The sequence below is a fragment of the Janthinobacterium psychrotolerans genome, from assembly GCF_001677885.1.
GTDB classification, from domain to species: domain Bacteria; phylum Pseudomonadota; class Gammaproteobacteria; order Burkholderiales; family Burkholderiaceae_D; genus Janthinobacterium; species Janthinobacterium psychrotolerans.
In genome coordinates this window covers 56989-112798 of record NZ_LOCQ01000053.1, presented here as the reverse complement: position 1 = coordinate 112798, position 55810 = coordinate 56989, and the positions used below count along the sequence as shown (strand labels likewise).

53 protein-coding genes and 1 tRNA gene (2 of these 54 running past the window's edge) are annotated in these 55810 nt (G+C 63.6%); 29 read left to right on the top strand and 25 right to left on the bottom strand.

The window, feature by feature from the left end; translation table 11 throughout:
- Positions 1–67, top strand: partial view of a F0F1 ATP synthase subunit beta gene (gene atpD / locus ASR47_RS11220; RefSeq protein WP_065307861.1) — the final stretch only. 1334 nt of this gene lie to the left of the window's left edge; only the last 67 of its 1401 coding nucleotides appear in the window; the start codon falls outside the window, past its left edge; the stop codon is at positions 65–67.
- A gap of 62 nt (positions 68–129) precedes the next feature.
- The gene (locus ASR47_RS11215) at positions 130–549 is read left to right on the top strand and encodes a F0F1 ATP synthase subunit epsilon (RefSeq protein WP_065307860.1); all 420 of its coding nucleotides are present in this window, start codon (positions 130–132) and stop codon (positions 547–549) included.
- Positions 550–758: 209 nt separating this feature from the next.
- Here the strand turns inward: ASR47_RS11215 and ASR47_RS11210 are convergent, their stop codons facing one another.
- From ASR47_RS11210 to ASR47_RS11190, 6 genes are read right to left on the bottom strand one after another with little or no spacing between them, the layout of a single operon-like run.
- Positions 759–1313 (bottom strand): hypothetical protein, encoded by a 555-nt coding sequence (locus ASR47_RS11210; RefSeq protein ID WP_065307859.1) that lies wholly within the window; start codon positions 1311–1313, stop codon positions 759–761.
- Between the two features lie 50 nt (positions 1314–1363).
- On the bottom strand, positions 1364–1744 hold the full coding sequence (gene speD, locus ASR47_RS11205) for an adenosylmethionine decarboxylase (protein WP_065307858.1): 381 nt from the start codon (positions 1742–1744) through the stop codon (positions 1364–1366).
- A 1-nt stretch (position 1745) separates the two neighbouring features.
- Positions 1746–1916 carry a hypothetical protein gene (locus ASR47_RS27415; RefSeq protein ID WP_171898927.1) on the bottom strand — a complete coding sequence of 57 codons (171 nt, stop codon included), beginning with the start codon at positions 1914–1916 and terminating at the stop codon, positions 1746–1748.
- Positions 1916–3373, bottom strand: a complete 1458-nt coding sequence (locus ASR47_RS11200; RefSeq protein WP_065307857.1) for a DUF4178 domain-containing protein — start codon at positions 3371–3373, stop codon at positions 1916–1918. The genes ASR47_RS27415 and ASR47_RS11200 overlap by 1 nt, the downstream gene beginning before the upstream one ends.
- Positions 3374–3394: 21 nt before the next feature.
- A complete protein-coding gene (locus ASR47_RS11195; protein ID WP_065307856.1) occupies positions 3395–4429 on the bottom strand; it encodes an SPFH domain-containing protein in 1035 nt (344 codons plus the stop codon).
- A gap of 30 nt (positions 4430–4459) precedes the next feature.
- Positions 4460–4846 (bottom strand): DUF350 domain-containing protein, encoded by a 387-nt coding sequence (locus tag ASR47_RS11190; RefSeq protein ID WP_065307855.1) that lies wholly within the window; start codon positions 4844–4846, stop codon positions 4460–4462.
- Between the two features lie 97 nt (positions 4847–4943).
- Between ASR47_RS11190 and ASR47_RS11185 the strand changes: the two genes are divergently transcribed.
- The 3 genes from ASR47_RS11185 to ASR47_RS11175 are packed head-to-tail and all read left to right on the top strand — an operon-like array spanning position 4944 to position 8669.
- A complete protein-coding gene (locus tag ASR47_RS11185; protein WP_065307854.1) occupies positions 4944–6455 on the top strand; it encodes a polyamine aminopropyltransferase in 1512 nt (503 codons plus the stop codon).
- Positions 6455–8098 carry an NAD(P)-binding protein gene (locus ASR47_RS11180; protein ID WP_065307853.1) on the top strand — a complete coding sequence of 548 codons (1644 nt, stop codon included), beginning with the start codon at positions 6455–6457 and terminating at the stop codon, positions 8096–8098. Before ASR47_RS11185 ends, ASR47_RS11180 begins: the two co-directional genes overlap by 1 nt.
- Positions 8099–8138: 40 nt before the next feature.
- Complete coding sequence (locus ASR47_RS11175) at positions 8139–8669, top strand: isochorismatase family protein (protein ID WP_065307852.1); 531 nt, start codon at positions 8139–8141, stop codon at positions 8667–8669.
- Positions 8670–8751: 82 nt separating this feature from the next.
- Here ASR47_RS11175 and mmsB read toward each other — a convergent pair whose 3' ends face one another.
- The 3 genes from mmsB to chvE form a co-directional block, all read right to left on the bottom strand.
- Positions 8752–9957, bottom strand: coding sequence for a multiple monosaccharide ABC transporter permease (gene mmsB, locus ASR47_RS11170; RefSeq protein WP_065307851.1), 1206 nt, complete (start codon positions 9955–9957; stop codon positions 8752–8754).
- On the bottom strand, positions 9947–11488 hold the full coding sequence (gene mmsA / locus ASR47_RS11165; protein WP_065307850.1) for a multiple monosaccharide ABC transporter ATP-binding protein: 1542 nt from the start codon (positions 11486–11488) through the stop codon (positions 9947–9949). The genes mmsB and mmsA overlap by 11 nt, the downstream gene beginning before the upstream one ends.
- A gap of 114 nt (positions 11489–11602) precedes the next feature.
- A complete protein-coding gene (gene chvE, locus ASR47_RS11160) occupies positions 11603–12634 on the bottom strand; it encodes a multiple monosaccharide ABC transporter substrate-binding protein (protein WP_425402730.1) in 1032 nt (343 codons plus the stop codon).
- 405 nt (positions 12635–13039) lie between these two features.
- Between chvE and ASR47_RS11155 the strand changes: the two genes are divergently transcribed.
- The 14 genes from ASR47_RS11155 (at position 13040) to ASR47_RS11090 (ending at position 28832) form a co-directional block, all read left to right on the top strand.
- Positions 13040–14200, top strand: a complete 1161-nt coding sequence (locus ASR47_RS11155) for a fumarylacetoacetate hydrolase family protein (protein WP_065307848.1) — start codon at positions 13040–13042, stop codon at positions 14198–14200.
- Positions 14201–14243: 43 nt separating this feature from the next.
- The gene (xylB, locus tag ASR47_RS11150) at positions 14244–15011 is read left to right on the top strand and encodes a D-xylose 1-dehydrogenase (protein ID WP_065307847.1); all 768 of its coding nucleotides are present in this window, start codon (positions 14244–14246) and stop codon (positions 15009–15011) included.
- 5 nt (positions 15012–15016) lie between these two features.
- Positions 15017–16804 (top strand): IlvD/Edd family dehydratase, encoded by a 1788-nt coding sequence (locus ASR47_RS11145; RefSeq protein ID WP_065307846.1) that lies wholly within the window; start codon positions 15017–15019, stop codon positions 16802–16804.
- Between the two features lie 151 nt (positions 16805–16955).
- Positions 16956–17930 carry a D-xylose ABC transporter substrate-binding protein gene (gene xylF / locus ASR47_RS11140; RefSeq protein WP_150127767.1) on the top strand — a complete coding sequence of 325 codons (975 nt, stop codon included), beginning with the start codon at positions 16956–16958 and terminating at the stop codon, positions 17928–17930.
- Between the two features lie 259 nt (positions 17931–18189).
- Entirely contained in the window at positions 18190–19761 is a 1572-nt protein-coding gene (gene xylG, locus ASR47_RS11135) for a D-xylose ABC transporter ATP-binding protein (RefSeq protein WP_065307844.1), read from the top strand.
- A complete protein-coding gene (locus ASR47_RS11130; RefSeq protein ID WP_065307843.1) occupies positions 19758–20900 on the top strand; it encodes a sugar ABC transporter permease in 1143 nt (380 codons plus the stop codon). The genes xylG and ASR47_RS11130 overlap by 4 nt, the downstream gene beginning before the upstream one ends.
- Positions 20901–20970: 70 nt before the next feature.
- Positions 20971–22164: a XylR family transcriptional regulator gene (locus ASR47_RS11125; protein WP_065307842.1), complete on the top strand. Its 1194-nt coding sequence runs from the start codon at positions 20971–20973 to the stop codon at positions 22162–22164.
- The gene (locus ASR47_RS11120; protein WP_082988870.1) at positions 22161–22952 is read left to right on the top strand and encodes an aldose epimerase family protein; all 792 of its coding nucleotides are present in this window, start codon (positions 22161–22163) and stop codon (positions 22950–22952) included. The genes ASR47_RS11125 and ASR47_RS11120 overlap by 4 nt, the downstream gene beginning before the upstream one ends.
- Before the next feature lie 77 nt (positions 22953–23029).
- Complete coding sequence (locus ASR47_RS11115) at positions 23030–24043, top strand: 2-dehydro-3-deoxygalactonokinase (RefSeq protein WP_065307840.1); 1014 nt, start codon at positions 23030–23032, stop codon at positions 24041–24043.
- Positions 24040–25770: an L-arabinonate dehydratase gene (araD, locus tag ASR47_RS11110; RefSeq protein WP_065307839.1), complete on the top strand. Its 1731-nt coding sequence runs from the start codon at positions 24040–24042 to the stop codon at positions 25768–25770. Before ASR47_RS11115 ends, araD begins: the two co-directional genes overlap by 4 nt.
- Before the next feature lie 124 nt (positions 25771–25894).
- On the top strand, positions 25895–26800 hold the full coding sequence (locus ASR47_RS11105) for an SMP-30/gluconolactonase/LRE family protein (protein ID WP_065307838.1): 906 nt from the start codon (positions 25895–25897) through the stop codon (positions 26798–26800).
- A gap of 22 nt (positions 26801–26822) precedes the next feature.
- Positions 26823–27461: a bifunctional 2-keto-4-hydroxyglutarate aldolase/2-keto-3-deoxy-6-phosphogluconate aldolase gene (locus tag ASR47_RS11100; protein WP_065307837.1), complete on the top strand. Its 639-nt coding sequence runs from the start codon at positions 26823–26825 to the stop codon at positions 27459–27461.
- Between the two features lie 100 nt (positions 27462–27561).
- Positions 27562–27993: a CoA-binding protein gene (locus tag ASR47_RS11095; RefSeq protein WP_065307836.1), complete on the top strand. Its 432-nt coding sequence runs from the start codon at positions 27562–27564 to the stop codon at positions 27991–27993.
- Positions 27990–28832 (top strand): PPK2 family polyphosphate kinase, encoded by an 843-nt coding sequence (locus ASR47_RS11090; RefSeq protein WP_065307835.1) that lies wholly within the window; start codon positions 27990–27992, stop codon positions 28830–28832. The genes ASR47_RS11095 and ASR47_RS11090 overlap by 4 nt, the downstream gene beginning before the upstream one ends.
- Before the next feature lie 3 nt (positions 28833–28835).
- On the opposite strand, the gene ASR47_RS11085 is transcribed toward ASR47_RS11090, so the two are convergent.
- Complete coding sequence (locus ASR47_RS11085; protein ID WP_065307834.1) at positions 28836–29939, bottom strand: extracellular catalytic domain type 2 short-chain-length polyhydroxyalkanoate depolymerase; 1104 nt, start codon at positions 29937–29939, stop codon at positions 28836–28838.
- A 168-nt stretch (positions 29940–30107) separates the two neighbouring features.
- Between ASR47_RS11085 and ASR47_RS11080 the strand changes: the two genes are divergently transcribed.
- Complete coding sequence (locus ASR47_RS11080; RefSeq protein WP_065307833.1) at positions 30108–30710, top strand: glutathione peroxidase; 603 nt, start codon at positions 30108–30110, stop codon at positions 30708–30710.
- Between the two features lie 85 nt (positions 30711–30795).
- Positions 30796–31155: a DUF1428 domain-containing protein gene (locus tag ASR47_RS11075; protein ID WP_065307832.1), complete on the top strand. Its 360-nt coding sequence runs from the start codon at positions 30796–30798 to the stop codon at positions 31153–31155.
- Here ASR47_RS11075 and pabB read toward each other — a convergent pair.
- The 3 genes from pabB to ASR47_RS11060 form a co-directional block, all read right to left on the bottom strand.
- Positions 31152–32990 (bottom strand): aminodeoxychorismate synthase component I, encoded by a 1839-nt coding sequence (gene pabB, locus ASR47_RS11070; RefSeq protein WP_065307831.1) that lies wholly within the window; start codon positions 32988–32990, stop codon positions 31152–31154. The genes ASR47_RS11075 and pabB overlap by 4 nt on opposite strands.
- 21 nt (positions 32991–33011) lie before the next feature.
- Positions 33012–33587, bottom strand: a complete 576-nt coding sequence (slmA, locus tag ASR47_RS11065) for a nucleoid occlusion factor SlmA (RefSeq protein WP_065307830.1) — start codon at positions 33585–33587, stop codon at positions 33012–33014.
- Positions 33588–33687: 100 nt separating this feature from the next.
- Entirely contained in the window at positions 33688–34422 is a 735-nt protein-coding gene (locus ASR47_RS11060; RefSeq protein WP_065307829.1) for an HAD-IA family hydrolase, read from the bottom strand.
- A gap of 42 nt (positions 34423–34464) precedes the next feature.
- Between ASR47_RS11060 and ASR47_RS11055 the strand changes: the two genes are divergently transcribed.
- On the top strand, positions 34465–35385 hold the full coding sequence (locus ASR47_RS11055) for a TraB/GumN family protein (RefSeq protein WP_065307828.1): 921 nt from the start codon (positions 34465–34467) through the stop codon (positions 35383–35385).
- A gap of 156 nt (positions 35386–35541) precedes the next feature.
- Here ASR47_RS11055 and ASR47_RS11050 read toward each other — a convergent pair.
- Both ASR47_RS11050 and argB read right to left on the bottom strand, forming a co-directional pair.
- A tRNA-Thr gene (locus ASR47_RS11050) sits at positions 35542–35616 on the bottom strand.
- 61 nt (positions 35617–35677) lie between these two features.
- Positions 35678–36571 carry an acetylglutamate kinase gene (gene argB, locus ASR47_RS11045; RefSeq protein ID WP_065307827.1) on the bottom strand — a complete coding sequence of 298 codons (894 nt, stop codon included), beginning with the start codon at positions 36569–36571 and terminating at the stop codon, positions 35678–35680.
- A gap of 231 nt (positions 36572–36802) precedes the next feature.
- Here argB and ASR47_RS26465 point away from each other — a divergent pair, with 231 nt between their 5' ends.
- The 3 genes from ASR47_RS26465 (at position 36803) to ASR47_RS11030 (ending at position 41305) form a co-directional block, all read left to right on the top strand.
- Complete coding sequence (locus ASR47_RS26465) at positions 36803–36994, top strand: cysteine-rich CWC family protein (RefSeq protein WP_082988869.1); 192 nt, start codon at positions 36803–36805, stop codon at positions 36992–36994.
- Positions 36995–37091: 97 nt separating this feature from the next.
- Positions 37092–40160 carry a response regulator gene (locus ASR47_RS11035; protein ID WP_065307825.1) on the top strand — a complete coding sequence of 1023 codons (3069 nt, stop codon included), beginning with the start codon at positions 37092–37094 and terminating at the stop codon, positions 40158–40160.
- Positions 40157–41305 (top strand): response regulator, encoded by a 1149-nt coding sequence (locus tag ASR47_RS11030; RefSeq protein WP_065307824.1) that lies wholly within the window; start codon positions 40157–40159, stop codon positions 41303–41305. Before ASR47_RS11035 ends, ASR47_RS11030 begins: the two co-directional genes overlap by 4 nt.
- Here ASR47_RS11030 and ASR47_RS11025 read toward each other — a convergent pair.
- Together ASR47_RS11025 and ASR47_RS11020 are read right to left on the bottom strand one after the other, a co-directional pair.
- The gene (locus ASR47_RS11025) at positions 41289–42581 is read right to left on the bottom strand and encodes an extracellular catalytic domain type 1 short-chain-length polyhydroxyalkanoate depolymerase (RefSeq protein ID WP_245714327.1); all 1293 of its coding nucleotides are present in this window, start codon (positions 42579–42581) and stop codon (positions 41289–41291) included. The genes ASR47_RS11030 and ASR47_RS11025 overlap by 17 nt on opposite strands.
- Before the next feature lie 57 nt (positions 42582–42638).
- On the bottom strand, positions 42639–43052 hold the full coding sequence (locus ASR47_RS11020; RefSeq protein WP_065307823.1) for a CopG family transcriptional regulator: 414 nt from the start codon (positions 43050–43052) through the stop codon (positions 42639–42641).
- Positions 43053–43286: 234 nt separating this feature from the next.
- Here ASR47_RS11020 and ASR47_RS11015 point away from each other — a divergent pair, with 234 nt between their 5' ends.
- The 3 genes from ASR47_RS11015 (at position 43287) to ASR47_RS11005 (ending at position 45503) form a co-directional block, all read left to right on the top strand.
- Complete coding sequence (locus ASR47_RS11015; RefSeq protein ID WP_425402729.1) at positions 43287–43526, top strand: DUF1289 domain-containing protein; 240 nt, start codon at positions 43287–43289, stop codon at positions 43524–43526.
- A 7-nt stretch (positions 43527–43533) separates the two neighbouring features.
- Positions 43534–44445: an MBL fold metallo-hydrolase gene (locus ASR47_RS11010; RefSeq protein ID WP_065307822.1), complete on the top strand. Its 912-nt coding sequence runs from the start codon at positions 43534–43536 to the stop codon at positions 44443–44445.
- A gap of 104 nt (positions 44446–44549) precedes the next feature.
- Entirely contained in the window at positions 44550–45503 is a 954-nt protein-coding gene (locus tag ASR47_RS11005) for an NAD(P)H-dependent flavin oxidoreductase (RefSeq protein ID WP_065307821.1), read from the top strand.
- Between the two features lie 266 nt (positions 45504–45769).
- On the opposite strand, the gene ASR47_RS11000 is transcribed toward ASR47_RS11005, so the two are convergent.
- The 8 genes from ASR47_RS11000 to ASR47_RS10965 form a co-directional block, all read right to left on the bottom strand.
- Positions 45770–46351 (bottom strand): hypoxanthine-guanine phosphoribosyltransferase, encoded by a 582-nt coding sequence (locus ASR47_RS11000; RefSeq protein WP_065307820.1) that lies wholly within the window; start codon positions 46349–46351, stop codon positions 45770–45772.
- 71 nt (positions 46352–46422) lie between these two features.
- A complete protein-coding gene (locus ASR47_RS10995; RefSeq protein WP_065307819.1) occupies positions 46423–47679 on the bottom strand; it encodes a phenylacetate--CoA ligase family protein in 1257 nt (418 codons plus the stop codon).
- Positions 47680–47781: 102 nt separating this feature from the next.
- Complete coding sequence (locus tag ASR47_RS10990) at positions 47782–48618, bottom strand: ABC transporter ATP-binding protein (protein WP_065307818.1); 837 nt, start codon at positions 48616–48618, stop codon at positions 47782–47784.
- 163 nt (positions 48619–48781) lie between these two features.
- Positions 48782–50101 carry an ABC transporter substrate-binding protein gene (locus tag ASR47_RS10985; protein ID WP_065307817.1) on the bottom strand — a complete coding sequence of 440 codons (1320 nt, stop codon included), beginning with the start codon at positions 50099–50101 and terminating at the stop codon, positions 48782–48784.
- A gap of 53 nt (positions 50102–50154) precedes the next feature.
- The gene (locus tag ASR47_RS10980) at positions 50155–51213 is read right to left on the bottom strand and encodes a branched-chain amino acid ABC transporter permease (protein ID WP_065307816.1); all 1059 of its coding nucleotides are present in this window, start codon (positions 51211–51213) and stop codon (positions 50155–50157) included.
- A gap of 80 nt (positions 51214–51293) precedes the next feature.
- Positions 51294–52190 carry a branched-chain amino acid ABC transporter permease gene (locus ASR47_RS10975; RefSeq protein WP_171898930.1) on the bottom strand — a complete coding sequence of 299 codons (897 nt, stop codon included), beginning with the start codon at positions 52188–52190 and terminating at the stop codon, positions 51294–51296.
- 25 nt (positions 52191–52215) lie between these two features.
- The gene (locus tag ASR47_RS10970; RefSeq protein ID WP_082988867.1) at positions 52216–53049 is read right to left on the bottom strand and encodes an ABC transporter ATP-binding protein; all 834 of its coding nucleotides are present in this window, start codon (positions 53047–53049) and stop codon (positions 52216–52218) included.
- On the bottom strand, positions 53046–54977 hold the full coding sequence (locus ASR47_RS10965) for an AMP-binding protein (protein WP_065307814.1): 1932 nt from the start codon (positions 54975–54977) through the stop codon (positions 53046–53048). Before ASR47_RS10965 ends, ASR47_RS10970 begins: the two co-directional genes overlap by 4 nt.
- 173 nt (positions 54978–55150) lie before the next feature.
- Here ASR47_RS10965 and ASR47_RS10960 point away from each other — a divergent pair, with 173 nt between their 5' ends.
- On the top strand, positions 55151–55810 hold the 5' portion of the coding sequence (locus tag ASR47_RS10960; protein WP_065307813.1) for a Crp/Fnr family transcriptional regulator. The gene runs 39 nt beyond the window's last position; 660 of the gene's 699 nt are visible here — the first part of the coding sequence; its start codon is at positions 55151–55153; its stop codon lies off the right edge, out of view.

Sequence of the window (55810 nt, the reverse complement as noted above, 5' to 3'; positions counted from 1 at the left end):
GGAACAAGCGTTCTACATGGTCGGCACGATCGACGAAGCAATCGAAAAAGCCAAGAAACTTAACTAAGTTAAGTCTGGGCCTAACCCCGCCCCTCACCGGGCGGGGTTCTTCAACCCGATAGGACACACATGGCACACACAATTCACGTTGACGTGGTTTCCGCTGAAGAATTGATTTTTTCAGGTGAAGCAGAATTCGTCGCGTTGCCGGGTGAACAAGGCGAGCTGGGCATCTACCCACGCCACACGCCCTTGATTACCCGCATCCGTCCGGGCGCGGTCCGCATCAAGGTAGTCGGCCAGGCTGAAGAAGAGTTCGTCTTCGTCGCCGGCGGCTTGCTGGAAGTGCAGCCTGACACCGTGACCGTCCTGGCCGATACCGCGATCCGCGGTCACGACCTCGACGAAGCGAAAGCGCTGGAAGCGAAGAAGCTGGCGGAAGAAAACATCCACAACAAGGATTCGGGCATCGACTACGCGCAAGCGCAAGCCGAACTGGCCAGCGCAATTGCGCAACTGGCCGCGATCCAGAAGCTGCGCAAGCATTAATTTACGCGCATGCAAAAAAAAGCAGCCTTCGGGCTGCTTTTTTTTTGCTGGTGGTGGTGGTGGTGGTGTCGGGTTACGCCGTGCCGGCTAACCCGACCTACGATGCTGTTTGATGTTGGTGGTATTGGATACGTGCCATGCGCAGGTCGGATTAGCGGGGCCGCCCAGGCGTAGCGTAATCCGACAACATCGTTGGCGCCACTGCTGGATCAGCTGCACATGCCGTACGCCTTGCGCTCGTCAAAATACCGGTACGTAAACGTGCGCACCGGATAGCGCTTGCCGGCCACCAGCATGTCCGGCATGTTCAGGTCAAAGCGCTGCGGCAGCTGGCGCGGCAGCTGCAGGCGCAAGCGCCATTGCGTGGCCTTGCTGTTGCCGACCGCCGAAAACATGATGGGCAGCTGCTCGATCACGTCGACGATTTCCGCCTTCTGGTCCAGGCCGCGCTGGTAGATGGTGGTCACCCTGGCATTCGCAAAAGGCGGTTTTTTCGGCTCTTCCAGCAGGAAGGACAACCTTGTAAAACTGGCCTGGGTGCCGACCGGTAAAGTGAAGATCAGCGCCAGTTCCGTGCCGCCGTCTTTCAGCGTGGTCGGCGGCGTGGCGTAGACGGAAATGCCGCGCGGCAGTTCGAAGCGCGAGCCTTCGGTCCATGTCTTGCAGTCAGGCGTGGTGGCCTGGTACAGGCTGGGCGCCGTATAGTCGTCGCAGGCGGACACCAGCAGCAGGAGTGGGAAAGCAAGCAGGGCGGAACGGCGCATGGGCGTGATCGATAAGAAGTGAGCCGACAGTGTAAGCGATCCACCGGCGATCAGCCAGCAATGGCCTGGCCCGGTGGCGCGCGCCGCGCCGTATGCAATGTGCAGTGCTGCGCTTGCAGCTGTGTACTGATGATATCGAGCGCCAGCTGCGGCCTGGCTGCGCCGCACATGAAGATATCGACGGCGGCAAAGCCGGCTTCCGGCCAGGTATGGATCGAGATATGCGATTCGGCCAGCAGCAGCACGCCGGTCACGCCGGCTTCCTGGCCAAAGCTGTGGAAGTGGCCATGCAATACCTGCGCGCCGGCTGCAACGGCCGCCTGGCGCAGCAGCGACTCCAGTGCCGCGCAGTCGCGCAAAGCGGCCGCATCGACGCCGGACAAATCGGCCAGCAGATGGGTGCCCAATGGCAGGTGCACGCTTGCCGTCATGTCACTTGTGGCTGCCGCCGCTCGAGCCGCCGCCATAGCTGCCGCCGCCGCTGCCGGTGCGCGAACTCCAGCTGCTGCCGCCGCCACTGCCGGCCACCTTGAACATGCGCACCCAGTTGGCGGCCGTGACGGAGAAGGTCACCATCAGCGCGTAGATCACGTATTTGCTCATTATGGGGTCTTGTTCTTGTCGAGAAAAAGGGCGGGCACGAACAGCGCCAGGCAACCGAGCATGCTCCACATCAGGGTGCTGGAAAACGAGACGAACATCGGAATCGCGTTCAACACCAGGGTGATGATGATGAAGACCTTGGCCACGCCGCGGTGGCTCATCTTGCTGTCCGAGGACGGCGTGACGCCGTGAAAGGCGGCGCCGAACCAGGCGCTCATCTGGTCGTAGGCGACCGGCGTGGAGCGCGACCAGGTCATCTCTTCGGCGGTCAGCTCGGCCGCCAGTTTTGTTTGCCCCTGTTCGAATTCATACACGTGGGTGGTGTCGCCGACGGCCACCTTCCAGTTGAAGGCGCCGGCCGCATACGTCACTTGCGAGCCGTAGTCATACAGCTTGGTATAGGTGGCGCCGTCGAGCGTGCATTTTTCGGCTTCCAGTGAGGCCCAGGTGGGCCAGTTCGGCAGCACGTTGGCGCGCGACCAGCCGTCGTCGGTTTCCACCAGCCAGAAAAAGCCGGCGTGCGCGTTGTACAGCAGGTATTCGTTCCACTCGGTGCCTTCGTCGTCGGCGCGGCGCATCATGCCGATCACGGTGAACTCGGTGTTGTTGATCCTGGCGCTGGCGCCCAGTTCCAGCGTGATGTCGGCTTCGTCTTCTACCTGTTTGCCCTTGGCCAGAACCTGCGCCTCGGGGCCGCTGGCGTCGAGCTGCGCATGGCAGGCCGGGCAGACCAGCTGCGCGGCGGCGCCCGGCACATACTTGATGCCGCTGCCGCAGGAAGGGCAGTCGAGCGCATCGAGCTTGCCGCGGTATTTGCCGGCGGTGCGCGCGATCGCGTCGGTGTCGCGCAGCAGCTGGCACTGCATGCCTTCCAATGTAACGGCCACGCCCTGGTACAGCACCGGCTGCGGGCCATCGGTATAGTCGAGCGTGGCGAAGCTGGCGTAGTTGCGCAAGTCCGCCACCTGGATGCGCCAGCCGCTGCCGACCTTGAACGGCAGTTCGCCCTGGCCGGCGATGCACTCGCCGCTGCGCACTTCGGCCGCCGTGTACGGCTCGCCATTGATGTTGTATTGCTGGCCCGGTCGCAGTTCGGCAAAGGCGGGCAGGGCGCCGTTGGCCTTGCGCTCGCGCGTGAGCGTGTACAGGCCGGACGAGTCGCCCAGCCACGCCGTGCTGGCGTCGTCGAACAGCACATACCATTCGTTCCAGGTACCGGCCGCATAGCGCTGCTGGATGCGCCCGATCACCGTGAAGTTGACGCCGTCATGCACGCCGGCCGTGCCGACCTGGATCGGCGTATAGTCTTCCAGCACGGCCGACATCTTGCCGATGTCGCGCACCGCGTCGGCGTCTTTCAGGATGGTGCCGTGGCAGTACTCGCACACGGCCAGCACGGAAGCGTGCGAGCGGAAGTGGACTTCCGCGCCGCAGCTGGGACAGGAAACAGTTTGCATGCAGTCGTATTTCGCCGATATTTAGCCGATCAGTTTTTTCAGCAGTTCCACTTTCGCGCCGTCGTAGTCGGCCGGCGAAATCAGTCCCTTGTCGAGCAGGCCCTTGAGCTTTTCCAGGCGCGCTTCGACCGGTTCTTCGACAGGCGCGGGAGGCACGGCTGGCGCCGGCGCGGGCTGCTGCAGCGCATTGCCCATGCCCTGCGCCATTACCTGGCCGATCGACAGTCCGGCGCCCAGGCCCGCGCCGACGCCGGCCAGGCCACCTTCGTTCTGCGCCGCCAGCGGAATCGCGTTCGCCACCTGGAACTTGGTAAAGCCGCTCATCTTGTCGGCGCCCAGGCCGCCCTTCATGCCGGCCGAAATGCGCTCGTCCAGCGCCACCTGCAGTTCTTCGGGCAGGCTGATGCTGGCCACATTGAATTCATCGAGGCCCACGCCATAGCGGGCAAACGCCTGGCGCAAGCCGTCCTTGACCTCTTGCGCCATCAGCGCCTGGTTGGCGGCCATGTCGAGGAAGGGCACGTTGGCGCCACCGAGCGAGCTGGCCATGCTGGCCATCAGGATGCCGCGCAATTGATCTTCCACTTCGTCACGCGTGTAGACGTCGCGCGTGCCGGAAATTTCCGTAAAAAAGGTGCGGGCGTCGGCGATGCGGTACGAGTACATGCCAAAGGCGCGCACGCGTATCATGTCGAAGTCCTTGTCGCGGATCGTGATCGGCTGCGGCGTGCCCCATTTGCGGCCGGTCTGTACGCGGGTGCTGAAGTAATACACGTCCGACTTGAAGGGCGAATCGAACAGCTTGTCCCAGTTTTTCAGGTTGGTCAGCAGGGGCAGGGTTTGCGTGGTCAGCTTGTGCGTGCCGGGGCCGAACACGTCGGCGATCTTGCCTTCGTTGACGAACACGGCCACCTGCGACTCGCGCACGTTCAGAATGGCGCCGTTCTGGATCTCGAAATCCTGCATCGGAAAGCGCCAGGCCAGCACGCCTTCCTTCTCTTCATTCCACTGCAGTACATCGATAAACTGCTTCTTGATAAAGCTGCCGAGGCTCATGATGGTGTCCTTGCGAAGGTGAATACGGGGTCAGGAAATGCAGGCGGCGTTGATGGCGCCGATGGCCAGCGCGATGGCGCCCAGCAGGCCGCCAAAGGCGGTGTTGTTCGATTCGATCTGGTCCTTCGACATGCGCAGCAGCCGCGTGGTGACCAGGTAGGCCAGCAGCTGCACCACCATCGCGCCAAAGGCCCAGGCGAAGAACTGCTGGTAATTCGCCGTGTGCATCAGCGAGGAGGCGATGGTGGCCGAAAAACCGAGGATGGCGCCGCCCAGCGACAGCGCCGCCGCCTGATTACCCTGGCGTATCAGCAGCACCTCGTTATACGGCGTCACGCGCGTGTAGATGATAAAAAAAGCAATCAGCAGCACGGCGGCCAGTAAAAGGTGGATCAGATAGTTTAGGATGTCGTGCACGGCATTCCTCGCAAGTGGCGCGCCCAGCCGGCGCGATGGCCACGCTTCCAGATGAGCATTTGATAACGTCCAAGCATATTAGAACAAAACCAGCCCAATGAACAAAAAGATTCTGATTTTATCGGTGTTCGTGGTCGCTTCCTGCGGCCTTGCGTATGAGCTGATCGCCGGCGCCATGTCCAGCTATCTGCTGGGTGACTCCATCCTGCAGTTTTCCACGATTATCGGCTGCTACCTGTTTGCCATGGGGGTAGGCGCTCACTTTTCAAAGTACGTAAAAGACGAAGACGTGCTGTCGCGCTTTGTCGATATCGAGCTGGCCGTCGGCCTGATCGGCGGGCTGTCGGCGGCGATCCTGTTCATGACCTTTTCGTGGATGGCCGCGCCATTTCGCACCTTATTGTATGTGATGGTGTTCCTGATCGGCGCACTGGTGGGCATGGAGGTGCCGCTGGTGATGCGCGCGCTGAACACGCGGCAGACCGAATTTTCCGAACTGGTCAGCCGCGTGCTGACCTTCGACTACCTGGGCGCGCTGGCCGTCTCGCTGCTGTTCCCGCTGGTGCTGTCGCCCTACCTGGGCCTGGTGCGCACCGGGTTTTTGTTCGGCATGCTCAATGTCGGCGTGGGCCTGTGGAGTATTTATGTGTTCCGCGCCGAGCTGAAAAACATGAGCGGACAATTCCTGCGCGCCTGCGCCGTGATGCTGCTGCTGGTGACCGGCTTTGCCATGTCCGACCGCATGGTGGAATGGGGCGAGCATGGCCTGTTCGGCGACCAGATCGTCTATTCCACCACCACGCCCTACCAGCGCCTGGTGATCACGCGCTGGAAGGACGACACGCGCCTCTACATCAACGGCAACCTGCAGTTCTCCTCGCGCGATGAATACCGCTACCACGAAGCGCTGGTGCATCCGGTCATGGAGGCCTTGCCGTGGGCGCGCCGCGTGCTGGTGCTCGGTGGTGGCGACGGCCTGGCGCTGCGCGAGATCCTGCGCTATCCGAACATCGAGCACGTCACCGTGGTCGACCTGGACCCGGCCATGACGGGCGCGTTTACCACCCGCCCCGAGCTGGCCGAACTGAATAAAAAATCGTTCTCCGACAAGCGCGTTACCGTCATCAATGCCGACGCCGCCGTCTGGCTGCGCAACAACCAGGATATGTTCGACGCGGCCATCGTCGACTTCCCCGACCCGTCCAGCTTCGCGCTGGGCAAACTGTATTCGGTGCCGTTCTACGACCTGGTGAAAAAACACCTGGCGGCCAAAGGCCTGATGGTGGTGCAATCGACCTCGCCGTTCTTTGCGCCGCACGCTTACTGGACCATTAACTCGACCCTGCGCGAAGTGGGCATGCGCACCTGGCCGTATCACGCCTATGTGCCGTCGTTCGGCGAGTGGGGGTTTATCCTTGCCTCGCCGCAGCTCGATTACACACCGCCCACCAGCTACCGCCTGCCGATGCGCTACCTGAATGCCGACACCACGCGCGAAATGTTCATCTTCCCGCCCGACATGCAGCCGATGGCCATGGCGCCGAACCGTCTCAACACGCAGTCGCTGGTGCATGAATTCGAGCAGGACTGGAATCGGGTGATACGCTGATGCGGCGCCGTTCCTTCATGCTGTGGGCGGCCGGCGGCACGGCGGCCGTGGCCGCGGGCACCGGCAGCATCGCGGCGTATCTGCGCTGGCAGGAGATCACGCCCAAGGTGCTGTATCCGGGCCGCGCAGAAGGACACTATTTGCGTAACCTTTTGCGCGACCGCAAGGCGCTGCCGCCACCGTCGCGCACCCTCGTCACCGACGTGGCCATCTTCGGCTCCGGCATCGCCGGTTTGACGGCCGCCTGGCGCCTGAAAAAACTGGGCCACACGGACTTTTTGATGGTCGACGGCCCGCAACCGTATGGCAATGCGGCCGGCGGCCATTTCGGCGACCTGGCTTATCCCACCGGCGGCCACTATCTGCCCTTGCCGTCGCCCGAATCGACCCACGTGCGCGAGATCCTGCATGACCTGGGCATTATCTTGCGCGATCCGATGGCGGAAAAGCCGACTTACGACGAGCGTTATATTTTGCACGCGCCGGAGGAACGGCTGCTGTTCAACGGCCACTGGCAGGACGGCTTTATTCCCGTCGAAGGCGTGCCGGCCGAAGAACTGGCGCAGCACCGGCGCTTCTTTGCCCAGGTCGAGCAGCTGCGCCAGGCGCGCGGTATTGACGGCAAGCGCGTGTTCGTATTCCCCACCATCGCCTCTTCGCAAGACCCGGCCTGGCAGGCGCTCGACACCATCACCCTCAAAACCTGGATGGAGCGGCACGGCTATACCTCGCCCACCTTGCACTGGTATCTGAACTACTGCTGCCGCGACGACTACGGCACGCGCTACGACCAGGTTTCGGCCTGGGCCGGCCTGCACTACTACTGCAGCCGCTGGGGCCAGGCGGCCAACGCCGGTAACGGCGCCTGGCTGACATGGCCAGGCGGCATGCAGCCGGTCGCCACCGCGCTGGCACAGGCTTCCAGGGTCCAGCGCCATGCCGGCACGGTGGTGTCGCTCGCCACCACGGCGACCGGCGTCGAAGCGCTGTGCATGGAACTGGTCGACGGCCAGCCGCGTACTTATCTTGTCAAGGCGCGCAAGGCCATCTGCGCCATGCCGCTGTATGTGGCGGCGCGCGTGGTAAAAGACATTGCCAGCTATGGCTTTGACATCAAGCGCGATACGCCCGCGTATGCGCCATGGATGGTGGCCAATTTTCTATTGAAACGCTTTCCCCATGAACTGCCGCATGCGCCGCTGTGCTGGGACAACGTGGTGTACCAGGAGCCGGGCCTGGGCTATGTCGTCTCCACCCACCAGGATATCCGCGTGCGCCCGCCCGAGCAAACCGTCTTCAGCGCCTATGTGGCGCTGTCCGACCGCACGCCGGAACAGGCCCGCAAATGGCTCGATACGGCCAGCCCCGGGGAACTGCTGGCGCTGGCCAGCGTCGACCTGAAAACCGCGTACGGCCGCGACTTCGCCAGCTGCGTCGAACGCGTCGACATCACCGTGCGCGGCCACGCCATGGCCGCACCCTTGCCCGGTTTTCGCAACAATGCGGGCTTGAAAGCGCTGCGCGAGCATGATGGCGCGATTCTGTTCGCGCATGCCGACTTGTCGGGCTTTTCCGTGTTCGAGGAAGCGGCGTGGTGGGGCGACAGGGCGGCGCGGCTGGCGGCAGGGTCGCGCCGTATGTAACATTAAAAAACTGGCTGCAAAGCCCAACCGAGGAAACACCATGAGCAGTGCCCTGATCGTCATCGATTTCCAGAACGCCGTACTGAGCGCGCCGCCCGCCTGTCAGGCCGACATCATGCTCGAACGCATCGCCGGCCTGATCGCCAGGGCGCGCGCCGCCGGCGTGCCGGTGATCTATGTGCAGCACAACACGGCCGATTCGGACTGGGCAGCCGGTACGCACGGCTGGCGGTTCCCTGAGCAGATCGCGCCGCAGCCGCAGGACCATGTCAGCGCCAAAAACTCCTGCGATGCGTTTCGCCAGACCGGGCTGCAGCAGCACCTGGCGCAGGCCGGCATCAAGACCATTTATATGTGCGGCTATGCGACCGAGTTTTGCATCGACACCAGCGTGCGCCGCGCCGCCAGCCTGGAACTGGCGACGGTGGTGATCAGTGACGCGCATACCACGCGCGACCGCCCGCACCTGGCCGCGCCGGCCATTGTCGAACACCATAATCGGGTATGGCGCCAGCTGATCAATCCGGGCAATCCCATCACCCTGGTCACGGCCGACGCCGTGCCATTCTGATGATCGTTCGCCCATAAAAAAAGCCGGCGCATGCGCCGGCTTGAACCCCCTAAAGGCTCGAACCTTCTCTAGTTTGTTCTTCTCATTTGTTTTTATTAACCACGTCGATAAACACGGCGGCCAGCAGCACCAGGCCCTTGATCACTTGCTGGTAGTCGATGCCGATGCCCATGATGGACATGCCGTTGTTCATCACGCCCATGATGAAGGCGCCGATGACCGCGCCCATCACCTTGCCGACGCCGCCCGATGCCGAGGCGCCGCCGATAAAGCAGGCCGCGATCACGTCCAGTTCGAAGCCGGTACCGGCTTTCGGCGTGGCGGTGTTCAAACGTGCCGCGAAGATCAGGCCGGCCAGTGCCGCCAGCATGCCCATGTTGACGAAGGTGTAGAAGCTGACGCGTTCGGTCTTGATGCCCGACAGGCGCGCCGCTTTTTCATTGCCGCCGACGGCGTAGACGCGGCGGCCCAGCACGGTGCGGTTGGTGATGAAGGTATAGGCGACGATCAGGACCGACATCACGGCCAGCACGTTCGGGAAACCGCGGTACGACGACAGCAGGTAGCTGAAGTAGACCATCACGGCGGCGAACACGCCGTTTTTCAGCAGGAAGAAGGCGCGCGGCTCGTTTTCCATGCCGTGTTTCAGCTGCTTGGCGCGGCTGCGCAGCGAGGTGAAGATCATGGCCGCGGCGGCGATCACGCCCAGCAGCAGCGAGAAGCCGCGCAGGTTTTCACCACCGAACGGGTCCGGCAGGAAGCCCGAGCTCAGCATCTGGAAGCCTTCCGGGAAAGGACCGACCGACTGGCCAGCGAGCAGCGCCAGGGTCAGGCCCTTGAACACCAGCATGCCGGCCAGGGTGACGATGAACGACGGAATCTTGAAGAAGGCGACGAAATAGCCTTGCGCACCGCCGATGATGGCGCCGGCGATCAGGCAGATGATGCTGGCTGCGACAAAGTTCATCTCGTAGTTGACGATCAATACCGCCGCCAGCGCGCCGACAAAGCCGACCACCGAGCCGACCGACAGGTCGATATGGCCGGCCACGATGACCATCAGCATTCCCAGCGCCATGATGACGATGTAGCTGTTTTGCAGGACCAGGTTGGTCAGGTTCAGCGGCTGCATCAGCGTGCCGTTCGTCATGTACTGGAAAAAGCCCATGATGACGATCAGCGACAGCAGCATGCCGTAGTCGCGCATATTGTTTTTCAAAAAGCCGGCGTAGCTTTTCGCTTCCGGCGCGGCTGCTGCTGGCGCGCCGGCTGTCATTTTATTGTCCATTGTTCTCTCCGTGTGTGACGATCGCGCGCATGATTCTCTCTTGCGACGCTTCTGCTGCGCTTAGTTCTGCCGCAAAGCGGCCTTCGTTCATGACATAGATCCGGTCGCACATGCCCAGCAATTCCGGCATTTCCGACGAAATCATGATGATGCATTTGCCTTCGGCGGCCAGGTCGCTGATGATGCTGTAGATCTCGTACTTGGCGCCGACGTCGATGCCGCGGCTCGGTTCATCGAGGATCAGCACGTCGGGGCGCGAAAACAGCCACTTCGCCAGCACCACTTTCTGCTGGTTGCCGCCGGACAGGTTGACCACTTTTTGCGCCACGCTCGAGCAGCGGGTTTTGAGCTTGCGGCGGAAATCTTCGGCCACGCTGAACTCGCGCTGCTCGTCGATCACCATGTGCGTCGAAATCGCGTCCAGGTTGGCCAGGCTGGTGTTCTTCTGGATGTCTTCTTCCAGGATCAGGCCCAGGCCCTTGCGGTCTTCCGTCACATACGCCAGGCCGTGGGCGATCGCCTTGCCGATGGTGCTGACGTCGATTTCCTGGCCGTTTTTGAGCACCGTGCCGCTGATGCGCTGGCCGTAGGCGCGGCCGAAAATGCTCATCGCCAGTTCCGTCCGTCCGGAGCCCATCAGGCCGGCGATACCGATGATTTCGCCCTTTTTGGCATGCATGTTGATGCCCTTGATGACGGCGCGGTCGGCGTGCTCGGGATGGTAAACCTTCCAGTCGCGCACTTCGAAAATGGTCTCGCCGATGGTCGGCGTGCGCGGCGGATAGCGGTCGGCCATCTCGCGGCCGACCATTTTTTCAATGATGCGGTCTTCGCTGACCGGCTCGGCGCGGCAGTCGAAACTGTCGACGGTATTGCCGTCGCGCAGGACCGTGATCGCATCGGCGACGCGCGAAATTTCGTTCAGCTTGTGCGAAATGAGGATTGACGCAATCCCCTGGGCTTTCAGGCCCAGCAGCAGGTCGAGCAGCGCGGCGCTGTCGCTTTCGTTCAGGCTGGCGGTCGGCTCGTCGAGGATCAGCAGCTTGACGTCCTTGCACAGCGCCTTGGCAATTTCGATCAATTGCTGCTTGCCCACGCCCAGATTCGTGATCAGGGTGTCCGGGGACTCTTTCAGGCCGACTTTCTGCAGCAGTTCGCGCGTCTTGCTTTGCGCGTGTTCCCAGTCGATGACGCCCATGGTGGCTCGCTCGTTGCCGAGGAAAATATTCTCGGCGATCGACAGCTGGGGCACCAGCGCCAGTTCCTGGTGAATGATGATGATGCCGATTTCTTCGCTGTCCTTGATGCCGCGAAATTGCCGGGTCTGGCCCTGATAATCGATGTCGCCCGAGTAGCTGCCGTAGCCGTACACGCCACTCAGCACTTTCATCAGGGTCGATTTGCCGGCGCCGTTTTCACCCACGATGGCGTGGATTTCGCCGCTGCGCACGCGCAGGTTGACATTGTCGAGCGCAACCACGCCCGGGAACGTCTTGCGTATCCCGCGCATTTCCAGGATAGTGTTCGTCATATAACCTCTCTGGCACGGCCGCGCCACATGTGGCGGCCGTGCTGCAGTCTTTGCTTGATATTCTGTGAAGCGAAAGGCCCGGCGTCGCCGGGCCTTCAGTACCCATCTACGAAATTACTTTACTTGCGCTTCGGTGTAGTAGCCGCTGCCGGTGACCAGCACTTGCTTCCAGTTCGCCTTGTCGACGGTGACTGGTTTCAACAGGAACGATGGCACGACTTTCACGCCATTGTTGTAGGTCTTGGTGTCGTTGACGGTCGGCGTTTTGCCGTTCATCATCGCGTCGACCATGTTGGCGGTCACTTTGGCCAGTTCGCGGGTGTCCTTGAACACGGTCGACGACTGCTCGCCACGGATGATCGATTTCACCGACGGGATTTCGGCATCCTGGCCCGTCACGATCGGGAATGGCTGCTTCGGCGAGCCGTAGCCAACGCCTTTCAGCGACGACAGGATGCCGATGCTCAGGCCGTCATATGGCGACAGCACCGCGTCGACGCGGGCATTGCCGTAGTAGGCGCTCAGCAGGTTGTCCATGCGGGCTTGCGCCACGGCGCCGTCCCAGCGCAAGGTGGCCACGCGTTCCATGCCCATCTGCTTCGAACGCACCACCAGCTTGCCGCTGTCGATGTAAGGCTTCAGCACCGACATGGCGCCGTTGTAGAAGAAGTGCGCGTTGTTGTCATCTGCCGAACCGCCGAACAGTTCGATATTGAACGGGCCCTTGCCTTCTTTCAGCTTCAGCGCCGATTCGATATAGCCAGCTTGCAGCACGCCAACCTGGAAGTTGTCGAACGTGGCGTAGTAATCGATGTTTTTCGTGCCGCGGATCAGGCGGTCATAGGAAATGACCTTGATGCCCTTGTCGGCGGCTTTTTGCAGCACGTTCGACAGGGTGGTGCCGTCGATGGCGGCGATCACCAGCACCTTGGCGCCCTTGGTGATCATGTTTTCCACTTGTGCCAGCTGGTTCGGGATATCGTCGTCGGCGAACTGCAAGTCGGTCTTGTAGCCGCGTTCCTTGAATACCTTGACCATGTTGTCGCCGTCGGCGATCCAGCGCATCGACGATTTGGTTGGCATCGAAATGCCGACCGCGCCCTTGTCTGCGGCGTTGGCCATTGGTACCACGGTCATGCCGGACATGGCCAGCACCAGGCTCGCGCTCAGCATTTTCATTGTTGTTTTCATATTAGGTCTCCACCGTCTTTGAATAGTTGAATGGTCCAGCGTCGCGGTCTGTCGGCCGGCGTGATGCTGGTGGCCAATCCAGGCCACGGCTGATACTAGTTTGTCCAGTGAGACCTCACCAATCAATTTTTTCACTTATGCGATATCCAAAAAGATATCACCCCCCTTATTGATGCGGTGCCGCATGGATTTTCGTGGGCAGGCAAAGGGGGGCGACCTGTCCCTCGGACAGGGGTTTTTTGGTGCGTCGAAATACCAATAATCATCATGCAATTTGGTGATTTTCGTAATTGCGGTGGTGTGGGACGGCGCGCAGAATCGGCCTCACCTGAACCTTGCTCCCTTTTGCCGAAAGCTGCCATGTCGCCGATTTCCCCTGTTTCCCTGCTGCCGCAAGACCTCGCCGACGCCACCCTGGTCGGCCGCATCTGGCGCGACGGTCCCTGCGTGGTGGCCGTGCGTGGCGGTGAAGTATTCGATATCACGTCGTCCGTGGCGACCGTGTCGGAGTTGCTGGAGCGCGACAATCCGCTCGATTTCGTGCGCCAGGCCCAGGGCGAGCCGCTGGGCCCGGTTGCCGGCCTGCTGGCCCAGGCCCTGGCCGCCCCGGCCGGCCAGCCAGTGCTGCTGGCGCCGTGCGACCTGCAGGCGGTCAAGGCCTGCGGCGTGACGTTTGCCGTCAGCCTGCTCGAGCGCGTGATCGAGGAACAGGCCGGCGGCAACGCCGACAAGGCCAACACCTTGCGCGCCGCCCTGCAGGCCACCCTGGGCAGCGATCTGTCGGCATTGAAACCGGGTTCGGACGCGGCGCAGCGCCTCAAGGAGCAATTGCAGCAGCGCGGCGCCTGGTCGCAATACATGGAAGTGGGCATCGGCCCCGACGCCGAAGTATTCACCAAGGCCCAGCCGATGTCGTCGGTCGGCTGCGGCGCGCAAGTGGGCCTGCTGCCGGCGTCGGCCTGGAATAACCCGGAGCCGGAAATCGTGCTGGCCGTCAACAGCCGCGGCGAGGTGCTGGGCGCGACCCTGGGCAACGACGTCAACCTGCGCGATATCGAAGGGCGCAGCGCGCTGCTGCTGGGCAAGGCCAAGGACAACAACGGCTCCTGCGCCATCGGCCCCTTCATCCGCCTGTTCGACGACCGTTTTACCATCGACACCGTGCGCGACGCCGAAGTGTCGCTGCTGATCGAAGGCCTTGAAGACGGTTTCGTGCTGGAAGGCGCCAGCTTCATGCGCGAAATCAGCCGCGATCCGCTCGACCTGGTGCGCCAGACGGCCGGCCAGTACCACCAGTATCCGGACGGCTTCATGCTGTTTTTGGGCACCATGTTCTCGCCGGTCAAAGACCGTGGCGCGCCGGGCGGCGGCTTTACCCACCACCTGGGCGACCGCGTGACCATCGCCAGCCCGGCCCTGGGCGCGCTGGTCAACGAAGTCCAGCATTGCGACGCGATCGCGCCGTGGCAGTTCGGCGTGCGCGCGCTGTACGCCAGCCTGGCGCAGCGCGGCCTGCTCTGACCATTCAACTTACCTTTTACCTCATATAAAACGAGAGACCACCATGCTGCATGCAACTTACCCTAGTCTGGCCGGCCAGCGCGTCATCATCACCGGCGGCGGCACCGGCATCGGCGTGGCCATCGTCGAAGCGTTTGCGCGCCAGGGCGCCCATGTCACTTTCCTCGATATCGCCGAAGAAGCCTCGCGCGCCCTGGAAGCCAGGCTGGCCGACCTGCCGCAGCGGCCCGTGTTCCGCTATTGCGACCTGACCGACCTGGCCGGCCTGGCCGCCACCTTTGCCGAGATCGAAGCGACGTTCGGCGCGGCCGATATCCTGATCAACAACGCCGCCAACGACGACCGCCACCAGATCGAAAACGTCACGCCGGCCTACTGGGACGAGCGCATCGCGGTCAACCTGCGCCACCAGTATTTCTGCGCCCAGGCCGTGGCGCCGGCCATGCGCGCCAAAAAGCGCGGCGTGATCCTCAACCTGGGCTCGATTTCCTGGCACCTGGCGCAGGCCAACCTGTCGATCTACATGACGGCCAAGGCCGGCATCGAAGGCCTGACGCGCGGCCTGGCGCGCGACCTGGGCGTCGACGGCATCCGCGTCAACTGCATCATCCCCGGCGCCGTGCGCACGCCGCGCCAGGAGCGCCTGTGGCATACGCCGCAAGCCGAAGCCGTGATCCTGCAAGGCCAGTGCCTGCAGCTGCGCGTGGAGCCGGAAGACGTGGCGGCGCTGGCGCTGTTCCTGGCGTCGGACAACGCGGCCAAGTGCGCCGGGCGTGAATACTATGTCGACGCGGGCTGGTACGGCGCATGAGCGAGATGAATATTCCACCGGCCACCGCGCCGCGCCGCTTCCGCTCGCAGGACTGGTTCGACAATCCCGACCATATCGACATGACGGCGCTGTATCTCGAGCGCTTCATGAACTATGGCATCACGGCAGAAGAACTGCGCTCGGGCCGGCCCATCATCGGCATCGCGCAAAGCGGCAGCGACATCAGCCCGTGCAACCGCATCCACCTGGACCTGGCCAAGCGCGTGCGCGACGGCATCCGCGATGCGGGCGGCATACCGATGGAATTCCCGCTGCACCCGATTTTCGAGAACTGCCGCCGGCCGACGGCGGCGCTGGACCGCAACCTGGCCTACCTGGGCCTGGTGGAAATTTTGCACGGCTATCCGATCGACGCCGTGGTGCTGACCACCGGCTGCGACAAGACCACGCCGGCGCAGCTGATGGCCGCCGCCACGGTCGATATTCCCGCCATCGTGCTGTCGGGCGGCCCCATGCTCGACGGCTGGATGGACGGTGAACTGGTCGGCTCGGGCGCGGCCATCTGGAAAGGCCGCCGGCAACTGTCGGCCGGCCTGATCGACAACGACAAATTCCTGCAGATCGCCGCCGCCTCGGCGCCATCGGCCGGCCACTGCAACACCATGGGCACGGCCTCGACCATGAACGCGCTGGCCGAAGCGCTGGGCATGTCGTTGACCGGCTGCTCGGCGATTCCCGCGCCGTACCGCGAACGGGGCCAGATCGCCTATGAGACGGGGCGCCGCATCGTGGCCCTGGCGCATGATGACGTGCGTCCGTCGAGCATCCTCACGCGCGCAGCATTTCTCGATGCGATCATCGTCAACGCGGCCATCGGCGGCTCGACCAACGCCCAGCCGCACCTGATGGCGATGGCGCGCCATGCCGGGGTCGAACTCCATTCGAGCGACTGGATGGCGCACGGCTATGACGTGCCGCTGCTATTGAACATGCAGCCGGCCGGCAAATACCTGGGCGAGCGCTTCCACCGCGCCGGCGGCGTGCCGGCCATCATGTGGGAACTGCAGCAGGCAGGCTTGCTGCACGCGAACCGGCCTACGGTCACCGGCAAGACCATGGCGGAAAACCTGGCTGGCCAGGAGACCAACGACCGCGAGATGATCCGCCCGTTTGCCGAGCCATTGAAAGAAAAAGCCGGCTTTCTGGCCCTGCAGGGCAATCTGTTCGATTTCGCCATCATGAAAACCAGCGTGATTTCGCCGGCCTTCCGCGAGCGTTATCTGTCGCGCCCCGGCAGCGAGGGTATTTTCGAGGCGCGCGCCATCGTGTTTGACGGTTCGAGCGACTATCACGCCCGCATCAACGACCCGGCGCTCAATATCGACGACAGCTGCATGCTGGTCATGCGCGGCGCCGGCCCGGTCGGCTGGCCCGGTTCGGCCGAAGTGGTCAACATGCAGCCGCCCGACGCCTTGCTGAAAGCCGGCATCCAGAACCTGCCGACCCTCGGCGATGGCCGCCAGTCCGGCACGTCGGACAGCCCGTCGATCCTGAACGCCTCGCCCGAAAGCGCCGTCGGCGGCGGCCTGGCCCTGCTGCGCACGGGAGATTTGATTCGCGTCAACTTGCAGGAAGGCCGCTGCGACATGCTGGTCGACGAGGCCGAACTGGCGCGCCGCGCACGGGAACTGCCGCCGCCGGTGGTTGAAACCGCCACGCCGTGGCAGGAAATCTACCGCGCCAGCGTGGGCCAGCTGGAAACGGGCGCCTGCATGGAGCTGGCGCTGAAATACCGCGCCGTGGGCCAGACCCTGCCACGGCATAACCATTAGCAGGCAGGTCGGGTAGGTCGGGTTAGCGCTGCGCGCGTAACCCGACACCACCACGGTCATCAAATTTTTCAGCAGCACCCGTAGTTCAAAACGTCGTTAATAAAATCCAACAAGGAGACACACAATGAACAAGATCATCAGCGCCGCCATCATGACCGCCATGCTGGCAATGACCAGCAGCGCCGCCCTGGCCGACGCCAAAAACCCGAAAATCGGTTTCTCCATCGACGACCTGCGCGTCGAACGCTGGACGCGCGACCGCGATTTCTTTATCGCCGCCGCCGAAAAGCAGGGCGCCAAGGTCTTCGTGCAATCGGCCGACGCCAGCGAGCAGCGCCAGATTTCGCAGATCGAAAACCTGATCTCGCGCGGCGTCGACGTGCTGGTGATCGTGCCGTTCAACGCGACGGTCCTGAACAACACCGTCAAGGAAGCCAAAAAAGCCGGCATCAAGGTGCTGTCGTATGACCGTCTGATCCTGAACGCCGATATCGACGCCTACATCTCGTTCGACAATGAAAAAGTCGGCGAAATGCAGGCCGAAGGCGTGACCAAGCTGCAGCCAAAAGGCAATTACTACCTGCTGGGCGGCTCGCCGACCGACAACAACGCCAAGATGCTGCGCGAAGGCCAGATGAAGGTCCTGAAACCGTTCATCGACAAGGGCGACATCAAGATCGTCGGCCAGCAATGGGTCAAGGACTGGAGCGCCACCGAAGCGCTGTCCATCGTTGAAAACGCGCTGACGGCCAACAACAACAAGATCGACGCCATCGTCGCCTCGAACGACGGCACGGCCGGCGGCGCCATCCAGGCGCTGGCCGCGCAAAAACTGGCCGGCAAGGTGCCGGTCTCGGGCCAGGACGCCGATCTGGCCGCCGTCAAGCGCGTGATCGCCGGCACCCAGTCGATGACCGTCTACAAACCGCTGAAAACCATCGCTTCGGAAGCGGCGAGACTGGCCGTGCAGCTGGCGCGCAACGAAAAGCCGGCCTACAACTCCAGCTATGACAACGGCCTGAAAAAAGTCAGCACCGTGCTGTTGAAACCTACGCCGCTGACGAAAGCCAATGTCAATATTCTCGTGGATGACGGCTTCTATACCAAGGCGCAGCTGGGTAATTAATTGCCTCTGCAAATGTCGGGTTACGCGCTGCGCGCTAACCTGACCCGCGCCGGCTCCGAATACGCCGGTGGTGGTGTCGGGTTACGCGCCTTGCGCTATCCCGACCTACGCTTGCCCGGATCGGCCGTAGGTCGGATTAGCGACGCCTTGGCGTCGCGTAATCCGACAATCGCCGGTGCCGAAATACGCCGGTGGTGGTGTCGGGTTACGCGCCTTGCGCTAACCCGACCTACTCTTCCTTGGTGAATGTGAGATCAGGATGTCTGAATATCTGCTTGAAATGAAAGGCATCGTCAAACAGTTTGGCGGTGTCCGCGCGCTCGATGGCATCGACCTGCAGGTGCGGGCCGGCGAGTGCATTGGCCTGTGCGGCGAGAACGGCGCCGGCAAGTCGACCCTGATGAAGGTGCTGTCGGGCGTGTACCCGCACGGCACCTGGGACGGCGAAATCCTGTGGGATGGCAAGCCTTTGCAAGCCGGCTCGATCCGCGATACCGAGGCGGCCGGCATCATCATCATCCACCAGGAACTGATGCTGGTGCCGCAGCTGTCGGTGGCCGAGAACATCTTCATGGGCCGCGAGATCACCATGGCGGGCGGGCGCATGAACTACGGCGCCATGTACAAGCGCGCCGACGAGCTGCTGCGCGAACTGAAGATACCCGAACTGAACGTGGCGCTGCCGGTGATGAACTATGGCGGCGGCCACCAGCAGCTGGTCGAAATCGCCAAGGCGCTCAACAAGAATGCGCGCCTGCTGATACTCGACGAGCCGTCGTCGTCGCTGACGGCGTCCGAAATCGCCGTACTGCTCGACATCATTCGCGCATTGAAGGCGAAGGGCGTCACCTGCATCTATATTTCGCACAAGCTCGATGAAGTGGCGGCCATCTGCGACACGATTGTCGTGATCCGCGACGGCAAGCATATCGCCACCACGCCGATGGCGCAGATGAATGTCGAACGCATCATCGCGCAGATGGTCGGCCGCGAAATGAACCAGCTCTATCCGCACCGCAGCAAGCAGGACGCGATCGGCGAGGTGCTGTTCGAGGCGCGCCACGTGACCTGCATCGACGCCGACAATGCGCAGCGCAAGCGCGTCGACGATGTGTCGTTCAGTTTGCGCCGCGGTGAAATTCTCGGCATCGCCGGGCTGGTGGGGGCAGGGCGCACGGAACTGGTGTCCGCGCTGTTCGGCGCCTACCAGGGGCCGTGCCAGGCCGAAGTCTGGCTCGATGGCAAGCAGATCGACAGCAGCACTCCGCTGAAAGCCATCGCCCATGGCCTGGCGATGGTGCCCGAAGACCGCAAGCACCACGGCATCGTGCCCGACCTCGACGTGGGCCAGAACATCACCCTGTCGGTGCTGGGCCAGTTCGCGCGCGCCACGCGCATCGACGGCAACGCCGAGCTGACGGCCGTGCGCGGCGAGATCGCCCAGCTGGAACTGAAAACGGCCAGTCCGTCGCTGCCGATCACCAGCCTGTCCGGCGGCAACCAGCAAAAGGCCGTGCTGGCCAAGATGCTGCTGACGCGCCCCCGCGTGTTGATCCTCGACGAGCCGACGCGCGGCGTCGATGTCGGCGCCAAGTATGAAATTTACAAGCTGATGCTGGCGCTGGCCGACCAGGGCGTGGCCATCATCATGGTCTCGTCCGAGCTGGCCGAGGTGCTGGGCGTGTCGGACCGCGTGCTGGTGATGGGCGAAGGCCGCCTGCGCGGCGACTTTATCAACCATGGCCTGAGCCAGGAGACCGTGCTGGCGGCGGCGCTCGACCAGCGTCCGGCGCCAGGCGCCACCACTGCAAACAAGGAACCTGCCGCATGAATACGCATAGCGTGAAACAGCTTTTCACCCAATACAAGATGCTGGCCCTGCTGATCGCGGTAGCGCTGATCTGGGCCTTTTTTTCGTGGAAGACCGAAGGCAGCTTCGTCACGCCGCGCAACCTGTCGAACCTGCTGCGCCAGATGTCGGTCACCGGCATCCTCGCCTGCGGCATGGTGCTGGTAATTATCGCCGGCGAGATCGACCTGTCGATCGGCTCGCTATTGGGCCTGTTGGGCGGCATCGCCGCCGTGCTTGACGTCACGCAGCACTGGCCGCTGGCGCTGAACCTGATGGCGGTGCTCGGCTGCGGCCTGGTGATCGGCCTGTTGAACGGCTACCTGACGGCGTACCGGGGCATCCCCTCGTTTATCGTCGGTCTGGGCGGCATGCTGGCCTATCGCGGCATCTTGCTGGGCATCACCGGCGGCATCACGGTCGCTCCCGTCTCCGAGCCGATGGTCTACCTGGGCCAGGGCTACCTGCCGGCCACGCCAGGCGTGGTGCTGGGCGTGTTCCTGTTCGTGCTGGCGGCCTTCCTGACCTGGCGCGGGCGTGTCAGCCGCACCCAGCATGGCCTGCCGCAAACGGCGGTCTGGGTCGACACCCTGCGCGTGGCCGTGATCGGCGCCGTGCTGTATGCGTTCGTGCGCACCCTCAATGGCTATGAAGGCATCCCGCTGCCGGTGCTGCTGCTGCTGGCGCTGCTGGGCCTGTTCAGCTATATCACCAGCCAGACCGTCTTCGGCCGCCGCATCTATGCCGTCGGCAGCAATATGGAAGCGACGCGCCTGTCGGGCATCAACGTCAAAGCCGTCAAGCTGTGGATCTTCGGCATCATGGGCCTGATGTGCGCCTTGGCCGGCCTGATCAACACGGGCCGCCTGGCCGCCGGTTCCCCTTCGGCCGGCACCTTCAGCGAACTCGATGCAATCGCCGCCTGCTTTATCGGCGGCACCTCGATGCGCGGCGGCTCGGGCACCGTCTATGGCGCGCTGATCGGCGCGCTGGTGATGGCCAGCCTGGACAACGGCATGTCGATGCTCGACGTCGACACGTATTGGCAGATGATCGTGAAAGGCAGTATTCTCACCCTCGCCGTCTGGGTAGACGTTAGTACAAGGGCGGGACGCCGGTAAAAAGACCGATGCGTGACCGGCAGCCAGGGACGAACATACGTCCCGGCCGCCACATGGAGGAGACACCCACATGAAGATGCCGACCGCGCACCGGATCGCGCTGCTGTTCAATGGCAACAAGATCTATGACCGCGACATCATCGCCGGCATTGCGGCCTACCTGAACACCACGCGCGTGTCGTGGGACCTGTTCCTGGAAGAAGACTTCCGCTGCCGCCTGCCCGGCATCGAGCGCTGGCAGGGCGACGGCATCATCGCCGACTTTGACGATCCGGCCGTCTGCGCGGCGCTGGCCAACAGCCATCTGCCGGTGGTGGCCGTCGGCGGCTCGTATGCGCTGGACAGCGGCTATCCGGCCGGCATACCGTATGTGGCGACCGACAACTTCAAGATCGTCAAGCTGGCCTACGACCACCTGGTCGAAGCGGGCCTGATGCGCTTTGCCTGTTTCAGCCTGCCCGAGGCGGACGTGAACCGCTGGGCGCAGGAGCGCGAAACGGCCTTTTGCACCCTGATGGAGCGCGACCATATGCGCGCCGACGTGTACCGCGGCGTGGCCACCAGCGCGCCGTCGTGGGACGAGGCGGTCGAGCAGCAGATCGCCTGGCTCAACAGCCTGGAAAAACCGGTCGGCATCATTGCCGTCAGCGACGCGCGCGCGCGCCAGCTGCTGCAGGCCTGCATGCATGCGGGCATCGCCGTGCCCGAACAGGTGGCCCTGATCGGCATCGACAACGATCCGCTGGCGCGCATGCTGACGCGCATCCCCTTGAGTTCCGTGATCCAGGGCGCCGAAGAGATGGGCCGCACGGCGGCGCACCTGCTGCACCAGATGTTGAATGGCGCGCGCCTGGCCGACACCCGCATCCTGGTGCCGCCGGCCGGCCTCAATGTGCTGGCCTCGACCCGGCACCAGCCGTTCCAGCATCCGCAGGTGATGCAGGCGCGCCATTTCATCCGCCAGTACGCCTGCCAGGGCATCAAGACGGAACAGGTGGCCGATTACGTGGGCGTGTCGCGCTCGACCCTGGAAGCGCATTTTCGCCATGAGCTCGGGCGCAGCGTGCACGACGAGATCCTGCACTTCAAGCTCGACGCGGCCAAAACACTCCTCACGCGCGAACCGGGCCAGGTGGCCGACGTCGCCGTGCGCTGCGGCTTTACCACGGTGCAGTACATGCACGCCGTCTTCAAGCGCGAACTGGGCTGCACGCCGCGCGAATTCCAGCTGCGCAGCCGCTCGCCACAGGCGGCGTCCCCATGAGTGTTTCCAGCAGCAGCCATACTCTTTGCAACAGCCGCGGCATGCGGGTGCAGGTCAACCCGCGCGACGCCAGCCTGCAAGCGTGGTGGGCGCCCGACCGCTACGGCCGCCTGGCCGATGTGCTCGATCATGCGATGGCCGATCCCGCCGGCAAGGCCGGGTCGCCGCACTGGCAGTGCGAGGCGGCCAGCGACGCCGGCCTGGAGCTGCGCCTGGCGCAGGACGGCCTGTGCGTGCGCCTGCGCTACCGGCTGGAAGACAATGGCGGCCTGCGCATCGACTGCGAGGCGGTGGCCATCGCGCCGGCGCGCATCGGCCTGGCCGCGCCCGCGTTCAACCTGCATGGCGGCGGCATGGTGGCCGACCATGTGCTGCGCCTGGCGGCCGACCGTTATTTGCCGGCGCTGCCGGCCGCCGATGTGACCGACGTGGCCGGCAGCGCCTTCGATTTTCGCCAGCCGGCGCCGCTCGGCGCGCGCCTGGCCTGGCCCGGCGCCCGGCCGGCCGGCACGGTGGGCTTCGACCATGGCTTCTGCCTGGCCGCCGACGGCCTGCTGCGCGAAGCGGCGCGCGTGGCCGACCCGGCTTCGGGCCGCGAGCTGCGCTTTTTCACCACCCAGCCAAGGCTGCATCTGCAGTCGGACAGCCGGCGTTTTTGCCTGGCCACCGAGGCGCTCGATATTGCGTGTGGCGCTGCGACGCGCCACACTTTCGTGTATCGTCTGGGGGTACAGGATATCGATGCGTTTGACATATCAGAATCGGTATCGGTAGCGTTAAATAAGTGATTGGTCAGATATGCCGCGCGGTTCTAACATAGGGCAGTTTTTAGCCCCTCTTTTTACCGACGCTGCGAAACTTGCCCATGAATATAATCACCATCGATGCCGGCACTACCAATACGCGTACCCTGTTATGGCGGGACGGCGCCGTCATCGCCCAGGCGTCACAGGAAATCGGCGTGCGCAATACGGCCATCGATGGCCATAACGGCGCGCTCAAGCAGGCGCTGCGCGACAGCATCGCCGCCGTGCAGTCGCAGGCCGCCATTGGCAGCGCCGACGTCAAGCTGGTGCTGGCCTCGGGCATGATCACCTCGCCCATGGGCGTCAAGGAAATACCGCATCTGCCGGCGCCGGCCGGTCTGGCGCAGCTGGCGCAGGGCATGCAGGCATGCGACCTGCCTGACGTGCTGGCCCAGCCGCTGTGGCTGGTGCCGGGCGTGCGCAACCAGCATAGCACCATCGGCCTGCACAATGCCGAAGCGATGGACATGATGCGCGGCGAAGAGACGGAAGTAATCGGCTTGCTCGACCGCCTGCAATTGCAGGATGCGGCGACCCTGATCATGCCCGGTTCGCATACCAAGCTCGTCAGCGTTGACGAGCAGGGACGCATCCTCGGCTGCGCCACCACCATCGCCGGCGAACTGCTGCAGGCGATTACCCAACACACCCTGATACGCCAGTCGGTCGACGGCGACTTTGCCGAGTCGCTGGTGCCGAAAATGCTGCTGGCCGGCGCCGCCGCCGCGCAAAAGACCGGCCTGGCGCGCGCCTGCTTCAGCGTGCGCACCCTCGGCCAGTTCGGCGCCGTCGAGCGCAATGAGCGCGCCAATTTCCTGATGGGCGCGGTGCTCAGCGGCGACTTGCTGGCGCTGCGCAACAGCAGCGCCATCCAGATGCGCCCCGAGACCACCCTGGTCATCATGGGCAAAGCCATGCTGCGCCAGGCGCTGGCGTTGCTGATCGAAGAACACGGATTTTTTTACGGCAAGCGCATCGTCGTCGACGATGGACAGCAAGCCAATCTGGCGGGCCATGGAGCCCTTTTAATTGCCGCCGCGCGCGGCTTGATTTCACAGCAGGAGGCCGCGTGAGCGAGCAAAAAAACAAACGAGTATTACGCTCCCAATCGTGGTTTGGTGGCGACGACAAGGACAGCTTCATCCACCGCAGCTGGATGAAAAACCAGGGTTTTCCCAGCGACGCTTTCGATGGCCGTCCGGTCATCGGCATCTGCAACACCTGGTCCGAACTGACGCCATGTAACGCCCATTTCCGCGACCTGGCCGAGATGGTCAAGCGCGGCGTGCTTGAGGCCGGTGGCTTTCCGGTCGAGTTTCCCGTGATGTCGCTGGGCGAGACCAACTTGCGCCCGACCGCCATGTTGTTCCGCAACCTGGCCAGCATGGACGTCGAAGAATCGATCCGCGCCAACCCGATCGACGGCGTGGTGCTGCTGACCGGCTGCGACAAGACCACCCCGGCCCTGCTGATGGGCGCGGCCAGCGTCGACCTGCCGACCATCGTGCTGTCGGGTGGCCCGATGTTGAACGGTAACTACCGCGGCAAGCCGATCGGTTCCGGCACCGACGTGTGGAAGTTCTCGGAAGATGTGCGCGCCGGGCGCATGACGTCCGCCGAATTCAAGCAGGCCGAATCGTGCATGTCGCGTTCCGCCGGCCACTGCATGACCATGGGCACGGCATCGACCATGGCCAGCATGGTCGAAGCGCTGGGCGTGACCCTGCCGGGCAACGCCGCCATTCCCGCCGTCGATTCACGCCGCAAGCTGCAGGCGCAGCTGACGGGCCGCCGCATCGTCGACATGGTGCACGAAGACCTGAAGCTGTCGAAAGTGCTGACCCGCGACGCGTTTGAAAACGCCATCATGGTCAACGGCGCCATCGGCGGCTCGACCAATGCCGTGATCCACCTGCTGGCCATTGCCGGCCGTATCGGCGTCGACATGCGCCTGGCCGACTGGGACCGCCTGGGCCGCGACATTCCGTGCCTGCTGAACCTGATGCCGTCGGGCCAGTACCTGATGGAAGACTTCTATTACGCTGGCGGCCTGCCCGTCATCATCCGCGACCTGCTGGGCAAGCTGCATGGCGAAGCGCTGACGGTGACCGGCGCCACCATGGCCATCAACGTGGCCGAAGCGGAAAACTTCAACCCCGAAGTCATCACGCCGCTCGAGCAGCCGTTCAAGGACGAAGGCGGCATCGCCGTCCTGCATGGCAACCTGTCGCCGCGCGGCGCCGTCATCAAGCCATCGGCCGCCTCGCCCGAACTGATGCAGCACCGCGGCCGCGCCGTGGTCTTCAACAGCATCGAGCATTACAAGGAACGGGTCGACGATCCGGAGCTGGACATCGACGCCAGCTGCATCATGGTGCTGCAGAACTGCGGCCCGCAGGGCTACCCTGGCATGGCCGAAGTGGGCAACATGGGCTTGCCGAAGAAACTGCTGGAACTGGGCGTGCGTGACATGGTCCGTATTTCGGACGCGCGCATGAGCGGCACGGCATATGGCACCGTGGTGCTGCACGTGGCGCCGGAAGCGGCCGCCGGCGGTCCGCTGGCGCTGGTGCGCGATGGCGACATGATCGAACTCGACGTGCACGGCCGCCGCCTGCACCTGGAAGTGTCGGACGAAGAACTGGCGCGCCGCCGCGCCGAATGGAAGCCGATTGCGCCGACCATGCGCGGCGGCTACCAGTCGATGTACATCAAGCACGTGATGCAGGCCGATGAAGGCGCCGATCTGGACTTCCTGGTGGGTTGCCGTGGTTCCGCTGTGCCGCGCGAGTCGCATTAAGAGCGTAGGTCGGCTTGGCGCAGCGTAAGCCGACATTCAGCCGGCGAAGCATGTCGGGTTACGCCGTTCCGGCTAACCCGACCTACTTGTTTTTGCCGCTGAAGTAACAAGAAAAGGAAAAAATATGGAGACAAAAGCTGAATCACAAGCTGAACTGCTGGTCGACTCCCAGGATTTCCTGGGCGAGGGCGTGCGCTGGTGCGAACGCAGCGGGCGCGTGTTCTGGACCAATATCGAAGGCTGCAAGCTGCATGCCCTGACGCTGGCCACCGGCGTGCGCGAGACCTGGGTCATGCCCGAGCGCCTGGCCTGTTTTGCCCTGACGGACGACGCACATTTGCTGCTGCTGGGACTGGCTTCGCGCCTGGCCTGGTATGACCTGCGCAGCAGCGCCGTGACGACTTTGCACGTGGTCGAAGCGGACATGCCGATGACGCGCCTGAACGATGGCCGCTGCGACCGCCAGGGCCGCTTCGTGTTCGGCACGCTGGACGAGCGCCCGTGCCGTGATGCCATCGGCAGCTTCTATCGCCTGAACCTGGACCTGAGCCTGGAGCGTTTGCCGCTGCCGAACGTGGCCATCTCGAACAGCATCTGCTTCAGCGTCGATGGCGCGGCCATGTACTTCTGCGACTCGATCCAGGGCGTGATCTGGCGCTGGGACGATTATCTCGGTGGCGATGCCAGCCGGGTCAAGGTATTTGCGCATCTTGCCGGTGAGCCTGGCGCACCGGATGGCGCCACCATCGACGCCGACGGCTGCCTGTGGAGCGCACAGTGGGGCGCCGCGCGCGTGCTGCGCTTTGCGCCGGACGGTACGGTCGAGCGGCAGGTCAGCCTGCCGGTGTCGCAGCCGAGCTGCGTGAGCGTCGGCGGCCCCGGGTACAACGAGGTATTCATCACCACGGCGCAGGAAAACCTGACGCCGGAACAACTGGCGGCAGAGCCGCAGGCCGGTGGCCTGTTCCATGCACGGTTTGATGACGTGCGCGGCCTGCCCGAAGTGCGTTTCAAGGCATTGCCAGTCTGACCAACCAATCAGGAGTATCAGCATGTTGAAGCAAACAGTTTTTCAAGGCATCCTCGAACGCGGCATGGTGGGCATCGTGCGCGCCGACTCGCCGGAAGCGGCGGTACAGATCGCCGAGGCCTGCATCGCCGGCGGCGTGACGGCGCTGGAAGTGGCGTTCACCACCCCCGACACCCTGGGCGTGCTGCGCACCCTGCGCGAGCGCCACGGCAAGGACGTGCTGCTGGGCGCGGGCACCGTGCTCGATCCTGAAACGGCGCGCGCGGCGATCCTGGCCGGCGCCCAGTTCATCATTTCGCCTGGCGTCAATGTCGAGACCATCGCCGTGTGCCAGCGCTACCAGGTACTGGCCATGCCGGGTGCCATGACGCCGACCGAAATCGTCACGGCCCTGCAGGCCGGCGCCGATATCGTCAAGGTCTTCCCGGCCGAGATGTTCGGCCCGTCGTATATCAAGGCCTTGCGCGCACCGTTGCCGCACGCGCCGTTGATGCCGACCGGCGGCGTGACGGTGGAAAACCTCGGTGTATGGTTTGCCAGTGGCGCCATCGCCGTCGGCATCGGCAGCAGCCTGAGCGGCCCTGGCGCCAAGGGCGATTACGCCGCCGTCACTGCGCGCGCGCGCGAGTTCGTGGCGCAGATGGCGGCCGTGCGCAAATAAGGCAAGGCAAGGCAAGGCGAGGGCGTCAGGCTGGCTACCGCGGCGGCCTGAATCTGCTACGCTAGGCAGGCAATGTCGCACGCCCGCCCAAGCCCAGCCCATGTCCACCACATCTTCCATCGCCCGCATCCTGCAAGACGCCCGTATCATCGCCATCGTCGGCCTGTCCGACAAACCTGACCGCGCCAGCCACCAGGTGGCCGAATATTTGCTTGAACACGGCTACCAGGTCGTGCCCGTCAATCCGGCGCTGGCCGGCCAGGACGTGCTGGGCCAGCGCGCCCATGCCACCCTGGCCGACGCCGCCAGCGCGGTGGCGCCTGCCCGCATCGATATCGTCGATGTTTTCCGCAAGGCCGAAGACGTCTTCCCGATCGCCGTAGAAGCCGTCGCCGTCAAGGCCGGCTGCCTGTGGCTGCAGCTCGACGTCGTCAACCAGCAAGCGGCGCAGATCGCGCGCGCGGCCGGCCTGGACGTGGTGATGGATCACTGCACGAAAATCGAGCACCGCAATTTGCAGGCGGCCGCATGAAGGCGCGCACGCAGTTCCGCGCCGGCAAAGACTTTCACCTCGACGAAGAGCGCGCCGGCAAGCGATTGCTGGGCGCCGCCACCAAGGCCGCCAACAAGAAGCTGACTCCGGCGCAATGCAAGGCGCTGGACCGCGAGGAAACCGTGGCCCTGACGGCGCAGATCGCCGAGTGCCAGAGCATGCTGTACGCGCAGCGCAAGCAGAAAGTGCTGCTGGTGCTGCAGGGCATGGACACCTCGGGCAAGGACGGCACCGTCAAGGCCATCTTCAGCAATATCAATCCGATGGGCATCCGCGCCGTGGCCTTCAAGGGCCCGACCGATATCGAACTGGCGCACGACTACCTGTGGCGCGTGCACCAGCATGTGCCGGTGAAAGGCGAGATCGCCATCTTCAACCGCAGCCATTATGAAGACGTGCTGATCACGCGGGTGCAGGACATGATCGACAAGGCCGAATGCCAGCGCCGCTACGCGCACATCCGCGATTTCGAGCGCATGCTGAGCGAAACGGGCACCGTCATCCTGAAGATCTTTTTGCATATCTCCAGGGACGAACAGCGCGGCCGCTTGCAGGAGCGGCTCGACGATCCCGACCGCCAGTGGAAGTTCGACCCCAACGATATCGCGCAGCGCAAGAAGTGGGACGCCTACCAGCGCGCCTATGAAACCACGCTGCGCGAGACCGACGCCGACCACGCGCCGTGGTATGTGGTGCCGGCCAACTCCAAGACCCAGCGCAACCTGGTGGTGGCCTCGCTGCTGCTCGAAACGCTGCAGGCGATGAAGCTTGGCTATCCGGCGCCGGACCCGAAACTGTCTTCCTACAAGGTGGAGTAAAACCTAGCGCGAACCGCGGCGCGCGGCCAGGCGGTCGAGCATGGCCTTGACCGCCTCGATCTGCGTGCCGCTCTTGCGGTAAAAGTCCGGCGCCAAAGGATTGATGCTGGTATAGCCCCAGAAGTCCCAGCAGCCTTTCGGGTTGTAGGGGTAGACCGGGCTCGGTTCGACCTGCGGATACAGCACCACGATCTTGTTGGCATCGGCCACCTGGTTGTAGCCGGTGCGCGTATAAAACCGCTCGCCGATCGCCTGCGTGGTCTGCAGGCAGCCGTGGAACACCACGTGCACGCGGCAGCTCTCGCTGTGGCAGGCGGCGGGAATATAGGCGTAGCCGGTATTGCCCATGCTCGAATACGAACTCCTGATGAAGCCGCGCTGGTTGAAGGCGATCAGCTTGCCTTTCAAGGTGGCCGATGGCGGTTGCAAATCCGGGTACAGGTGCTGCAGGATGTCGCGCGCCTGGACGAAACCGCAGTTGTTGATGAACGGCGTCTGCGTGCTGGCGCAGGCCGAATCCTGCAGGCTGTCGGTGACGATGGCGTGGCCGGCGGCCACCGTGTCGGCAAAGCGGAGATTGGCCGCCGGCGTGCCGGCCAGCTGGTAGAACCGGGCCACCTGCTCGACCACCGGCCGCGTCACGGTCTGGTCCCGGGTGCCGCTGAACAGGTAGATGCGCTGGCGCTGCAGGTTTGCCGTGTCATCGATCAGCTTGTCGCGCGCAAAATCCTGCGCCGCGCGCAGCAGGCCGGCCGCGTCCGGCGGGGCGACCTGGGCGTCGCCCGGATTCATGCAGGTGCTCAGGGCATTGTTCAGGTAGGCGATGTAGGGAAAGCGGCCCGGCTGGCTGGCGCAGTAATACGGCCCGCCGGCGACAATGCCGGCGCCGCTGACGGTGGCCGAATGGATGACGGCAAACTGCGCCGCCATATAGCCGCCCGAGGACAGGCCCGACACCGTGGTCTGGCGCAAATCGACCTGCAGCGCGGGCAGGGCCGCCGTTTCGCCTTTCGGGGCCGCCGGCTTGACGGTGCTGGTCATGGCGTAGGCGCCGGGCGCGAACAGCATGCTGGCGGCGAGCAGGACGTTGATGGCTGGTCGGGTCATGGCGTTTCCTGGTAGTGGAGTAGGCCGAGCATAGGCAAAAAAAATGTCCCTTGGGCAAGCACTGCCCTGGACTTGATATCGCTCAATGGCCGTCGCGGCAGGGCTGCGGCATACGCGCGCGCAAGGATTGGCATAGAATGCTTTTTTATCTTTCATCATGGTGCCCGCATGTCCAAGACTATTGCCCAGCTGTTCGCGTTGACCGCCCTGTGTGCGGGCCTGCCTGCTTTCGCCGCCCAGCCTGCCGTGGTGGCCGCCGCCGCCGCGCCTGCCGCCGTTGCCCCGGCCGCCTGCCCGGCCATCCTCAAGCAGACCTTCAACCGCCTGCAGGACGAAGCGCCACAAAACCTGTGCCAGTACGCGGGCAAGGTCGTGCTGGTGGTCAATACCGCCAGCTATTGCGGCTTTACCAAGCAGTACGAAGGCCTCGAAGCGCTGTATGCCAAATATGGCAGCAAGGGCCTGGTGGTGCTGGGCTTCCCGTCGAACGACTTCGGCAACCAGGAACCGGGCAACAGCAAGGATATCGCCGACCTGTGCTACAACACCTATGGCGTGAAATTCCCGATGTTCGCCAAATCGGTGGTGTCCGGCGCGACGCCGAATCCGTTTTACGCCGACCTGATCAAGCAGACCGGCAAGACCCCGGCCTGGAACTTCCATAAATACCTGATCGACCGCAATGGCAAGGTGCTGGAAAGCTTCCCCAGCAAGGTAACGCCGGACGACAAGAAACTGGTGGGCGCGGTGGAAAAGGCGCTGGCGATGTAAGTTTTTCAAGGCCGCGCTTGTCAATCCGCCATCGCTGTCCTAAGCTGGATGCTGGAGTTTTCTACCATCAGCGAAGGAGAACATCATGGCGTATGTCGATGGATTCGTGGTGCCGGTACCGAAGGACCGGCTGGAAGATTACCTGGCCATGTCGCGCGCCTGCGGCGCCATCTGGCGCGAACTGGGCGCGCTCGAGTTTCGTGAATGTGTGGCCGACGATGTCAAGCCGGGCCAGTGGACCTCGTTTCCGCAGGCGGTCGACCTGCAGGACGGCGAACTGGTGGTGTTTTCCTGGATCGTCTATGAATCGCGCTCGCGCCGCGACGAGATCAATGAGCAGGTCATGAACGACCCGCGCATGAAGCCGTACATGGACCCGCAAAACATGCCTTTTGACGGCAAGCGCATGGTTTATGGCGGGTTTGACATGCGCATCGATATTTAAACCAGCTGCGCCGTCATCGCGCCGCGCAGCGCATTGCACACCACGATCTGCTGCGCGCTGGCCAGCATGGCGCGCGTGATCACGGCTTCGTGCGCGTCCCAGGCCGGGTCGCTCAGCATGGCCGCGCGCTGCACGCCGGGCAGCAGGCCGCAGTCAAGTGGCGGCGTCAGCCAGCGGCCGTCGATCTGCACAAACACATTGCTGCGCCCGCCCTCGGTCAGCTCATCGCGCTCGTTAAAAAACAGCATGTCGAAGCAGCCCTGCGCCTCGGCCGCGCGCCAGGCCGCGTCGTAGCGCGCGCGCACGCTGCTTTTATGGCGCAGGAACAGTTCATGGCTGTCGGTCGCCTCCGGCGCCAGCATCACCCTGACGGTGGCGGGCAGGGGCTTTAGCGCGCCGCTCTGCACGCTCAATACGCCATCCCCGGCCAATGCCAGGCGCAGGCGAAACGGCGCATCGTCAGGCCGTGCGGCGCACGCCGCCTGCAGCGCGGCGATCGCCGCCGCTTCATCCCACGCAAAGCCGAAGTAGCTGGCCGAGGCGCTCAGGCGCGCCAGGTGGCGCGCCTGCTGGCGGCAGCCGTGCAGGCGGCTGGCATGCAGGGTTTCGAACAGTTCGAAGTCGTTGCTCAAGCCCGTCAGGAAGCGCGCCTTGAGCTGGCATTCCGCGTATTCGTCGGCCGCCACGCTGTCGTGGACGATGCCGGCGCCCACCCCCATTTCGCCGCGGCGCTTGCCGCTGGCAGGGTCGGGCGGCTGCAAGGCCAGGGTGCGGATCGGCACCGACATGCAGAAGTCGCCCACGGCGTGGCTGGAGTCCGGTGCGGGCGGATCGAACCAGCCGATCGCACCCGTGTACACCCCGCGCGGATCGGGTTCAAGTTCGGCGATGATTTCCATGGTGCGCCGCTTGGGCGCGCCGGTGATCGAGCCGCACGGATACAGCGCCTGGAAGATGGAAGCCAAGGTGGCATCGTCACGCAGCCTGGCCTGCACGGTGGAGGTCATCTGCAGCACGCTGCTGTAGCGTTTGACCTCGAACAGGGCCGGCACCTTGACCGTGCCGGTTTGTGCGATGCGGCCGATATCGTTGCGCAGCAGGTCGACGATCATCAGGTTTTCAGCGCGGTTTTTCGGGTCCTGCGCCAGCGCCTGCGCGCGGCGCGTGTTTTCTTCCGCTTGATCGTCCGGCGCGGCCGGCGCCGTGCCTTTCATCGGCCGCGCCAGCAGTTCGCCTTGCGCATGGCGCACGAACAGCTCGGGCGACAGCGACAGCAGGGCGCCGCCATCGGGCAGCATGATCAGCGCGCCATACGGCACCGGCTGGCGCGCGCGCAGCCGCGCATACAGGGCGGCCGGCGCGCCAAAGGCGCCAAAGCGCAAGCGGTAGGTGTAATTGACCTGGTAGGTGTCGCCGGCGGCGATATAGTCGTGGATGCGGGCCAGCGCCTGCGTGAACTGCGCCTGGTCGACACTGGCGGTGATATGGGCAATCCCGGCCCGGGTGTCGGCTACGGCGACTTGCGCCGCCAGCCACTGCGCCACCTCGTCCTGCGACAGCTGCTGGCAGCTGTCGAACAGCAGCACCTGCGCCAGCGGCGGCGCGTCGTGATCGGCCACGCGCGGCGGCATGGCCAGCAAGTGCGCGCCCAGTTCGTAGCTGCACACGGTGATGGCGTACAGGCCGCGTTTTAAAGCCGCTTGCAGGCCGTCGAGCAATGCCGGCCACTGTCCGCCTTCCTCGCAGCGCAGCACGCCCGCCAGGCCCGTGTACAGGCGCGAGCCGGCGCCGGGGCTGGCGGCGTCGTCAAGCAGGGCGTAGCAGTCGGTACTCATGACACCTGCGGCGATGGAAAATCAGCCCAGCAGCATGGCGATTTGCAGCGCCGCTTCCTGGGACGGATTGATCTTGAAGCCACTCTTGGCGTAGCGGTGCCAGCGTCCGATCACAAAGCTGACCAGCAAGGTGGCGCGCGCCGCCACTTCGCTTTCCTTGCCATGGCCTTCGGAGGCGGCCACGCGCAGGGCCTGCTTGAGCGACAGTTCCACGCGGTCGTAGAACTGGTTCATGCGCACTTGCAGGCGCTCGTCTTCGTTGACCAGCGCGTCGCCGATCAAGACGCGCGTCATGCCCGGATTGCTGATGGCGAAGTTGAGCAGCATGCCGACCATGTCGCGCGTCTGCGACAGGCCGTCGCTGTGCTTTTCCGAGATCTGGTTGATCAGGCCGAAGACGCTCGACTCGATGAATTCGATCAGCCCTTCGAACATCTGCGCCTTGCTGGCGAAATGGCGGTACAGGGCCGCTTCGGAGACGGCCAGCCTGGCGGCCAGCGCGGCCGTGGTGATCTTTTCGCCTTTCGGCTGCTCCAGCATTGCGGCGAGGGCCTGAAGAATTTGTAGCCTGCGTTGGCCCGGCGGTGTGCTTGCCATGTTTTCTCTTGTAGTTAAAAAATGCTGCCTTGAGGGGAGTTCGAAACCGCCGCTAGCGGCCCGCTGTCCGGGATCAACCGGAGGGCGGAGAAGGTCCCCTTCAGCGCAGGCGATGAAGGCGGCGTGCCAAATGCCGGACAGATTTTACTTTGACATCGACGTAAGCGGGGCGATTTAACGCTTTGGGCAGCCGCGCCGCGCCGATCGGATCGGCCATTTTCAGGTATTGCGTGACCCACGCCGTACGCAAACCGATCTTTTTGGCGCCCTTCAGATTGGCCAGCGTATCTTCAACCAAAATACAACGGCCAGGCTGGATGTGGTGCTTGCGCATCAGTTTGCGCAGCATCAGGGTCGACGGTTTCGGCCGCAACTGGCGGTGCACCTGCATCGCTTCGATCGCCACGTGATGGGTAAAATGCCGGCGCAGCCGCAAATGGCGCATCACGTCGCTCGAATAGCGCAGCGGCGCATTGGTCAGCAGGATCTTGCGCCCCGGCAGGCGGCGCAGCAGGGCGCCCAGGCCGCGCTCGGCGCGTATCATCGACGGCAGGTCGGCAAAGGCATGCGTCTCGCTGAGAAAATGCGCGGCCCGCACCTGGTGGTGCTTGACCATGCCCAGCAAGGTGGCGCCATAGCGGCGCCAGTAGGCCGCGCGCGCCGCATTGACGATGGCGTCGTCGGCCGGCGTCACGCCATCGCCGAGCACCCGCGCGAGATAGGTGTTCATATTGGCGGTAATGAGCGGGAAGATGGCGTGCGAGGCGTTGTGCAGGGTGTTGTCGAGGTCGAACAGCCAGACCGGCGAGGAGCGATTAAGATGGAGCGCGGGCACGAGAGTGTTTACCAATATGTGAAATTAACGATCAGGAAAACCATGCGACGCCAGATTATAGTGATGTTCTGCGGATTATTCTTGCTGCCCCTGCCGGCGGCCTTTGCCGAAGCACCGCCAGCGGCCGTCCACCGCGGCGCGCTGTTCAAGGTGCAGGACAGCATGGGAGACAATCACCATACCCTGTATTTGTTCGGCACCATCCACGTCGGCGCGGCCGATTTTTATCCATTGGAGCCCACCGTCACGCGCGCGCTGCAGGACGCCGGCGCGCTGGCGCTGGAAATCGACCCCACCGGCGACCCGCGCGTGGCCGCCAGCGCCGTGCTCAAATACGGCATGGACGCGCCTGGCGGCAAGGCGCCTGCCGACTGCCGCCAGGCGCTGGCGCCGCGCGTCGCGCCGCTGTTGCAAAAATATGGCATTGCCGCCGAGGCGGCGACGCCGATGAAGCCGTGGATGCTGGCCAGCGTCTTGGCCATCAGCGAATTTTCCACTCTCGGCTACCGCGCCGACCTGGCCGTCGACAGTTATCTGGCGCAGCAGGCCAGGCAGCGCGGCATCCCGGTGCTGGAACTCGAATCGATGGAAAGCCAGCTGGCGCTGTTCGCCGGCATGGCGCCCGCCGACCAGTGCCGCTTCCTCGAAGACAGCCTCGCGTCCATCGAAGACAAGGACCAGAAAGAAGAAGCGCGCGAAATCGCCAACGCCTGGCGCACGGCCGACGCCGCCGCCTTCGAGCGCCTGGCCGCCAAAGCCGCCACCGACCCCTCCTTCGCCGCCCGCTTCGTGCAAAAAGTGCTGCTCGACGGCCGCAACCCGAAACTCGCCGACGGCATCGCCAGCCTGCTCAAACGCGAAAAATCCAGCGTGGCCGCCATCGGCGTACTGCACCTGGTCGGCCAGCAAAGCGTCCCCGACCTCCTGCGCAAGAAGGGCCTGAAGGTAGAGCGGGTGTACTAGAGTTTGAATTGAAGACAGTAGCTTAGCCGCACAACCGTACGCGGCTAAGTAGATGAAAAGTGTTCAGGGCAAGGCGCCTTGACGAAGACAGTACGAATGTACGGCGAGGAAAGGCAACGCCGCCATGGACATTTTTCAGATACGGATCGAAGCTGATGGTGCCCTTGACGTGGATCGAACACGTGGCCTCTCCCTTACCAAGGGAGTGCTCTACCACTGAGCTACAAGGGCAAATTGAAAGCGGCGCCAGGTGAGTGCGCCGCCGTACTGCTCGCGATGGGCTGCGAATTGTTTAGTGCGAACGGATCATAGTACCAAAAGCCTGCTCGGTCAACACTTCCAGCAACAAAGAGTGCTCGATACGGCCATCGATGATGTGCACGGTGTTCACGCCGGACTTGGCGGCGTCCAGTGCGGACGAGATTTTTGGCAGCATGCCGCCCGAAATCGTGCCGTCGGCGAACATCTCGTCGATCTCGCGCGCCGACAGGTCGGTCACCAGGTTGCCCTGCTTGTCCTGCACGCCGGCGATATTGGTCATCATGATCAGCTTTTCCGCTTTCAGGATTTCCGCGATCTTGCCGGCTACCACATCGGCGTTGATGTTGTAGGCCTGGCCGTCCTGGCCGAAACCGATAGGCGAAATGATGGGAATGAAGGCGTCGTCCTGCAGCGCCTTGACGACAGCCGGATTGATGGCGTCGATCTCGCCGACAAAACCGATGTCGAGAAATTCGCCCGGTTTTTCGCGGTCCGGCATCTGCATGCGGCGCGCGCGGATCAAGCCGCCGTCCTTGCCGGTCAGGCCGACAGCCTGGCCGCCGTAATGGTTGATCAGCATGACGATATCTTGCTGCACTTCGCCGCCCAGCACCCACTCCACCACTTCCATGGTTTCTTCGTCGGTGATGCGCATGCCCTGCACGAAAGTGCCTTGCTTGCCGATTTTTTTCAGCGCATTGTCGATCTGCGGTCCGCCGCCGTGCACCACCACCGGGTTCATGCCGACCAGCTTGAGCAGGATGACGTCGCGCGCGAAGCCGTGCTTGAGGCGCTCGTCGGTCATGGCGTTGCCACCGTATTTGATGACGATGGTCTTGCCGTGGAAATTGCGGATGTAGGGCAGGGCCTCGGCCAGAATCTGCGCCTTGATTTGCGGCGATACCGCCGTCAAGTCGTCATTCATGTCCAGGTTCAATTTAGCGAGTTGATTCATGGCGAGTCCGGAAAATAGATAGGGGGGATTTTACAGGGAAGACGAAAATCCTGGAGGCATTATAGGACGATCTTGTTGTATTTTCCCTGACGATCCTATAGTCTGGCCCGATATGCGCCTCAACCAGCCTTTTTACCGCCAGTTACACCTGCGTCGCGCCTGCCTGGCGTGTGTCACACAGTTGGTAGTTAATTACTATTCATGAGTCTTTGCACGCGTTGCGGCGCCACTTTCACCTGCGGCCAGGCCGATCCATCGGCCAGCGGAGCATGCTGGTGTGCGGCCTTGCCACCTGCCGTGCCCGTGCCGCTGCCCGGTGGCACGGCCACCGGCTGCTGGTGCCCGGACTGCCTGCGCGCGCATATCGCCAGCCTGCCGCTGCCAGCGAAATAAGCGCCGCCACTGTCCGTTTCCTTTGCATTTGAGCTTGCCATGGCCATGGCAAGCGCCCCAGACTGGCGGCTTTGAGAGTTTCTACTAGGAAATAGTCATGCGTTTCAGGGATATCCGCATCGGCGTGCGCATCAATGCGGGCTACGCCATTCTGATCGTGCTGATGCTGGTGGTGATCGTGCTGTCGGGCAGCCGCATCTACGCCATCAGTGCCGAGACCGACGATATCCTGCAGCGCGACTGGGTCGCCGCCAAGGCCACCAGCAAGATCCACGCGATGGCGCGCGAGGCGGCCACGCGCATCGTCAGCCTGCCGCTTTCGCAAAGCACAGTGCTGCGCCAGGAAAACCAGGCCCGCCTGGAAGCGATCAAGGAGGGCATCGACGGCCAGATGCGCATTCTTGAAAGCCTCGACGCTCGCCCTGAAGAACGCCAGTTGCTGGCGCAGATCCGCCGCGCGCGCGCCGACTATTTTTTAGCGCTCGAGCAGATCCTTGCGCAGGTGGCCAGTGGCGAGCATGCGGGCGCCGAAAAGACCTTGCATGCGCGCGCCCTGCCGGTGTTGGAGCAGGTGCTGCTATACGTGGGCCAGCTCGACGGCCTGCAGCAGCGGCAGATCGTCGACAGCGCGGCGCGCATCCGCAGCGATATCGATACCTCTTTGCTGCTGATGGGCGGCATCGGCCTGGCCGCGCTGCTGGTGGGCCTGGCGTTTGCGTGGTCGGCGCGCTCGATCACGCGCCCGCTGGGCCAGGCGGTGGCGATCGCCACGCGCGTGGCCAATGGCGACCTCAGTTCCGTGATCGACGTCGATTCGCGCGACGAGACGGGCGAATTGATGCAGGCGCTGAAAAACATGAGCATCAGCCTGGCGCTGGAGCAGGACCTGCGCCATGCGGTCGAGGTGGCCGAAGACGCCACCAAGATGAAGTCCGATTTCCTGGCCAATATGTCGCATGAAATCCGCACGCCGATGAACGGCATTATCGGCATGACCCACCTGGCACTGCAGACGGACCTCACGCCGACCCAGCGCAACTATCTCGACAAGGTCGAATCGGCGTCGAAAAACCTGCTCGCCATCATTGACGACATCCTCGATTTTTCCAAGATCGAGGCCGGCAAGATGACGTTTGAAAAAGTCGATTTCTACCTTGAAGACGTGCTGGCGCAGATCGCCGACCTGTCCGTGATGCGGGCCCAGGACAAGGGCCTGGAACTGCTGTTCGACGTCGCCGCCGACGTGCCCAATGCGCTGCAGGGCGACCCGCTGCGCCTGGGCCAGGTGCTGATCAATCTCACCAACAACGCCATCAAATTTACCGACCAGGGCGAGATCGTCGTCACCATCCGCCTGCAGCAGCAGGATGACCATGCGGCCGTGCTGCGCGTCGATGTGCGCGATACCGGCATCGGCCTGACACCCCAGCAGCGCAGCAAACTGTTCCAGGCCTTTACGCAGGCCGATACCTCGACCACGCGCCACCATGGCGGCACGGGCCTGGGACTGACCATCAGCAAGCGCCTGGTGGAGATGATGGACGGCGAAATTGGCCTCGACAGCGTGGCCGGCGTGGGCAGCACTTTTTATTTCACGGCGCGCTTCGGCCTGGCCGCCGTGCGCCGCGACCAGCTGGCGCACTTGCAGCCGCTGCCGCAATTTGCCGGCCTGCGGGTGCTGGTGGTCGACGACAACGCCAGCGCGCGCGAGATCTTTGTCGGCATGCTGGCCAGCCTCGGTTTCGAGGCGCGCGCGGTGCACGGCGGCGCGCCGGCGATCGCCGCCGTGGCGCAGGCGCGCGGCGAAGGCCGTCCGTTTGGCCTGGTGCTGATGGACTGGAAGATGCCGGACATGAACGGCCTTGACGCGCTCGACGCCATCCGCGCCGAGGCGGCCGGGATCGACGCCACGCCGGCCTGCATCATGGTCACGGCCTACCACCGCGAAGCGCTGCTGGAGGCGGCGCGCCGGCGCGAGCTGCCCCTCGATGGCGTGTTGAACAAGCCGGTCAGCGCGTCGAGCCTGCTCGACCAGATCGCCTTTGTGTTTGGCGGCGCCACCGGGCAAAGCCGCAAGACGCAGCGCCAGAGCAGCTACAAGGAAGACGAGCGCGCCCTGCGCGGCGCCTGGCTGCTGCTGGTGGAAGACAACGAAGTGAACCAGGAAGTGGCACAGCACATACTCGGCGACGCCGGCATCCGCGTCGACATCGCCGGCAATGGCGCCATCGCGCTGGCGAAAATCGCCGAGAACCAGTACGACGGCGTGCTGATGGACTGCCAGATGCCGGTCATGGACGGCTACCAGGCCACGCGCAAGCTGCGTCAGGATCCCCGCTATTCCAGCTTGCCGGTGATCGCCATGACGGCCAACGCCATGGTCGGCGACCGGGAAAAATGCCTGGACGCCGGCATGAACGACTTTATCGCCAAGCCGATCGACGTGGCGCAGCTGTTCGGCACCCTGGCGCGCTGGGTGGCCCCGAGCGCGCCGCAGGCCGCGGCCGTGGCGCAGGCGCAACCGCAGCTCGACGAGGCCTTGCCGGCGGTACCGGGCCTGAAGATGGCCGAGGCCTTGCGCCGTGTGGGCGGCAATGCCGGTTTGATGCGAAAATTGCTCGACCGTTTCGTGGAAACCCAGTTCGACGCCATGCTGCGCATCGCCGTCGCGATCGAGAACAACCAGCTGGAAAAGGCGATCCGCGAAGCCCATACCCTGAAGGGACTGGCCGGCAATATCGGCGCCGGCGGCCTGGCCGACAGCGCGGCGCGGGTCGAGCATTTGCTCAGCCTTGGCTCGCACGACGGCTTGCCGCAGGCGCTCGAAGCCTGCACGCAGGCGCTCGACGAACTGGTGCCGAAGATCGCGCAGGCGCTGCAGGGACGCGTCACGCCGGCGCCAGGCCTGGCGGTGGCGGTGGACCGCGCGCAGCTGGAGTCGCGCCTGCGCGAGCTGTCGCAGCTGCTGCTGCAGGACGATGCGCAGGCCGTGAAACATCTCGACGGCATCGCCCCCATGCTGGTGGCGGCCGGCCAGGCCGAACATGCGCGCCAGCTGAAACGCATGCTGGGCCAATACGATTTTGAAGGTGCGCTGGCGCAGCTGGGCGAGGTGGCCGCCGCGCTGGACATGACACTGCCTTCGCTGCAGACAGGACAAGCATGAAAGCACTGAACAGCAAGCCGACCATCCTGGTGGTGGACGACACCCCCGACAATATCGACCTGCTGCGCGCGGTGCTCGAAGACGACTACCGCACCAAGATCGCCGTCAATGGCGAGCGCGCGCTGAAGATCGCCGCCGGCAGCGACCAGCCCGATTTGATCCTGCTCGACATCATGATGCCGGGCATGAGCGGCTACGACGTGTGCCGCGCGCTGAAGGCCGATCCGGCCACCGTCAATATCCCGGTCATTTTTGTCACCGCCATGAGCGAGGTGGCCGACGAGCAGCTGGGCCTGGCCCTGGGCGCGGTCGACTACATCACCAAGCCGATTTCGGCGCCGCTGGTGCTGGCGCGCATCAAGACCCAGCTGGGGATGAAGCACATGCAGGATTTTTTGCGCGACCAGAACCATTACCTGGAAAGCGAAGTGGAACGCCGGGTGCGCGAAGTGGCGGCGCTGCAGGACGTCACCATCCACGCCATGGCCTCGCTGGCCGAAACGCGCGACAGCGAAACGGGCAACCATATCCGCCGCACCTCGCATTACCTCAGGGCGCTGGCCGAACAGGTACGCCATTTGCCGCGCTTCCGCGAGTTTTTGACCGACAAGACCATCGAACTGCTGTTCAAGACGGCGCCGCTGCACGATATCGGCAAGGTCGGCATTCCCGACCATATCCTGCTCAAACCGGGCCGCTTCGAGCCGCATGAAATGGCCATCATGCAAACCCATACCACCCTGGGGCGCGACGCCATCCTGGCCGCCGAGCGCGAGCTGGGCATCGAGGTCGATTTTTTGAAGCATGCCAAGGAGATCGCCTACAGCCACCATGAAAAATGGGACGGCAGCGGTTATCCACAGGGCCTGGCCGGCGAACAGATTCCCATTTCTGCGCGCCTGATGGCGCTGGCCGACGTCTACGACGCCCTGATCAGCTGCCGCATCTACAAGGACGGCATGCGCCATGAAGAGGCGGTAAAAATCATTCTTGATGGGCGCGGCACGCATTTTGACGCCGACATCGTCGACGCCTTTCTGCAGATCCAGGATCAGTTCCAGGCCATCGCCAGCCGCTACGCCGACGGCGTGCGCGAACTGGCGGACAAGCAGCGCCAGGTGGCGGCGTTCAGCCCAGGGTCGTAAAGAAGCGCATCATTTCGCGGCTGGCGTCCGGTCCCTTGCCGTCGGTATAGCTGCCGCTGTCGCTGCCGCCGGACCAGGCGTGGCCGGCGCCATGGATCACCCAGTATTCGCCCAGCGGCGAGCCGTCCGCCTGGCTGTGGGTGGTGCGCGTGTAGCTGTGGCCATTGGGCACGGCGCCGCCGATCGAGTCGCTGGTGGCGTCCTGGCCGCGTACCGCTTGCGCAATGACTTCTTCGCCATTGCGCAGGTTGACGGTGGTGTCGCGGTCGCCGTGGAAGACGATGATGGGCACGCCGCCTTCGGGCGCCTGGCGTTTGGACATGGCGCCGCCTTTCATGGCCGACAGCGCCGACGGCAGGTCCTGCGCCGAGGCGAAGGGCAGGCCGGAATGGACGCCCACGCCGGCAAACAGTTCCGGATACAGGGTGCCGACGATGACGGCCATGGCGCCGCCCGCCGACAGGCCGGCGACAAACACTTCGCGTTCATTGACCGGGTATTGTTCGATGATCTGCTGGGCGATGCCGGCGATCAGCGAAGGCTCGCCCTGGCCGCGCTGCTGGTCGATCGCATTGAACCAGTTCCAGCAGCGCGAGCTGTTGGCGCCCTGGGTTTGCGCCGGGTAGACCACAAAGCACTGCTTTTCCTCGGCCACCGCATTCATCTGCGTGCCGGCGGCGAAGTCGTCGGGGTTTTGCGTACAGCCGTGCAGCATCACGATCAGCGGCATGGCCTGGCCGTGGTAGCTGCTGGGGATATACAGCTTGTAAGCGCGCGTGCCGGCATGGTTGGCGTAGCTGCCGTCGATGAACTGCGCGCCTTCGGGCAGCGGCGCGCGCGTTGCCGCCGGGCCGCCAAAGCCGGGGATGCCCGACGGCTGGAAGTTCGGCATCTCGAAGCTGGGCATGTCGAAGCTGTGCTGGCCCAGGCCGGCCGGCACGCCCAGGCGCGCCATGAAGTCCTGGGCGAAGTCCTGGGCCGCCTGCACGGGCGAGGGCGGCACCGGCGCCGCTTGCGCCTGGGGCGCCTCGGGCTGGGGTTGGGCCGCCTTGGCCTGGGCCTGACTGTTTGCCGGCGGCGGATTGATATCCTGCATCGGCCGCTGTTGCGGCGTGGTCGTGGTTTGCGGCGCGGGCGTGGCCGTACCGGCCGACGGCATCAGGCCGGCGGCCGACAGCGCGTTCTGGATCGCTTCGGTGGCGGCGTGCGGGCCGCTGCCCATCAATTTACTGGTCGCGGCGCGCATCTGCGCCATCATGTCGTGCGGTAGTTTCATGGCAGTCCTTAACTGTTGCATGCGCAACTGGTCCGGCAGCTTGCCGCAACCGTCGCGCTAGTGAATTCGCCCTGCGAGCGCCGTCTTGACGACGGTGCTGGCATGCAGGGCACCTAATACAAAAATCGATTCGATGGTGGCCAGGGCCAGTTCCACCGAGACGTCGCTGCCGATGCTGGCCAGCCCCAGGACCTGGATCTGCAGGCGCTGGCCTGCCGCCTGGATCGCCTCGAGGTCGGCGCGCGAATAATGCTGCATGCCCAATACCAGGCTGCGCCGCGCCACCGTCTGCCTGACCACTTCGGCGTGCGTACCGAGCTGGTTGCGTATCGCCGTACGGATCAGATCCGTTCGGTTGGAATAAAATCCCTCCTGCACCAGTAAATCAATCTGGCCCAGGTCGATCAGGCCCAGATTGATGGTGATTTTTTCCGATTCCCCAATTTTGGGCTTGCTCTCTTGCGTGGCCATAGCGCTCCATAAACTCCATGTGGCATCCAATTGCCATCTGTATGGATGGTAGTATAGGCCTGAAATAATACCAGTCAAGTCTTTCCCGTCTGATTTTGGCACGGGTTCTTGTCCTACAGAATGTGAAATACGCGTAAAAAAGTGTGCACTCTTGCATATCCGGCAGTCTTTTCCGGCCACGCCGCCGTCGCCCGTTTCGCGGCATAATGCAGTTCCCGTACAAAGATGCCCTTCATGATGGTCGATACCGCGCCAGTTGTTCCCCCAGCCCTGTCCACGCCGGTCCCGGTCCCGGTGCCGTCGCCGTGCGTCAGCCTGTGCAAGATGCACCGCAACAGCGGCTTGTGCGAAGGCTGCCTGCGCACGCTCGACGAGATCATCGCCTGGAGCAAGGCCGATGACGACTTCAAGCGCGCCGTCTGGGCCCAGCTGCCAGGACGCGAGTCCCGGCTCGACGTCGAGCCCGATTACTGAGGCCGCCATGACGCTGCTGCCCGACTCCATCGAAGTATTCGAGCGCGGCTGGCTATCGTCGAACAATATCGTGCTGCACGGCCGCGACGAGGTGGCCATGATCGACAGCGGCTACGTCACGCACGCGCCGCAAACGCTGGCGCTGCTGCGCCACAGCCTGCAGGGCCGGCCCCTGGCCCGCCTGTTCAACACCCACCTGCATTCCGACCACTGTGGCGGCAACGCGCTGCTGCAGGCCGAATACGGCTGCCACACGGCGATACCGGCATCGGAAGCGGACAAGGTGCGCGCCTGGGATACCGAGGCCCTCAGCTTTCGGGCCACCGGCCAGCAGTGCCCGCGCTTTTCTTTCGACGCCACCGTCGCTCCCGGCGACAGCTTTATCCTGGCCGATATGATCTGGCAGGCGCTGGGCGCGCCGGGCCACGATCCCCATTCATTGATCTTTTACTGCGCCGCCGAAGGCATCCTGGTGTCGGCCGACGCGCTGTGGGAAAACGGCTTTGGCGTGATCTTTCCGGAACTCGAAGGCGCGTCGGGTTTCGCCGAAGCGCGCGCCACCCTGGAGCTGATCGCGGCGCTGGAGGTGGCGGTGGTGATCCCCGGCCACGGCAGGGTGTTTGGCGATGTGAAAGGGGCGCTGGCGCGGGCCTTTTCGCGCCTCGAGTACCTGTCGTCCGAGCCCGCGCGCAATGCGCAAAACGCGGTCAAGGTGCTGCTCAAGTTTCTGCTGCTCGAACGCCAGCGCATCGTGCTTGCCGACGTGCCCGTGCTGCTGGCCGATATGCCGCTGCTGCACCAGGCGAACCGGCGCTTTTTGCGCCAGGAGGTGCCGGCCCTGGCCGAGTGGGCGGTGGCGCAGCTGGTGCGCGCGGCGGCGGCAAGAATCGACGGCCCCTACCTGCTGAACCAGGGCTGAAAACGGCGGCACCAAAAATAGAGCACGATCGTACTTTTTTTAATCTATAATCGTCGTTCTGGTATTTAATCTGTTCGTCCGATCAACTTTTCAGCGAGTCCGCCATGGCATTGCCTGTAGCGTTGCAAAACCTGTCCCTTCCCGTTATCGCCTCGCCGATGTTTATCGCCAGCGGTCCGGCCCTCGTCGCGGCGCAGTGCAAGGCCGGCATCGTCGGCTCCTTCCCGGCCCTGAACGCGCGTCCGGCCGAGCTGCTCGATACCTGGCTGACCGAGCTGCAGGCCGAACTGGCCGCCTTCCAGGTGGCCAACCCTGACAAAAAAGTCGGGCCGATCGCCGTCAACCAGATCGTGCACCAGTCGAACGACCGCCTCGCGCATGACGTCGAAGTGTGCGTCAAGCATCGTGTGCCCATCATTATTTCGTCCTTGCGCGCGCCGCCGAAGGAAATGCTCGACGCCATCCACAGCTATGGCGGCATCGTGCTGCATGACGTGATCTCGATCCGCCATGCGAAAAAGGCGCTGGAAGCCGGCGTCGACGGCCTGATCCTGGTGGCCACCGGCGCCGGCGGCCATGCGGGCACCCTGTCGCCGTTCGCGCTGGTGGGCGAAGTGCGCAAATTCTTCGACGGCCCGCTGGCGCTGTCGGGCTCGATCGCCACCGGCGACGCCGTGCTGGCCGCGCAGGCCATGGGCGCCGACTTTGCGTATATCGGTTCGCGCTGGCTGGCGACGAAAGAATCGAACGTCAGCGACGGCTACCGCGACGCCATCGTCAATTCGAGCGCGGCCGACATCGTCTACACGAATCTGTTTACTGGCGTGCACGGCAACTACCTGAAAAAATCGATCGAAGCGGCCGGGCTGGACCCGGAAGCGCTGCCGGAAGCGGACAAGACGGCGATGAATTTCGGCTCTGGCAGCGCCAAGGCCTGGCGCGACATCTGGGGCGCCGGCCAGGGCGTGGGCCTGATGGACGATGTGCCGACGGTGGCCGAGATGGTGGCGCGCTTGACGGCCGAATATGAGTCGGCACGGGCGCGGTTGAAGCTGTAAAACCACAAGGCGTAACAACGGCGGGCCGGAGACGCGGGCCTGAGAAAATGCCGATGGCGGCGTTGCAGCTCCTTGCCGTACATGCGTACTGTCTGCGTCGCTGCGCCTTGCCCTCGACATTTTTCAGGCCTGCTTGGCCCGGTACGCCTGTGCGTGCGACCGCGATTTCAAAATTTTTTGCTGGTGTGCTTGTGGGGCAGGGACGCTCACGTGACGGCTCAGGATCAGAAGCGGTCGCCGAGACCCTTTTCACCCCGGCACCTCGGTTATTCCTGCTTCAGATCCTCGGGCTTGAGCGCCCACAGCCCAGGCAGGTTGCGCCAGTAGCCATACGCATCCATGCCGAAGCCGACCACGAAGCGGTTCGGGATCACCAGGCCGACGATATCGGCTTGCACCGGTTTTTTCTTGCCGATCGCCTTGTCGGCGAATACCGCCAGGATGACTTCGGCGGCGCCCATGTCGAGCAGGCGCTGCTTGACGTGGGCCAGCGTTTCGCCTTCGTCGAGGATATCGTCGAGCACGATCACCGTGCGGCCCGCCACGTTCGAGCGCGGGATGACTTTCCACACCACTTCGCCGCCCTTGTCGTCGTCGCCGTAGCGGCTCACATGAATGTAGTCGAACTCCAGCGGGAAGCTCAGCTGCGGCAGCAGGTTGCCGGTAAAGACCACGGCGCCGCCCATCACGCCCAGCACCAGCGGGAAGTCCTTGGCGCCTTCGGCGTTGTAGCGCGCGTTGAGCACATCGGCCATGCGCGTGATCGACGCCTGCACGGCGTCCTGGTCGAACAGCAGCTCCGCGTTCTTGAGCAGATCGCGGGCACGATTGTGATGAAATTCTTGCATGGACTCTTGCATGGCGATGAACAGGGCTGATGGTTAATGCCGATATTATCCCGCAATTTGGCCCATGCGTGCTAGGTGTAGTCGCGCACGTCGTCGATGATTTTCCCGTCCAGCGGCAGGCTGCCGCGCGCCACCAGCCGCACCTCGCCGCGCAGCTTGGTCAGTTCGCGGATGGTCGCGATAATCTCTTCCACTGCCGCGCCATCGTCGAGCCGCTCCACCTCGCAGTGCAAGGTCATCTCGTCGTTGGCCATGCGGCCCGACACCACCAGGCGCGCCTTGAGGATCTGCGGATGGCGGCGTGCGATCTCATGCACCTGCGACGGGTGCACGAACATGGCGCGCACCTTGGTGGTCTGGTCGGCGCGGCCCATCCAGCCGCGGATGCGCGTATTGGTGCGCCCGCAAGGCGAGGCCGGTGCGTCGACCAGCACCGCCGACAAGTCGCCGGTGGCAAAGCGGATCAGCGGATAGTCGGCATTGAAGACGGTGACCACCACTTCGCCCACTTCGCCTGGCGCCACCGGCGTGCCGCTGCCCGGATGGACGATTTCCAGCAGCACGTTTTCATCGACCACCATGCCGGCATTGAGCTTGCCGCCGCTAGCCGTTTCATAGGCGATGCTGCCGATATCGGCCGAGGCATAGGTCTGGAATACATGTGGCACGCCGTTGGCGGCGAACCAGCTGCGCAGGGATTCGGGCAGCGCTTCGGCGCCCATCAGGGCGTGTTTCACGCTGCTGATGTCGGCGCCCATTTCGCGCGCCTTTTCGATGATCAGCTTTAAGAACGACGGCGTGCCGACATAGGTGTCGGGTTTCAGGTCCGCCATCGCCTGCACCTGCATTTCCGTCTGACCGATGCCGGCCGGGATCACGGTGCAGCCGATGCGCGCGGCGCCGCCTTCGACCATGAAGGCGGCCGGCGTGAAGTGATACGAAAAACAGTTCTGCAGCAGGCCGCCGGCGCGCACGCCGGCCGCATACATGGGCCGCGCAAAGCGCCACCAATCCTGGCCGCGCCCTTCCGGATCGAAAATCGGGCCGGGCGAGACGAATACGCGCGACAGCGCATTTGCCGGCGTGGTGTTGAGGCCGCCAAACGGCGGCGCGCCGTGCTGCAATTGCTTCAGGTCGGACTTGCGCGTGACGGGCAGGCGCGCCAGCGCTTCGCGGCTGGTGATGCCGGCCGCGTCGACGCCGGCCAGGATGCGCCCCCAGCCAGGCGCTGCTTGCGCGCGTGCGATCAGCTGCGGCAGGCCCGCCATCAATTCGCTTTCGCGCGCCTCAACGGTGCGTGTTTCCAGACTGTCGAGCGTATCGTTCATGTCAGTCAATCTCCAGTATCAATGCGCAATATCAGTGCGTGTTTGTCCGCGCGCCCGGCTGTGCGTGACCGCCAGGCGCGTTGCAGATGAGGTGTTTGTCGATCAGGCCAGCCAGCGTTTCCTGCGGCGGTAGAATTTCATGTCGCGAAAGCTCTTGCGCCCGGCGCTCGACACGCCCAGGTAGAATTCCTTGACGTCTTCATTGCTGGCCAGGTCCTGCGCCTGGCCTTCCATCACCACGCGGCCGTTTTCCAGGATGTAGCCAAAGTCCGCATAGCGCAGCGCCACATTGGTGTTCTGCTCGGCCAGCAAAAACGACACGTTTTCCTTGTGGTTCAGGTCCTTGACGATGCCGAAGATCTCTTCGACGATCTGCGGCGCGATGCCCATCGACGGTTCGTCGAGCAGTATCATCGACGGCCTGGCCATCAGCGCGCGGCCGATCGCGCACATCTGCTGTTCGCCGCCCGAGGTGTAGCCGGCCTGGCTGCTGCGCCGCGTTTTCAGGCGCGGAAAATAGTGGTAGACCTTCTCCAGCGCGTCTTTCAGTTCGCCGCGCGAAATGCTGCGCGTGTAGGCGCCGGTCAGCAGGTTTTCCTCGATCGTCAGATGGCCGAAGCAGTGGCGTCCTTCCATCACCTGCGACAGGCCGCGCTTTACCAGTTCGTTCGGCGTCAGCTGGTCGACCCGCTCGCCCTTGAACTGCACTTCGCCCTTGGTGACGTCGCCGCGTTCGCCGCGCAGCAAGGTCGAGATGGTTTTCAGGGTGGTCGACTTGCCGGCGCCGTTGGCGCCCAGGAGCGCCACGATCTTGCCCTGCGGGACCTGCAGCGACACGCCTTTCAGGACCAGGATCACATGGTCGTAGATGACTTCGATATTATTGACCGACAAATAGGGCGGTGGTGCGTCCGGTGTTTGCGTGGCGGTGGATGTCATGGCTGCTTCGTTTTCATATGGTGTTGGTGCTGTCGGATTACGCCTTCGGCTAATCCGACCTACGGGATGCGGTGTCGGTCGGCGTATATCGGCATCGTTCGGCATATTCGGGCGCAGGTCGGATTAGCGCCTTGCGCGTAATCCGACACCACCCGGCAGCCGCTTACTTCATGCAAGCCGGCGTGATCTTCTTCTCTTCCGCGTACTTGCCCGACGATTCATCGACCAGCTTGCGCACCAGCGCCTTGTCGCCGACGATCCATTTCGGCGTGATGGCGGACCATTTCTTGCCATCCCACTGCTGCACTTTCACGGCGCCCGAACCTTCATGGTCGTCGCAGCTGGTTTTCACGGTGGGGAACATGCCCAGCGCGCCGACGGCTTTCTGGCGCGCGTCGTCGACGTTCAGGTTTTCCAGGCCCCAGCGCATCTGCTCGCCCGTGACCGGTTTGCCCTTGCCGAATTTTTCCTGTGCCGTGCGGATCGCCTCGACCCACAGGATGGCGGCTGTCACGCCGCGCATGTGGTAGACCGAACCGATGCGCGACTGGTCGGCCAGGTTGCCCTTGCCGGACGCGTAGAGCTTTTTGCGGATATCGTCGAGCACCGGGTAGGTGCCCGGCGTATTGAAGGTCATCGCGCTGTAGCCCTTGGCGGCGTCGCCCGACGGGATCGTGTCTTCTTCCGAGCCGGCCCACCAGACGCCGAGCATTTTTTCACGCGGAAAACCGTTGCGCTGCGCCGTCTTGATGGCCACCGAATTCATCACCCCCCAGCCCCACAGGATCACGTGATCGGGTTTGGCCTGGCGGATCTGCAGCCATTGCGACTGCTGTTCGCTGCCCGGTGGCGCGACGGGAATCTTGATCAGCTCGAAGCCATACTGTTTCGACAGCGCCTCGAGCACCGGCATCGGCTCCTTGCCGAAGGCCGAGTCGTGGTACAGGTGGACGATCTTCTTGCCTTTGAGCTTGTCCATGCCGCCTTCCTTGTCGCCCAGGTATTTGATCATGCCGGCGGCCTGGCTCCAGTAGCTGGAGATCAAGGGGTACACATACGGGAAGACCTTGCCGTTGGCGGCGTCCGAGCGGCCGTAGCCGATCATGGTCATCGGGATCTTGTCCTGCGCCACGCGGTCGAGGATGCCGTAGGCGACGCCGGTCGACAGGGTCTCGACCAGGGTGGCGCCGCCCTGCTTGGTTTTCAGGCGCTCGTAGCACTCCACGCCGCGCGAGGGGTTGTATTCGGTTTCACATTCTTCCCAGCTGATCTTGACGCCATTGACGCCGCCGGCCTGGTTGACCAGGTTGAAGTAGTCGATGATGCCGCCGTAAAAGCCCGAGCCGCCGGCCGCATACGGCCCCACACGGTAGGACGGCAGGGCGATGTACTGGTCCTGGGCTTGCGCCTGGGCTGTACCGGCGATCGTGAAGCCTGCGGTGGCAAAGGCGGTGGCCAGCATGAGCGATTTGATGTGTTTCATTGTGTCTCCTCTTGTTTTATTGATTTTCAATTCAACCGACATCGACTGCAAAACTAGTGCGGGAAAGGCCAGAGCCGCAATTTCTCTTTCGCGATCTGCCACAGCCTGGCCAGGCCGTGCGGCTCGACGATCAGGAAGAAAATGATCAGCGCGCCAAACACCATCAGTTCCAGGTTCGAGGCCACGCTGGTGGGCAGCGACAGGCCGTGGGCGACGATGTTCAAAAACACCGGCAGCAGCACGATAAAGGCGGCGCCAAGGAAGGAGCCGAGGATGGAGCCGACGCCGCCGATAATGATCATGAACAGGATGCGGAACGACAGGTCGAGGTTGTACGCTTCCGGCTCCACCGTGCCCAGGTAGGCGTAGGCATACAGGGCGCCGGCCACGCCGCAGTAGAACGAGCTGACGGCAAACGCCAGCAGCTTGGTGCGCATCAGCCTGAAACCGATCACTTCGGCCGCCATGTCCATGTCGCGCACCGCCATCCACGAGCGGCCCACGTTGGAGCGGATCATGTTCTTGGCCAAGAGCGCCATGCCCGCCACGATGGCCAGCACCAGCAGGTATTTGCTTTGCGGCGTATCGAACTGGTAGCCGAGGATCTGCATGCCCTGCACCGTCACCACGCCCGAGGAGCTGTAGTTGGTCAGGTACGGGATCTTGGTCAGGCACCAGACGACAAAGAACTGCGTCGCCAGGGTCGAGGCGGCCAGGTAGAAGCCGCGGATGCGCAGGGACGGCAGGCCAAACGCGATGCCGACCATGGCAGCGCACAGGCCGCCCAGGATGAACGACACCAGCAGCGGCAGGCCGGGCAGGCGCGCCATGAAGTTATACGAGGCAAACGCGCCGACGGCCATAAAGGCGGCGGTGCCGAGCGAGAGCTGGCCGGCGTAGCCGGTCAAAATGTTCAGCCCCAGGGCCGCCAGCGCGAAGATCAGGAAGGGGATCATGATCGCCGACAGGATGTAGGGCGAGGCAAAATACGGCAGCAGGAACACGGCGGCGATCAGGGTCGCCGTCAGCGCCAGGCGGTCCTGGCGGATCGGGAAGATCTGGTTGTCGTCCTGGTAGCTGGTCTTGAATTGTCCGGCTTCACGGTAGATCATGGGGTGTGTCCTTTGCGGCTGTGGGGGTGTTTGTCGGATTACGCCTTCGGCTAATCCGACCTACGGATCTTTGTCTGGGCTTATATTCGGCGGATGATTTTTTCGCCGAACAGGCCTTCCGGGCGCACCAGCAGGAACAGCAGGGCCAGCACATACGGGAACCAGCCTTCGATGCCGCCGCCCACCATCGGGCCGATATACACTTCGGCCAGCTTTTCGGACGCGCCGATGATCAGGCCGCCGACGATGGCGCCTGGCACCGAGGTAAAGCCGCCGAGGATCAGCACCGGCAGGGCTTTCAAGGCGATAAAGGTCAGCGCGAACTGCACCCCGTTGCGCGCGCCCCACAACAGGCCCGCCACCATCGCCACCAAACCCGCCACGCCCCATACCACGGCCCAGATGCGCTGCAGCGGAATGCCCACGGCCAGCGCCGCCTGGTGGTCGTCGGCCACCGCGCGCAGGGCGCGGCCGACCTTGGTTTTCGAGAACAGCAGCGCCAGGCAGATCACCAGCAGCGCGCAGATGCCGGCCGCCACCACGTCGAACTGCGAGATGATGATGTTGAAGTTATCCATCAGGAACTGCATCGGCACGTCTTCGATCGGCAGGTCCAGCTTGTGTACCTGCGAGCCCCACATCAGCTGCGCCAGACCTTCGATAAAGAACGCCAGGCCGATGGTGGCCATGAACAGCGTGATCTCGGGCTGGTTCACCAGCGGGCGCAGCACCACCCGCTCGATCGCCATGCCCAAGACGATCATGGCGACCATCGTCAAGGGGATGGCCAGCCACAGCGACAGGCCGAACTTGTCCATGATGCCGACGCAGGTGAGGGCGGCGAAAAACACCATCGCTCCCTGCGCAAAATTGAATACGCCCGAGGCCTTGTAGATCAGCACGAAGCCGATCGCCACCAGCGCATACATCACGCCCGACAGCAGGCCGCCGATCAGTACTTCAAAGAAAAAATTGATATTCATTGTTATCCCTGGTCTGGTGCTAGTGGGCTACACCCAAGTAGGCGTTGATGACATCCTGGTTGCTGCGCACCTCGTCCGGCGTGCCGTCGCCGATCTTGCGGCCGTAGTCGAGCACCACCACCCGGTCCGAGATATCCATCACCACGCCCATGTCGTGCTCGATCAGTACAATGGTCGTGCCCAGCTGGTCGTTGACGTCGAGGATGAAGCGGCACATGTCCTGTTTTTCTTCCACGTTCATGCCGGCCATCGGTTCGTCGAGCAGCAAAATCTCCGGTTCGGCCACCAGTGCGCGGCCCAGTTCGACGCGCTTTTGCAGGCCGTAGGGCAGACGGCCGACCGGGGTCTTGCGGATCGCCTGGATCTCCAGGAAGTCGATGATTTCCTCGGCCTTCTTGCGGTGTTCGATTTCTTCGCGCCGCGCCGGTCCCCAGTACAGGGCCTGCAGCAGGAAGTTCGATTTCATTTTCAGGTTACGGCCCGTCATGATGTTGTCCAGCACCGTCATGCCCTTGAACAGCGCGATATTCTGGAACGTGCGCGCGATGCCGGACTTGGCGGCCTCGTAGCAGTCCATGCCGCGCCGGTGTTCGCCGCGGTAGATGATCTCGCCCTGCTGCGGGCGATAGACGCCGTTGATCACGTTGAGCATCGAGCTTTTGCCGGCGCCATTGGGGCCGATGATGGCGCGTATCTCGTGCTGCTTGACGTCGAACGAGATATCGGTCAGCGCTTTCACACCGCCAAAGGACAGCGAGATATTTTTCAGGTCCAGGATCACGGGGCCGGTCTTGCGCTGCGCGCCGAAGTGGACGTCGGGTTCGTTCATTAGCATCGTGCCGTGCTCCATCATGCCGCCAGGCCCAGGGCCGGCCAGGTTTTGCTGCTCCAGATCTGCAGGTCGGCGCTGGTGGAACCAGTGCGGCCATCCTCGAACTTGACCTGGGTCTCGATGAACTGCGAGGTCTTGCCTTCGTACAGCGCTGCGATCAGCACCGCGTATTTTTCGGCGATGAACTTGCGGCGCACCTTGCGCGTGCGCGTCAGTTCGTCGTCATCGGGGTCGAGCTCCTTGTGCAGTACCAGGAAGCGGTGGATCTGCGTGCGGTCCATCAGCGGATCGGCCGCCAGTTCCGCGTTGACCTGCTCGATGCAGTCGCGGATCAGGCCATAGGTCTCTTCGCGCGCGGCCAGGTCGGTATAGCCGGCGTACGCGATGCCGCGCCGTTCGGACCAGTTGCCGACCGCTTCGATATCGATATTGATAAAGGCGCAGACCTGGTCGCGGCCATGGCCAAAGGCCACCACTTCCTTGATAAAGGGGAAGAACTTGAGCTTGTTTTCGATATAGTTGGGCGCGAAGATGGCGCCGCAATTGAGCTTGCCGACATCGGCCGCGCGGTCGATGATTTTCAGGTGGCCTTCGCTGTCGAACACGCCCGCGTCGCCGGTATGAAAATAGCCGTCGGCGTCGATTACTTCAGCGGTGGCCTCGGGGCGATGGTAGTAGCCGCTCATGGTCGCCTGCGACTTGACCAGCACTTCGCCATTGGCCGCCAGCTTGACTTCCACGCCAGGCGCCGGCAGGCCGACGCTGTCGAACTTGATATTGCCGTCCGGTTGCAAACATACGTAGGCGCAGGTTTCGGTCGAGCCGTACAGCTGCTTGAGGTTGACGCCGATCGAGCGGTAGAAGCGGAACAGGTCGGGGCCGATGGCGGCGCCGGCGGTGTAGGCCACGCGCACGCGCGACAGGCCCAGCACGTTTTTCAGGGGACCATAGACCAGCACATTGCCCACTTGGTAACTGAGGCGATCAGCAAGCGAGACCTGCTTGCCGTCCAGTATCTGCGCGCCGCAGCGCTTGGCCACGTCCATGAAATGGCTGAAGATACGGCGCTTGATGCTGCTGGCGTCTTCCATCCGTATCATCACGCTGGTGAGCATGTTTTCAAACACGCGCGGCGGCGCAAAATAGCAGGTCGGACCGATTTCGCGCATGTCGATCATCACCGTGTCGCCGGACTCGGGGCAGTTGACGGTGAAGCCCGCCACCATCGCCTGCGCCAGCGAAAACAGGCAGTCGCCGACCCAGGCCATCGGCAGGTAGGACAGGATGTCTTCGTTGTCGGTCAGCTTGTCGAAGGCGACGCCGCCTTCACCGGCACAGAGCAGCGCAGTATGGCTCTGGCACACGCCCTTCGGTTTGCCGGTGGTGCCCGAGGTGTACAGGATCACGGCGGAATCAGTGCCGCGGCCCGCTTCCACGGCCGCTTCGAAAAAGCCCGGATGGTCGCGGTCGTATTCGCGGCCCAGCGCCTGCAGGCCGGCAAACGAAATCAGTTCGGGCTGGTGGTAGTGGCGCATGCCGCGTTCATCGTCATAGGCGATATGGGCCACGTGCGGATACAGGGCTTTCAGTTCAAGCAGCTTGTCGACCTGTTCCTGGTCTTCGACGATGGCATACTGGATATGCGCGTCCTGCAGCACATAGGCCATGTCGGCGGCCGGCGCATCCTGGTACAGCGGCACCGGCACGCCACCGAGGCTTTGCGCAGCCAGCATGGCCCAGTACAGGCGCGGGCGGTTGTCGCCGATAATGGCCAGGTTCATGCCGCGCTGGAAACCGATGGCGGCCAGGCCACAGGCCAGCGCCCGCACCTCGGCGTTGACGTCCTGCCAGGTCCAGGTTTGCCAGATGCCCAGGTATTTTTCGCGGAAGGCCGGTTTGTCGGGACGAACGGCGCCATGCTGCACCAGGCGCCGGGGAAAAGTCGGCATTGCTGTGTTGTTTTGCACCAGTGTCTCCTGTTGCGTGTCTCAGGCGCCACCTCGTTGTGTGGCACTCTGTGTTTTTATGTGTAAGGCGTTTGTGCAATGATAGTAGCTTGCGTAGGAATGACGAGTTGTCTTTTCGGGGACATTTGCCCACTTTTCGATGGTGCATCGCACAAATGAAATCAGCCGATATCAGTCTCAAAAACGCCGTGCGCGCGGCCAACTGGGCGCAGTTACTTGACGCAGATCAATTGGCGCGCGTGGAAGCCGATACCGTGGAAGCGTTCGTGCCGAAAGGCGGCTTTGTCTGCCGCAAGGGCGAGCCGGCCGAGTACTGGATCGGCGTGATCAGCGGCATGGTCAAGATGAATAATTTTTCCGCTTCCGGCAAGGCCATGACCTTTATCGGCGTGCCGCCGGGCAGCTGGTTTGGCGAAGGTTCCTTGCTGAAAAACGAGATCCGCAAATACGACACCATGGCCCTGCGCGACACGCGCGTGGCGCGCCTGCCGGCAGCGACCTTTCACTGGCTGCTCGATACCAGCCTGCCATTCACGCGCTTTTTGCTGATGCAGTTGAACGAGCGCCTGGGCCAGTTTATCGGCATGGTGGAAAACGACCGCCTGCTGGACCTGAACACGCGCGTGGCGCGCTGCCTGGCGTCGATGTTCAACTCGCATCTGTATCCTGGCGTGGACACCCTGGTGCAGCTGTCGCAGGAGGAGATCGGCCTGCTGTCGGGCTCCTCGCGCCAGCGCGCCAACCAGGCCTTGCAGGTGCTGGAAAAACAGGGCTTGTTGCGGCTCGATTACGGCGGCATCCGCGTGCTCGATCTT

Excerpts from the sequence above, each read along its gene's own strand:
- ASR47_RS11215 (WP_065307860.1), top strand. The coding sequence starts at position 130 with ATGGCACACACAATTCACGTTGACGTGGTTTCCGCTGAAGAATTGATT.
- ASR47_RS11210 (WP_065307859.1), bottom strand. The coding sequence starts at position 1,313 with ATGCGCCGTTCCGCCCTGCTTGCTTTCCCACTCCTGCTGCTGGTGTCC.
- speD (WP_065307858.1), bottom strand. The coding sequence starts at position 1,744 with ATGACGGCAAGCGTGCACCTGCCATTGGGCACCCATCTGCTGGCCGAT.
- ASR47_RS27415 (WP_171898927.1), bottom strand. The coding sequence starts at position 1,916 with ATGAGCAAATACGTGATCTACGCGCTGATGGTGACCTTCTCCGTCACG.
- ASR47_RS11200 (WP_065307857.1), bottom strand. The coding sequence starts at position 3,373 with ATGCAAACTGTTTCCTGTCCCAGCTGCGGCGCGGAAGTCCACTTCCGC.
- ASR47_RS11195 (WP_065307856.1), bottom strand. The coding sequence starts at position 4,429 with ATGAGCCTCGGCAGCTTTATCAAGAAGCAGTTTATCGATGTACTGCAG.
- ASR47_RS11185 (WP_065307854.1), top strand. The coding sequence starts at position 4,944 with ATGAACAAAAAGATTCTGATTTTATCGGTGTTCGTGGTCGCTTCCTGC.
- ASR47_RS11180 (WP_065307853.1), top strand. The coding sequence starts at position 6,455 with ATGCGGCGCCGTTCCTTCATGCTGTGGGCGGCCGGCGGCACGGCGGCC.
- ASR47_RS11175 (WP_065307852.1), top strand. The coding sequence starts at position 8,139 with ATGAGCAGTGCCCTGATCGTCATCGATTTCCAGAACGCCGTACTGAGC.
- mmsB (WP_065307851.1), bottom strand. The coding sequence starts at position 9,957 with ATGGACAATAAAATGACAGCCGGCGCGCCAGCAGCAGCCGCGCCGGAA.
- mmsA (WP_065307850.1), bottom strand. The coding sequence starts at position 11,488 with ATGACGAACACTATCCTGGAAATGCGCGGGATACGCAAGACGTTCCCG.
- chvE (WP_425402730.1), bottom strand. The coding sequence starts at position 12,634 with ATGTCCGGCATGACCGTGGTACCAATGGCCAACGCCGCAGACAAGGGC.
- ASR47_RS11155 (WP_065307848.1), top strand. The coding sequence starts at position 13,040 with ATGTCGCCGATTTCCCCTGTTTCCCTGCTGCCGCAAGACCTCGCCGAC.
- xylB (WP_065307847.1), top strand. The coding sequence starts at position 14,244 with ATGCTGCATGCAACTTACCCTAGTCTGGCCGGCCAGCGCGTCATCATC.
- ASR47_RS11145 (WP_065307846.1), top strand. The coding sequence starts at position 15,017 with ATGAATATTCCACCGGCCACCGCGCCGCGCCGCTTCCGCTCGCAGGAC.
- xylF (WP_150127767.1), top strand. The coding sequence starts at position 16,956 with ATGACCGCCATGCTGGCAATGACCAGCAGCGCCGCCCTGGCCGACGCC.
- xylG (WP_065307844.1), top strand. The coding sequence starts at position 18,190 with ATGTCTGAATATCTGCTTGAAATGAAAGGCATCGTCAAACAGTTTGGC.
- ASR47_RS11130 (WP_065307843.1), top strand. The coding sequence starts at position 19,758 with ATGAATACGCATAGCGTGAAACAGCTTTTCACCCAATACAAGATGCTG.
- ASR47_RS11125 (WP_065307842.1), top strand. The coding sequence starts at position 20,971 with ATGAAGATGCCGACCGCGCACCGGATCGCGCTGCTGTTCAATGGCAAC.
- ASR47_RS11120 (WP_082988870.1), top strand. The coding sequence starts at position 22,161 with ATGAGTGTTTCCAGCAGCAGCCATACTCTTTGCAACAGCCGCGGCATG.
- ASR47_RS11115 (WP_065307840.1), top strand. The coding sequence starts at position 23,030 with ATGAATATAATCACCATCGATGCCGGCACTACCAATACGCGTACCCTG.
- ASR47_RS11105 (WP_065307838.1), top strand. The coding sequence starts at position 25,895 with ATGGAGACAAAAGCTGAATCACAAGCTGAACTGCTGGTCGACTCCCAG.
- ASR47_RS11100 (WP_065307837.1), top strand. The coding sequence starts at position 26,823 with ATGTTGAAGCAAACAGTTTTTCAAGGCATCCTCGAACGCGGCATGGTG.
- ASR47_RS11095 (WP_065307836.1), top strand. The coding sequence starts at position 27,562 with ATGTCCACCACATCTTCCATCGCCCGCATCCTGCAAGACGCCCGTATC.
- ASR47_RS11090 (WP_065307835.1), top strand. The coding sequence starts at position 27,990 with ATGAAGGCGCGCACGCAGTTCCGCGCCGGCAAAGACTTTCACCTCGAC.
- ASR47_RS11085 (WP_065307834.1), bottom strand. The coding sequence starts at position 29,939 with ATGACCCGACCAGCCATCAACGTCCTGCTCGCCGCCAGCATGCTGTTC.
- ASR47_RS11080 (WP_065307833.1), top strand. The coding sequence starts at position 30,108 with ATGTCCAAGACTATTGCCCAGCTGTTCGCGTTGACCGCCCTGTGTGCG.
- ASR47_RS11075 (WP_065307832.1), top strand. The coding sequence starts at position 30,796 with ATGGCGTATGTCGATGGATTCGTGGTGCCGGTACCGAAGGACCGGCTG.
- pabB (WP_065307831.1), bottom strand. The coding sequence starts at position 32,990 with ATGAGTACCGACTGCTACGCCCTGCTTGACGACGCCGCCAGCCCCGGC.
- slmA (WP_065307830.1), bottom strand. The coding sequence starts at position 33,587 with ATGGCAAGCACACCGCCGGGCCAACGCAGGCTACAAATTCTTCAGGCC.
- ASR47_RS11055 (WP_065307828.1), top strand. The coding sequence starts at position 34,465 with ATGCGACGCCAGATTATAGTGATGTTCTGCGGATTATTCTTGCTGCCC.
- argB (WP_065307827.1), bottom strand. The coding sequence starts at position 36,571 with ATGAATGACGACTTGACGGCGGTATCGCCGCAAATCAAGGCGCAGATT.
- ASR47_RS26465 (WP_082988869.1), top strand. The coding sequence starts at position 36,803 with ATGAGTCTTTGCACGCGTTGCGGCGCCACTTTCACCTGCGGCCAGGCC.
- ASR47_RS11035 (WP_065307825.1), top strand. The coding sequence starts at position 37,092 with ATGCGTTTCAGGGATATCCGCATCGGCGTGCGCATCAATGCGGGCTAC.
- ASR47_RS11030 (WP_065307824.1), top strand. The coding sequence starts at position 40,157 with ATGAAAGCACTGAACAGCAAGCCGACCATCCTGGTGGTGGACGACACC.
- ASR47_RS11025 (WP_245714327.1), bottom strand. The coding sequence starts at position 42,581 with ATGAAACTACCGCACGACATGATGGCGCAGATGCGCGCCGCGACCAGT.
- ASR47_RS11020 (WP_065307823.1), bottom strand. The coding sequence starts at position 43,052 with ATGGCCACGCAAGAGAGCAAGCCCAAAATTGGGGAATCGGAAAAAATC.
- ASR47_RS11015 (WP_425402729.1), top strand. The coding sequence starts at position 43,287 with ATGATGGTCGATACCGCGCCAGTTGTTCCCCCAGCCCTGTCCACGCCG.
- ASR47_RS11010 (WP_065307822.1), top strand. The coding sequence starts at position 43,534 with ATGACGCTGCTGCCCGACTCCATCGAAGTATTCGAGCGCGGCTGGCTA.
- ASR47_RS11005 (WP_065307821.1), top strand. The coding sequence starts at position 44,550 with ATGGCATTGCCTGTAGCGTTGCAAAACCTGTCCCTTCCCGTTATCGCC.
- ASR47_RS11000 (WP_065307820.1), bottom strand. The coding sequence starts at position 46,351 with ATGCAAGAATTTCATCACAATCGTGCCCGCGATCTGCTCAAGAACGCG.
- ASR47_RS10995 (WP_065307819.1), bottom strand. The coding sequence starts at position 47,679 with ATGAACGATACGCTCGACAGTCTGGAAACACGCACCGTTGAGGCGCGC.
- ASR47_RS10990 (WP_065307818.1), bottom strand. The coding sequence starts at position 48,618 with ATGACATCCACCGCCACGCAAACACCGGACGCACCACCGCCCTATTTG.
- ASR47_RS10985 (WP_065307817.1), bottom strand. The coding sequence starts at position 50,101 with ATGAAACACATCAAATCGCTCATGCTGGCCACCGCCTTTGCCACCGCA.
- ASR47_RS10980 (WP_065307816.1), bottom strand. The coding sequence starts at position 51,213 with ATGATCTACCGTGAAGCCGGACAATTCAAGACCAGCTACCAGGACGAC.
- ASR47_RS10970 (WP_082988867.1), bottom strand. The coding sequence starts at position 53,049 with ATGATGGAGCACGGCACGATGCTAATGAACGAACCCGACGTCCACTTC.
- ASR47_RS10965 (WP_065307814.1), bottom strand. The coding sequence starts at position 54,977 with ATGCCGACTTTTCCCCGGCGCCTGGTGCAGCATGGCGCCGTTCGTCCC.